Source organism: Citrobacter sp. Colony219, from assembly GCF_019382635.1.
GTDB lineage: Bacteria > Pseudomonadota > Gammaproteobacteria > Enterobacterales > Enterobacteriaceae > Citrobacter > Citrobacter youngae.
The window spans coordinates 75,197-131,295 of record NZ_CP080033.1 but is presented as its reverse complement, the minus strand read 5'-3'; the positions used below and the strand labels follow the sequence as shown (position 1 = coordinate 131,295).

General features: G+C 53.2%; 51 protein-coding genes and 1 pseudogene. 23 read left to right on the top strand and 29 right to left on the bottom strand.

All coding sequences use genetic code 11. The annotated features are described in order from the left end of the window. The 4 genes from lldD to JTI85_RS00560 form a co-directional block, all read right to left on the bottom strand. The coding region (gene lldD, locus JTI85_RS00575; RefSeq protein WP_219351987.1) for an FMN-dependent L-lactate dehydrogenase LldD at positions 1–1,179 on the bottom strand (1,179 nt) is incomplete at its 3' end. Next, entirely contained in the window at positions 1,176–1,952 is a 777-nt protein-coding gene (gene lldR / locus JTI85_RS00570; protein WP_048213701.1) for a transcriptional regulator LldR, read from the bottom strand. The genes lldR and lldD, both read right to left, overlap by 4 nt. Then, positions 1,949–3,604, bottom strand: coding sequence for an L-lactate permease (gene lldP, locus JTI85_RS00565; protein WP_003837651.1), 1,656 nt, complete (start codon positions 3,602–3,604; stop codon positions 1,949–1,951). Before lldP ends, lldR begins: the two co-directional genes overlap by 4 nt. Positions 3,605–3,866: 262 nt before the next feature. Continuing rightward, positions 3,867–4,229: a YibL family ribosome-associated protein gene (locus JTI85_RS00560; protein ID WP_048213700.1), complete on the bottom strand. Its 363-nt coding sequence runs from the start codon at positions 4,227–4,229 to the stop codon at positions 3,867–3,869. Positions 4,230–4,521: 292 nt separating this feature from the next. Between JTI85_RS00560 and JTI85_RS00555 the strand changes: the two genes are divergently transcribed. Continuing rightward, the gene (locus tag JTI85_RS00555; RefSeq protein WP_048213699.1) at positions 4,522–4,728 is read left to right on the top strand and encodes a hypothetical protein; all 207 of its coding nucleotides are present in this window, start codon (positions 4,522–4,524) and stop codon (positions 4,726–4,728) included. 12 nt (positions 4,729–4,740) lie between these two features. Here JTI85_RS00555 and mtlR read toward each other — a convergent pair whose 3' ends face one another. The 3 genes from mtlR to mtlA all read right to left on the bottom strand — a co-directional run bounded on the left by mtlR (position 4,741) and on the right by mtlA (position 8,613). Beyond that, positions 4,741–5,331, bottom strand: a complete 591-nt coding sequence (mtlR, locus tag JTI85_RS00550; RefSeq protein ID WP_219351986.1) for a mannitol operon repressor MtlR — start codon at positions 5,329–5,331, stop codon at positions 4,741–4,743. After that, positions 5,328–6,476, bottom strand: a complete 1,149-nt coding sequence (gene mtlD, locus JTI85_RS00545; RefSeq protein WP_219351985.1) for a mannitol-1-phosphate 5-dehydrogenase — start codon at positions 6,474–6,476, stop codon at positions 5,328–5,330. Before mtlD ends, mtlR begins: the two co-directional genes overlap by 4 nt. 220 nt (positions 6,477–6,696) lie before the next feature. Continuing rightward, complete coding sequence (gene mtlA / locus JTI85_RS00540; RefSeq protein WP_101742500.1) at positions 6,697–8,613, bottom strand: PTS mannitol transporter subunit IICBA; 1,917 nt, start codon at positions 8,611–8,613, stop codon at positions 6,697–6,699. A 533-nt stretch (positions 8,614–9,146) separates the two neighbouring features. Between mtlA and JTI85_RS00535 the strand changes: the two genes are divergently transcribed. The 9 genes from JTI85_RS00535 (at position 9,147) to JTI85_RS00495 (ending at position 19,307) form a co-directional block, all read left to right on the top strand. Then, positions 9,147–9,509: a DUF3302 domain-containing protein gene (locus tag JTI85_RS00535; protein ID WP_061066819.1), complete on the top strand. Its 363-nt coding sequence runs from the start codon at positions 9,147–9,149 to the stop codon at positions 9,507–9,509. A gap of 2 nt (positions 9,510–9,511) precedes the next feature. Next, positions 9,512–10,648: an HlyD family secretion protein gene (locus tag JTI85_RS00530; protein ID WP_048213694.1), complete on the top strand. Its 1,137-nt coding sequence runs from the start codon at positions 9,512–9,514 to the stop codon at positions 10,646–10,648. Between the two features lie 98 nt (positions 10,649–10,746). Beyond that, positions 10,747–11,355, top strand: coding sequence for a glutathione S-transferase (locus tag JTI85_RS00525; protein WP_048213693.1), 609 nt, complete (start codon positions 10,747–10,749; stop codon positions 11,353–11,355). Between the two features lie 98 nt (positions 11,356–11,453). Then, positions 11,454–12,845 carry an L-seryl-tRNA(Sec) selenium transferase gene (selA, locus tag JTI85_RS00520; RefSeq protein ID WP_101742498.1) on the top strand — a complete coding sequence of 464 codons (1,392 nt, stop codon included), beginning with the start codon at positions 11,454–11,456 and terminating at the stop codon, positions 12,843–12,845. After that, a complete protein-coding gene (selB, locus tag JTI85_RS00515; RefSeq protein ID WP_116360374.1) occupies positions 12,842–14,686 on the top strand; it encodes a selenocysteine-specific translation elongation factor in 1,845 nt (614 codons plus the stop codon). Before selA ends, selB begins: the two co-directional genes overlap by 4 nt. Before the next feature lie 188 nt (positions 14,687–14,874). Beyond that, positions 14,875–16,026, top strand: coding sequence for an L-threonine dehydrogenase (gene yiaY / locus JTI85_RS00510; protein WP_048213690.1), 1,152 nt, complete (start codon positions 14,875–14,877; stop codon positions 16,024–16,026). A 92-nt stretch (positions 16,027–16,118) separates the two neighbouring features. Next, positions 16,119–17,657 (top strand): aldehyde dehydrogenase AldB, encoded by a 1,539-nt coding sequence (gene aldB, locus JTI85_RS00505; protein ID WP_061066814.1) that lies wholly within the window; start codon positions 16,119–16,121, stop codon positions 17,655–17,657. 184 nt (positions 17,658–17,841) lie between these two features. Continuing rightward, positions 17,842–18,165 carry a DUF3302 domain-containing protein gene (locus tag JTI85_RS00500; protein ID WP_101742495.1) on the top strand — a complete coding sequence of 108 codons (324 nt, stop codon included), beginning with the start codon at positions 17,842–17,844 and terminating at the stop codon, positions 18,163–18,165. Between the two features lie 5 nt (positions 18,166–18,170). Beyond that, on the top strand, positions 18,171–19,307 hold the full coding sequence (locus tag JTI85_RS00495; RefSeq protein WP_061066812.1) for an HlyD family secretion protein: 1,137 nt from the start codon (positions 18,171–18,173) through the stop codon (positions 19,305–19,307). A 25-nt stretch (positions 19,308–19,332) separates the two neighbouring features. On the opposite strand, the gene JTI85_RS00490 is transcribed toward JTI85_RS00495, so the two are convergent. Then, positions 19,333–20,277 (bottom strand): LysR family transcriptional regulator, encoded by a 945-nt coding sequence (locus JTI85_RS00490; protein WP_048213686.1) that lies wholly within the window; start codon positions 20,275–20,277, stop codon positions 19,333–19,335. 121 nt (positions 20,278–20,398) lie between these two features. Between JTI85_RS00490 and JTI85_RS00485 the strand changes: the two genes are divergently transcribed. Then, the gene (locus JTI85_RS00485; RefSeq protein ID WP_101743231.1) at positions 20,399–21,139 is read left to right on the top strand and encodes a MipA/OmpV family protein; all 741 of its coding nucleotides are present in this window, start codon (positions 20,399–20,401) and stop codon (positions 21,137–21,139) included. Positions 21,140–21,231: 92 nt separating this feature from the next. On the opposite strand, the gene JTI85_RS00480 is transcribed toward JTI85_RS00485, so the two are convergent. Both JTI85_RS00480 and JTI85_RS00475 read right to left on the bottom strand, forming a co-directional pair. Next, positions 21,232–23,187, bottom strand: a complete 1,956-nt coding sequence (locus JTI85_RS00480) for a glycoside hydrolase family 127 protein (protein ID WP_219351984.1) — start codon at positions 23,185–23,187, stop codon at positions 21,232–21,234. A 10-nt stretch (positions 23,188–23,197) separates the two neighbouring features. After that, positions 23,198–24,598 carry an MFS transporter gene (locus JTI85_RS00475; protein WP_219351983.1) on the bottom strand — a complete coding sequence of 467 codons (1,401 nt, stop codon included), beginning with the start codon at positions 24,596–24,598 and terminating at the stop codon, positions 23,198–23,200. 251 nt (positions 24,599–24,849) lie between these two features. Between JTI85_RS00475 and JTI85_RS00470 the strand changes: the two genes are divergently transcribed. Continuing rightward, positions 24,850–25,665, top strand: a complete 816-nt coding sequence (locus JTI85_RS00470) for a helix-turn-helix domain-containing protein (protein ID WP_219351982.1) — start codon at positions 24,850–24,852, stop codon at positions 25,663–25,665. Between the two features lie 4 nt (positions 25,666–25,669). Here JTI85_RS00470 and araD read toward each other — a convergent pair whose 3' ends face one another. The 8 genes from araD to yiaK all read right to left on the bottom strand — a co-directional run bounded on the left by araD (position 25,670) and on the right by yiaK (position 33,245). Then, on the bottom strand, positions 25,670–26,365 hold the full coding sequence (gene araD, locus JTI85_RS00465; protein ID WP_199954700.1) for an L-ribulose-5-phosphate 4-epimerase: 696 nt from the start codon (positions 26,363–26,365) through the stop codon (positions 25,670–25,672). After that, positions 26,359–27,219 carry an L-ribulose-5-phosphate 3-epimerase gene (locus JTI85_RS00460; protein ID WP_003024218.1) on the bottom strand — a complete coding sequence of 287 codons (861 nt, stop codon included), beginning with the start codon at positions 27,217–27,219 and terminating at the stop codon, positions 26,359–26,361. Before JTI85_RS00460 ends, araD begins: the two co-directional genes overlap by 7 nt. Next, positions 27,212–27,874, bottom strand: coding sequence for a 3-keto-L-gulonate-6-phosphate decarboxylase UlaD (ulaD, locus tag JTI85_RS00455; RefSeq protein WP_199954711.1), 663 nt, complete (start codon positions 27,872–27,874; stop codon positions 27,212–27,214). The genes JTI85_RS00460 and ulaD overlap by 8 nt, the downstream gene beginning before the upstream one ends. Next, positions 27,874–29,376 (bottom strand): FGGY-family carbohydrate kinase, encoded by a 1,503-nt coding sequence (locus tag JTI85_RS00450; RefSeq protein ID WP_199982470.1) that lies wholly within the window; start codon positions 29,374–29,376, stop codon positions 27,874–27,876. Before JTI85_RS00450 ends, ulaD begins: the two co-directional genes overlap by 1 nt. 97 nt (positions 29,377–29,473) lie before the next feature. After that, positions 29,474–30,793, bottom strand: coding sequence for an MFS transporter (locus JTI85_RS00445; RefSeq protein WP_005120509.1), 1,320 nt, complete (start codon positions 30,791–30,793; stop codon positions 29,474–29,476). Positions 30,794–30,824: 31 nt separating this feature from the next. Next, complete coding sequence (locus JTI85_RS00440; RefSeq protein ID WP_219351981.1) at positions 30,825–31,757, bottom strand: DUF4862 family protein; 933 nt, start codon at positions 31,755–31,757, stop codon at positions 30,825–30,827. A gap of 13 nt (positions 31,758–31,770) precedes the next feature. After that, complete coding sequence (locus JTI85_RS00435) at positions 31,771–32,235, bottom strand: YhcH/YjgK/YiaL family protein (RefSeq protein WP_137364163.1); 465 nt, start codon at positions 32,233–32,235, stop codon at positions 31,771–31,773. A gap of 11 nt (positions 32,236–32,246) precedes the next feature. Then, positions 32,247–33,245, bottom strand: a complete 999-nt coding sequence (gene yiaK / locus JTI85_RS00430) for a 3-dehydro-L-gulonate 2-dehydrogenase (RefSeq protein ID WP_219351980.1) — start codon at positions 33,243–33,245, stop codon at positions 32,247–32,249. A gap of 217 nt (positions 33,246–33,462) precedes the next feature. Here yiaK and yiaJ point away from each other — a divergent pair, with 217 nt between their 5' ends. Together yiaJ and JTI85_RS00420 are read left to right on the top strand one after the other, a co-directional pair. Further along, entirely contained in the window at positions 33,463–34,278 is an 816-nt protein-coding gene (yiaJ, locus tag JTI85_RS00425; protein WP_048213806.1) for an IclR family transcriptional regulator YiaJ, read from the top strand. 117 nt (positions 34,279–34,395) lie between these two features. Continuing rightward, positions 34,396–34,869: a 4Fe-4S dicluster domain-containing protein gene (locus JTI85_RS00420; RefSeq protein ID WP_061066800.1), complete on the top strand. Its 474-nt coding sequence runs from the start codon at positions 34,396–34,398 to the stop codon at positions 34,867–34,869. 35 nt (positions 34,870–34,904) lie between these two features. On the opposite strand, the gene avtA is transcribed toward JTI85_RS00420, so the two are convergent. Both avtA and malS read right to left on the bottom strand, forming a co-directional pair. Then, on the bottom strand, positions 34,905–36,155 hold the full coding sequence (gene avtA / locus JTI85_RS00415; RefSeq protein ID WP_048213674.1) for a valine--pyruvate transaminase: 1,251 nt from the start codon (positions 36,153–36,155) through the stop codon (positions 34,905–34,907). A 176-nt stretch (positions 36,156–36,331) separates the two neighbouring features. Next, positions 36,332–38,362 (bottom strand): alpha-amylase, encoded by a 2,031-nt coding sequence (malS, locus tag JTI85_RS00410; protein WP_115601316.1) that lies wholly within the window; start codon positions 38,360–38,362, stop codon positions 36,332–36,334. A 316-nt stretch (positions 38,363–38,678) separates the two neighbouring features. On the opposite strand from malS, the gene JTI85_RS00405 reads away from it, so the two are divergent. After that, positions 38,679–39,503 carry a protein bax gene (locus tag JTI85_RS00405; RefSeq protein WP_061066797.1) on the top strand — a complete coding sequence of 275 codons (825 nt, stop codon included), beginning with the start codon at positions 38,679–38,681 and terminating at the stop codon, positions 39,501–39,503. A gap of 90 nt (positions 39,504–39,593) precedes the next feature. Here JTI85_RS00405 and xylR read toward each other — a convergent pair whose 3' ends face one another. Then, complete coding sequence (xylR, locus tag JTI85_RS00400) at positions 39,594–40,772, bottom strand: D-xylose utilization transcriptional activator XylR (RefSeq protein WP_048213671.1); 1,179 nt, start codon at positions 40,770–40,772, stop codon at positions 39,594–39,596. A 359-nt stretch (positions 40,773–41,131) separates the two neighbouring features. On the opposite strand from xylR, the gene xylA reads away from it, so the two are divergent. From xylA to yiaA, 4 genes are all read left to right on the top strand, one after another. Beyond that, a complete protein-coding gene (gene xylA / locus JTI85_RS00395; protein WP_048213670.1) occupies positions 41,132–42,454 on the top strand; it encodes a xylose isomerase in 1,323 nt (440 codons plus the stop codon). Positions 42,455–42,526: 72 nt separating this feature from the next. Next, positions 42,527–43,981, top strand: coding sequence for a xylulokinase (gene xylB / locus JTI85_RS00390; RefSeq protein WP_115642697.1), 1,455 nt, complete (start codon positions 42,527–42,529; stop codon positions 43,979–43,981). Between the two features lie 167 nt (positions 43,982–44,148). Beyond that, positions 44,149–44,517: an inner membrane protein YiaB gene (yiaB, locus tag JTI85_RS00385; protein ID WP_101742807.1), complete on the top strand. Its 369-nt coding sequence runs from the start codon at positions 44,149–44,151 to the stop codon at positions 44,515–44,517. Then, positions 44,518–44,955, top strand: a complete 438-nt coding sequence (gene yiaA / locus JTI85_RS00380; protein WP_219351979.1) for an inner membrane protein YiaA — start codon at positions 44,518–44,520, stop codon at positions 44,953–44,955. Positions 44,956–44,996: 41 nt separating this feature from the next. On the opposite strand, the gene JTI85_RS00375 is transcribed toward yiaA, so the two are convergent. Further along, positions 44,997–45,992 (bottom strand): acyltransferase, encoded by a 996-nt coding sequence (locus tag JTI85_RS00375; RefSeq protein WP_219351978.1) that lies wholly within the window; start codon positions 45,990–45,992, stop codon positions 44,997–44,999. A gap of 171 nt (positions 45,993–46,163) precedes the next feature. Here JTI85_RS00375 and JTI85_RS00370 point away from each other — a divergent pair, with 171 nt between their 5' ends. From JTI85_RS00370 to glyS, 3 genes are all read left to right on the top strand, one after another. Beyond that, complete coding sequence (locus JTI85_RS00370) at positions 46,164–46,472, top strand: YsaB family lipoprotein (protein ID WP_061066792.1); 309 nt, start codon at positions 46,164–46,166, stop codon at positions 46,470–46,472. A 95-nt stretch (positions 46,473–46,567) separates the two neighbouring features. Next, on the top strand, positions 46,568–47,479 hold the full coding sequence (gene glyQ / locus JTI85_RS00365; protein WP_001168551.1) for a glycine--tRNA ligase subunit alpha: 912 nt from the start codon (positions 46,568–46,570) through the stop codon (positions 47,477–47,479). A 9-nt stretch (positions 47,480–47,488) separates the two neighbouring features. Next, positions 47,489–49,558 carry a glycine--tRNA ligase subunit beta gene (gene glyS / locus JTI85_RS00360; RefSeq protein ID WP_048213666.1) on the top strand — a complete coding sequence of 690 codons (2,070 nt, stop codon included), beginning with the start codon at positions 47,489–47,491 and terminating at the stop codon, positions 49,556–49,558. 113 nt (positions 49,559–49,671) lie between these two features. On the opposite strand, the gene cueP is transcribed toward glyS, so the two are convergent. The 3 genes from cueP to JTI85_RS00345 form a co-directional block, all read right to left on the bottom strand. Beyond that, a complete protein-coding gene (gene cueP / locus JTI85_RS00355; RefSeq protein ID WP_142878733.1) occupies positions 49,672–50,211 on the bottom strand; it encodes a copper-binding periplasmic metallochaperone CueP in 540 nt (179 codons plus the stop codon). A 187-nt stretch (positions 50,212–50,398) separates the two neighbouring features. Further along, positions 50,399–50,611 carry an RNA chaperone/antiterminator CspA gene (gene cspA, locus JTI85_RS00350; protein WP_000014594.1) on the bottom strand — a complete coding sequence of 71 codons (213 nt, stop codon included), beginning with the start codon at positions 50,609–50,611 and terminating at the stop codon, positions 50,399–50,401. 278 nt (positions 50,612–50,889) lie between these two features. Next, positions 50,890–51,180 (bottom strand): HTH-type transcriptional regulator, encoded by a 291-nt coding sequence (locus JTI85_RS00345; RefSeq protein ID WP_048213664.1) that lies wholly within the window; start codon positions 51,178–51,180, stop codon positions 50,890–50,892. Between the two features lie 380 nt (positions 51,181–51,560). On the opposite strand from JTI85_RS00345, the gene JTI85_RS00340 reads away from it, so the two are divergent. After that, entirely contained in the window at positions 51,561–52,271 is a 711-nt protein-coding gene (locus tag JTI85_RS00340; protein ID WP_048213663.1) for a DUF3053 domain-containing protein, read from the top strand. Between the two features lie 61 nt (positions 52,272–52,332). Here the strand turns inward: JTI85_RS00340 and ghrB are convergent, their stop codons facing one another. The 4 genes and pseudogenes from ghrB to JTI85_RS21160 form a co-directional block, all read right to left on the bottom strand. Next, positions 52,333–53,307, bottom strand: a complete 975-nt coding sequence (gene ghrB, locus JTI85_RS00335; RefSeq protein WP_219351977.1) for a glyoxylate/hydroxypyruvate reductase GhrB — start codon at positions 53,305–53,307, stop codon at positions 52,333–52,335. 22 nt (positions 53,308–53,329) lie between these two features. Next, entirely contained in the window at positions 53,330–54,610 is a 1,281-nt protein-coding gene (locus tag JTI85_RS00330; RefSeq protein WP_040231622.1) for an MFS transporter, read from the bottom strand. 70 nt (positions 54,611–54,680) lie between these two features. Continuing rightward, complete coding sequence (locus JTI85_RS00325) at positions 54,681–55,619, bottom strand: sugar kinase (protein ID WP_199986313.1); 939 nt, start codon at positions 55,617–55,619, stop codon at positions 54,681–54,683. Between the two features lie 3 nt (positions 55,620–55,622). Then, positions 55,623–56,099 (bottom strand): annotated as a pseudogene (locus tag JTI85_RS21160) (sugar phosphate isomerase/epimerase); the annotation flags it as partial.

Here is a 56,099-nt window from a genome sequence, read left to right as displayed (position 1 = left end):
ACCCTGGGCCAGGGGAGCCAATGCGGCAGGCAGGCTCTTGCCCAGTTCCTGTACCAGCGAATCGCGGCTGATTTCGCTAATGGTTTTTGCACCGGTCAGGGTCATTGCCACCTTCATCTCTTTCTCGATCAGGTTCAGCAGATTCGCCACACCAGCCTGTCCGTGTGTTGCCAGCGCGTACAGATAAGCACGGCCCAGCAGCACGCTATCGGCACCCAGCGCAATCATGCGCACCACGTCCAGGCCGTTACGGATCCCGCTGTCGGCCAGAATCGTGATATCGCCCTTCACCGCATCGGCAATGGCGGGCAGTGCGCGGGCGGAAGACAGCACGCCATCTAACTGGCGCCCACCGTGGTTAGAAACAACAATGCCATCTGCGCCAAAGCGTACGGCGTCGCGGGCATCTTCTGGATCGAGGATCCCTTTGATCACCATCGGACCCTCCCAGAATTCGCGGATCCACTCGAGGTCTTTCCAGGAGATGGACGGATCGAAGTTATTCGCCAGCCAACCGATGTAATCCTCAAGGCCGGTGGGTTTGCCAAGATACGTCGAAATATTGCCTAAATCATGCGGCCGACCGTTCAGGCCAACGTCCCATGCCCATTGTGGATGGGTGACTGCCTGCCAGTAGCGACGCAGTGCCGCATTTGGACCGCTCATACCGGAATGCGCGTCACGGTAACGTGCGCCGGGCGTGGGCATATCGACGGTAAAGACCAGCGTGGAGCAGCCCGCCGCTTTGGCTCGCTCCAGGGCGTTACGCATAAAGCCGCGATCGCGCAGGACATACAGCTGGAACCACATTGGACGCCTGATGGTCGGGGCGACTTCTTCAATTGGGCAGACGGATACCGTCGAAAGCGTAAACGGAATGCCTTTGGCATCAGCGGCGGCGGCGGCCTGAACTTCGCCCCGGCGTGCATACATGCCGCATAAACCGACAGGCGCGAGGGCCACCGGCATCGACAGTTTTTCGTTAAACAGGGTGGTTTCCAGACTGAGATCTGACATGTTCTTCAGCACGCGCTGGCGGAGTGCCACCTCTGATAAATCTTCCACGTTACGGCGCAGGGTATGCTCCGCGTACGCGCCACCGTCAATGTAGTGGAACAGGAAAGGGGGCAGAATGCGCTGGGCTGCGGCGCGATAATCGCTGGCTGCTGAAATAATCATGTGTTGTTCTCCCTGCTAATTTCATTATGGTCACCGGGCAGACGGGTGATACGCGCCTGGCGGGCCTGGTCTTCATCAAAGCGTTTAATGGTGGTATGGACAAAACTGAGGTGCGCCATCATCGCCTTACGCGCGCCATCGGCATCCCCGGCGACAATCGCGTCCAGCACAGCAAGGTGTTGTTCTGTGAGCTGTGAAAATACCGGTGGCACCAGGTACATACGCTGGCGACTCTGTTTTACCGAAGACTGCAATACGTCGAAGAAACCGCGCATGGTCTGTAACAGCACCACGTTGTGCGAGGCTTCAGCGATGGCAAGGTGAAAGCGAACGTCTGCTTGTGAAGCGAGATCCGGATCTTCACTTTGTGTGGCCTCGAAACAGAGCCTGATTTTCTCTTTGTCGGCGGCTGTGGCGCGCATGGCGGCGTGCCAGGCGGTGCTGGCCTCAATGGCGTGGCGGGCTTCGAGAATATCGAAGCTGTAATCAGGGTCGTCCGCCATCAGGCTTTTCAGTGGCTGAACGATGTTTTGTTCGGACCACGCTTCATGCTGCCAGCGGATAAACGTCCCACCACCACGACGGCTAATCAGCACGCCTTCACTTACCAGCTTTGCCAGCGCCTCGCGCAGCGAATTGCGCGACACGCCGAGCTGTACGGCCAGCTGGCGCTCGGCGGGCAACTTCATGCCCGCTTCCAGCTGTTGTTCTTCAATCAGCGCCCGCACACGAGATGCGACCTCGTCTGACAGGCGTCTGGGCATCACAATCATGGAATCATCCAGGTTAAGACATAGGCCTGCAGCGTGGTAATCACACCCACCATGCAGGTGAAAATCAGGCTGTGTTTGACGGTGAAGCGGAACAGATCAGACTCTTTGCCAACCAGTCCCACTGCCGCACAGGCGATGGCGATAGACTGCGGAGAGATCATCTTGCCGGTTACGCCGCCGGTGGTATTTGCCGCTACCATCAATACGTCAGAAACACCGATTTGCTGCGCTGCCGTTGCCTGTAGCGCTGCGAACAAGGCGTTTGACGAGGTATCAGAGCCCGTCAGGAATACCCCCAGCCAGCCGAGGAACGGCGAGAAGAAAGTGAACGCGCTGCCCGTGTGAGCCAGTGCTAACGCCAGCGTTGAAGACAGCCCGGAGTAGTTAGAGATAAATGCGAATGCCAGCACCATTCCGATGGAGTAAATAGGCAGCGCCAGATCTTTCAGCGTACTGCCAAAGGTCTGCAGAGCGGCGGAGGGTTTCATCTTCAGCCAGACGATAGACAGCAGCGCGGCAAACAGGATGGCGGTGCCGGTTGCCGAGAACCAGTCGAACTTGTACACCGCCGCGTAGGCTGTGGCTTCGTGTACCACCGGCGGCATGCGGGCTACCAGCTTATCGAGGAACGGAACCGGAATGTTGACGACCCAGTGGTACATCGCCCCGCCAGGGGCAAACAGCGCTTTAAACGGCGGGATGCTCCACAGTGTGACGGTGGCGGTCAGGAACAGGAACGGCGACCAGGCGCGGATGATTTGCCCGGCGGTGTAGCGGGTGCGCGACAGGTCCATATCGACCTGTGAAGCCCCCATATCGCCAAAACGGAAGATGCGTACCGGCTGCCAGCGCTTCAGGAACAGCGTCAGACACACCAGAGAAACCAGAGAAGAGATGATGTCCGGCAGTTCCGGCCCGATAAAGTTAGAGCTGAGGTACTGCGCGATAGCAAACGAGCCGCCCGCGACCATCACCGCAGGCCAGGTCTCTTTCACGCCGCGCCAGCCGTCCATAATCGCCATGATCCAGAACAGTACGATAATCGTCAGGAACGGTAGTTGGCGGCCAACCATCTGACCAATCTCAAAGCTGTCCAGCCCGGTGACCTGACCGGCAACCAGAATAGGAATTCCCATCGCGCCAAACGCTACTGGCGCGGTGTTTACGATCAGGCACAAGCCTGCTGCATACAGTGGGTTAAAACCAAGACCAACCAGCAGCGCGGCGGTTATCGCCACCGGCGCACCGAAGCCCGCGGCCCCTTCGAGGAATGCCCCAAAGGAGAAACCGACAATCAGCATTTGCAGACGCTGGTCAGGGGTAATTGAGAGAATGGATGAGCGGATGATGTCGAACTGCCCGGTTTTAACCGAGATTTTATAGACAAACACCGCTGCAATGATGATCCAGGCTATCGGCCACAGACCATAGAAGAAACCGTATACCACGGAGGCCAGCGCGTGATCGACCGGCATTTTGTAAAACAGCAGGGCGACCGACAAAGCGATCACCACCGTCCATGACGCCGCAACGTAGCCTTTCAGCTTGAGCTTAATCAGGGCGAAGAAAAAGAACAGGATGGGGAGCGATGCGATCAGACTGGAAAGCCAGATGTTACCGGCCGGGTCGTAGTTTTGTTGCCAGAGATTCATTGCAGGTCTCCTGGGGGCCGCTGACATAATGCAATGAGTCTGTGCTCATCTCTTCGTCACACTATGTGTAAAAGTGGCCCTGCCAATATTGTTGTGTAGGGGTAATGACAATGAATGGTTAATCAAATGTTATTTATTGGCAACGGTATTGTACGCACATTTTAATGAAATGTGAGGTATTGGTAGGATCTTACTGAAATTGGTAGGGCCAATTACGAAGGGAAGCTAAGGACCGGGCAAGCGAGTGTTGCCCGGTGACAGATTAGAACTCGCTTTTCGCGAAGCCCGTCATCTCTTTCAGGCCCATTTCACGGCCAAGCTCGGTCATCGGGTGAACGACGATCAGGCCGCGCACGCTCTTCTTCAGCTTGCCCATGTCGGCCTGTTCTTTTTTGGTGATGGCACGACGGAACGGGAGTTTGCTGAGCTTTTGCGCTTCTTTGCTCAGCTTCTGGCCGTGTACTTCACGCAGTCGTGCGATCTCAGTTTCCAGAGTTTCTTTCTCTTGCTCCAGCTCGGCATATTTGTCGGCGGCTTCAACCAGGGACAGGTCAGCCTGCTGGTGGCGGATAGCGTCAAGACGATCGCTCAGGCGTTTAATTTCGTTTTTTTCGACTTCTTTCATAGGATAGCTTCTGATAAAAATAGGATGAATATCCTATAGTATGCGCGCAGAGCGGGATTATTCACAACTAATCGAAGATAAATAATCAAATGCCGCAAGTATTATTAAGCTAATGGTAGTGCTACTTTTTTGATTAATAAGGAACTTTAAGCGATAAGATTGGCCATGGCGCTTTTTATTGGCGGGTTTATAGCGAAGCACGTTTTCCTCAATATAATCGCCCAACCGATCCTAAACTTAAATGAGCAACCGCACAGGCTGAGCGCGGTTAATACATGGAGGAGGGAAGATTATGGCGAAAATAGGTGAGAACGTTTCGGTTCTGATTGATAAGACGGTCGATTTTATGGCTTCCAGCCAGGCTTTTCGCGAATATCTGAATAAAACACCGCCGCGCGACGTAGTCCCTTCTGAAATACCACAGGAGAACGCGCAGCTGTATCTGCAACGTCTGGCGTACTATCGGCAACTGTATCGACCGCAGCAGGAAGAGAAGTAAGCCTGCAGGGTCTTATTTTTGAAAGGCTTTTTTTAAGCTGATTTTAGAAATCAGCTCGGTCAGGGAAAGTACCATCGTGGAGCGTACCATTTGCTGGTAGCGCTGGATTTGCATGGCGTGCAGACCTGAGTCTGAGGTATCAAACTGCGGTGGCGGCGGGAGTGCTGCTACGCAGTGAAGTTCGCCAAACGGACCAAGAATCTCATCGTCGGTGAACGCGTATTCATTGCCGTCATGGTTTAACTCTTCCCGCAGCGCCATCAGTAGTTCCGCATCTTCATACTCCGGGCGGCTGAGTACGCCCAGACCGTAGATGAGCTTGAGACGAACGGAAAGCTCGCCCAGCGGACCGTCGCCGTCGAGCAACGGTTCTACGGCATATTTTACCGCATAGTCATCTTTGCGAAATACCTGAAGCACAAGGATATTCACCGCCTCGGTGAGCAGTTCTACGGCGGTGATGAGGAAGCTGCGTACGGTTTTGCCAGCATTCAGACGCTCAAGCACACGATTTTCAAAGGCCTGCGTTTGTTCCATTATTGCCTGCATATCTGACAATCTGTCATTTGGGCGCAGGCAGACCTGCGCCACATTCTCAATCATTTGGTCGCGTTATATGCGTTAACCGCCTCCGCCACCACATCACTATTGGCATCCAGACCGGAAACCTGCGCCAGCGCGGCCTGCGGACCTTTTTCGTCAATCAGCGCGGCCAGTTCCTGTGCCTGCGGATCTTCTTCGCTGCGATAGTGCATTGCTGCCGCAATACCGATAACCAGATTCGTGTGCGGCAGGCCGTACTCCAGCGTGCCCAGCAGCGGTTTAATCAGACGGTCGCCCGCGCTCAGTTTACGCAGTGGCTGACGGCCAACGCGCTCAACGTCATCTTTCAGATACGGGTTTTCAAAGCGACCGAGGATTTTCTGAATATATGCTGCATGTTTTGCCGCATCAAAGCCATAGCGTTTGATCAGTACCGCGCCGCTCTCTTCCATCGCACCTTTTACCACTGCGCGGATTTTCTCGTCGAGAATCGCGTCACGGATGGTCTGATGACCGGTCAATTTTCCGAGGTACGCGGTTATAGCATGCCCGGTGTTCAGCGTGAAGAGTTTACGTTCGACAAATGCCATCAGGTTATCAGTTAATTCCATTCCCGGGATGCTTGGCAGTTCGCCTTTAAATTGCGTTTTGTCGACAATCCACTCGCTGAAGGTTTCGACGGTGACTTCCAGCGGATCGTTGGTCGCAGAAGCGGAAGGGGGAACGATGCGGTCTACGGCGGAATCGACAAAACCAACGTGTTCTTCAACCCAGGCTTTGTCTTCATCTGCCAGCGCGTTCATGACGTGGCCTTTCAGCTGGGTCGTGCCGCGCACCATGTTCTCACAGGCGATGATATTCAGCGGAGTCGCGATGCCCTGCGCCTTGCGTTTAACCAGCCCTTTAGCGATGGCAGGTGCGATGCGCTCAAGCACGACCGGACCAACGGCGGTGGTGACTAAATCTACGTGGGCAATCAGTTCAACGACATCATCGCCGATGCTGCTCACCGCGTTGACGCCGGAAACGGTATCAACCTGCTCGTTTTCACCGACCACATGAACCTGATAGCTATGACGGGCATTCAGGGCATCGAGCACGACCTGGTTTACATCCGCGAACGTCAGCTGTATCCCCGCGTCCGCCAGCAGTTTGCCGATAAAGCCACGACCGATATTACCTGCGCCAAAATGTAATGCTTTCATAGTATTAACCTTCATTAATGTTTTTACCCAAGAGGGCTGGGGTGAGGCTTTTCCCTCAACCTAACCCTCTCCACAAGGGAGAGGATATCGCCTTCATATTTCGAACTGCAGATGCGTTGGCTCTCCTCGCTCACCCCAGTCACGTACTTATGTACGCTCCTGGGGATTCACTGCGTTGCCGCCTTCCTGCAGCTCGAACTATTTTGGAGATACTTAACCGTTAAGCTTTTTTACCCGCCAGCAGCGCCAGAACTTCATCCACGCTGGTGGTATGGGCCAGACGTTCGATCACGGATTCGTCATCCAGCGCGTTGGTCAGGCTGGTAATCACCTGGATATGCTCGTTGTTACGTGCAGCAATACCAATGACCAGACGGGCGATATCGTCTTCTTCTTCGCCGAAGCGTACGCCTTCCGGATACTGGCAGAACACCACGCCGGTTTTCAGCACGCGGTCTTTGGCTTCAACCGTACCGTGCGGTACAGCGATGGACTCGCCGAGGTAAGTCGGGGTCAGTTTTTCGCGGTCCAGCATCGCCTCGACGTACTCTGGCTCAACATAGCCGCCTTTCACCAGTTGCTCACCGGCAAAGCGAATCGCTTCTTCTTTGTTGGTGGCTTTACGGCCCAGGAAGATATTCTCCGCACCCAGTTTAAACAGGTGGGTATCACCCTCTTCAAAGCTGTCTTTCAGGTGGTCGCGGACTTTCTCTTCGTTCACGTTGTGGCGCTGTGCAGCGACCAGACGTTCGGTCAGATTGGAGTACAGACCGCTGTCGAGGAAGTTGGTCAGCGAAATGTGCTGTGCCTGCGGAACCTGGCGCATAGCGCGTTCGGTCAGGTCACGGTGGGTAATGACCAGATCCACATCCGGCGGCAGATTGTTAATCGCGCTGTTGGTGACGGAAATCTGAGACAGACCGGCATCCTGCACTTTCTTACGCAGTACGCCCGCACCCATGGCACTGGAACCCATGCCGGCATCGCAGGCGACGATGATTTTACGCACATGGCTCAGGTCGTTGGTTACGTCGCCCGCTGCCAGCGGAGATGCGCCTTTGGATTCCGCTTTCATGTCGTTCATACGACGGGTTGCGGCTTCAATGTCATCTTCTTCTTTCACTTTGCTGGTTTTCAGCAGAATCGCCGAGACCACAAAGGAGACCGCCATTGCCGCACAAATTGCCGCGATGTTGGCGAAGTAAGCGCCCTTCGGCGTCATTGCCAGTACGGCCAGGATAGAACCCGGAGAGGCCGGAGACACCAGACCACCGTTCAGGATAGTCAGCGTAAATACGCCAGTCATACCGCCGAGGATAACGGCCAGGATCAGACGCGGGTTCATCAGCACGTACGGGAAGTAAATTTCGTGGATACCACCCAGGAAGTGGATGATAGCCGCGCCGCCTGCAGACTGCTTAGCGCTGCCGCGACCGAAGAACATGTATGCCAGCAGAACGCCCATACCCGGACCCGGGTTAGCTTCAATCAGGAAGAAGATGGATTTACCCATCTCATGGGACTGCTGAATGCCCAGCGGTGAGAAAATACCGTGGTTGATGGCGTTGTTGAGGAACAGGATTTTCGCCGGTTCAACGAAGATAGACGCCAGCGGCAGCATGTCATGGACAACCATGAAGTTAACGCCTGCCGCCAGGATTTTGGACAGTGCTTCAACCAATGGGCCAATGCCAAGGAATGCCAGAATGGCGAGGATCATCCCGATGATGCCAGCGGAGAAGTTATTCACCAGCATCTCAAAACCGGACTTGATCTTACCGTCTACCCAGCCGTCGAAATGCTTGATAGCCCAGCCGCCCAGCGGACCTGCGATCATCGCACCGAGGAACATCGGCATATCAGCACCGACGATCACGCCCATGGTGGTAATCGCGCCCACTACGCCGCCGCGTTCGCCGCCAACCAGCTTACCACCGGTATAACCGATCAACAGCGGCAGCAGATAGGTGATCATCGGGCCGACCAGCTTCGCCAGCGTTTCGTTCGGCAACCACCCTGTCGGAATGAATAATGCGGTGATAATACCCCACGCGATAAACGCGCCGATATTTGGCATCACCATGTTGCTGAGGAATCGACCAAAGCTTTGCACCTTGATCTTAATATCGGATGACATAAAAACACCCCTTCTTATGTTTGCTATCGCGCAGGCTGAAAGCCCGAGGTTTGTTAATGTAGCGGCAGGAGGTAGCCGGACCCTGTAGATACTGCGAAATCTGGCACTGAATCGTTCAACTGTCCAGTCGATGACTTTTAATGTGATCAATGTCACGTAAATATAGGGTTTACGGCATTACTTAATGTGATTTCGATCACAAAACACCGGTATAAAAAAACATCATTACGCGGAAATAGGCTGGAAAAGGCACTTAAATGTGAAGTTGTTCACGTTTTTGCTTTGGCTGTTTGTTGGGTATTTGTGATCTACTTCGCAATAAATATTTGCCAGGATTTCTCCTGATGTGATCTGACGCGGATTCTGTTTCATCTCCCATTTCTTGCTGCTACCCCGCGAGTCGTTCACCTGCAAATTTATACCCTGGTGGTATGGCGGAAATGACTAACTGCAATTATGTTCAAATTACCAGCCATGAATCCTTTCGGCTGCCTGCAATTGAAAGCTCTGATTAGCGTGAATACGAGGCGGGTATGTTTCTAAACTATTTCGCGTTAGGTGTGCTGATCTTCGTTTTTCTGGTTCTGTTTTACGGAATCATCGCCATCCATGATATTCCCTATAACATGGCTAAGAAGCGCAACCATCCCCATGCCGATGCCATCCATACGGCAGGTTGGGTGAGCTTATTTACGCTGCACGTTATCTGGCCGTTTCTGTGGATCTGGGCCACGCTCTATCAGCCAGAACGAGGCTGGGGGATGCAGTCACACATTACGCCGACCGGAAAGGAACAAGACCCTGAAATTGCCGCGCTGGCAGCGCGCATTACCCAGTTAGAAAAAAGGCTGGCTGGGGAGAAAAAAGACGATAACTCCACCTTTCCGGAGATTTGATCATGGATTTGTTGATTGTCCTGACTTACGTGGCATTTGCCTGGGCCATCTTTAAAATATTCCGTATTCCGGTAAACCAATGGACGCTTGCCACAGCCGCATTAGGTGGGGTGTTTATTGTGGCGGGACTCATCTTATTAATGAACTATAACCACCCGTATACCTTTACGGCGCAAAAGGCGGTTATTTCAATACCTGTTACCCCGCAGGTCACTGGAATTGTGAGTGAAGTGACAGATAAAAATAATCAACTGATTAAAAAAGGCGAGGTGTTATTTAAACTCGATCCCGTGCGTTATCAGGCGCGAGTGGACCGACTGCAAGCCGATCTGGTGACCGCCACGCACAATATCGACAATCTGAAAGCCCAACTTTCTGAAGCTGTCGCCAATACTACCCGCGTTTCCGCTGAACGCGACCGCCTGTATAAAGATTATCAACGCTATTTGAAGGGCAGCCAGGCGAAGGTTAATCCCTTCTCTGAAAGCGATATCGACAACGCCCGGCAGAACTATCTGGCCCAGGACGCGCTGGTAAAAGGCTCCGTCGCCGAACAGACGCAGATTCAGACTCAGTTAGACAGTATGGTCAACGGGGAGCAATCTCAGGTTGCGTCCCTGCGCGCTCAGCTCGCTGAAGCCAAATACAATCTTGAGCAGACTATCGTCCGAGCCCCCAGCAACGGCTATGTTACGCAGGTGCTTATTCGGCCCGGAACCTACGCCGCCGCGCTGCCTCTGCGCCCGGTGATGGTGTTTATTCCGGAACAAAAACGGCAAATCGTGGCGCAATTCCGCCAGAACTCGTTGCTGCGTCTTAAACCGGGTGATGAAGCGGAAGTGGTCTTCAACGCGCTGCCAGGCCAGGTATTCCCCGGCAAGCTCACCAGCATTCTGCCGGTTGTACCGGGCGGTTCTTATCAGGCCCAGGGAGCATTGCAGTCTCTGACGGTGGTGCCGGGTACCGATGGCGTGCTGGCCACGATTGAACTGGCTCCCAATGCAGATGTTGATGCACTACCGGACGGTATCTATGCCCAGGTGGCGGTCTATTCCGACCATTTCGCCCACGTTTCGGTGATGCGTAAAGTGCTGCTGCGCATGACCAGCTGGATGCATTATCTTTATTTGGATCATTGAGACCAGCATCACCTGCCATTTGTCGTGGCCTGAGCCATACTAAGCGGTGTCCAGATATTCGTTGGACATCGCTTTTTTGTTGGCAAAAAGGACACGGCATGAAACTCATTGGCAGCTATACCAGCCCTTTTGTGCGTAAAATTTCTATTCTGTTGCTGGAAAAGGGCATCACCTTCGAATTCGTTAATGAACTCCCCTATAACGCGGATAGCGGCGTGGCGCGATACAATCCATTGGGAAAAGTGCCCGCGCTGGTCACCGATAAGGGAGAGTACTGGTTTGATTCTCCGATCATTGCTGAATATATAGAGTTGTTGGATATTGCACCCGCAATGCTGCCGCGTGAGCCGCTGGCGGCACTCAAAGTTCGTCAACTGGAAGCGCTGGCCGACGGTATTATGGATGCGGGTTTAGTCTCGGTGCGCGAGCAGGCTCGCCCCGCTGCGCAGCAGTCAGAAACTGAATTGCTACGCCAGCGCGAAAAAATTACCCGCAGCCTGGATGTGCTGGAAGGTTATCTGGCGGACGGTACGCTGAAAACGGATACGGTTAATCTGGCAACGATTGCGATTGCCTGTGCCGTGGGCTATCTCAATTTTCGTCGGGTTGCGCCTGGCTGGTGTGTGGACCGTCCACGTCTGGTCAAACTGGTGGAAACACTCTTTCAACGCGAAAGTTTTGCCCGTACGGAACCGCCAAAGGCTTGATGCAGATAATACCCGCCTGAGCAAAGTCACGGTACAATCCTTCCTATATCGATATCCCTCTCCACGGTGGAGAGGGCCACCAACAGCCAGGCCCTTTCATGACAACCGACATGCGTTCACTCTACAGCCAGCTTCCTGCTATCGATCGTTTACTGCGCGATAGCGCTTTCCAGGTCTTACGTGAGTCCCACGGTCATACCCGCGTGGTGGATCTGCTGCGTCATATGCTCGATGAAGCCAGAGAGGCGATTCGCGACACGCAGGCGCTTCCAGCATGGGGGGAAGACTGGGCGCAAGAGGCCAGCGCCCGGCTGGAACGAGAATCGCAAAGCGCGCTACGTCCGGTGATTAACCTGACCGGAACGGTGCTGCATACCAATCTTGGGCGTGCATCACAAGCTGAGGAGGCGATTGCTGCGGTGGTGCAGGCGATGCGTACGCCGGTGACGCTGGAATACAGCCTGGATGATGCCGGACGTGGACATCGGGATCGGGCGCTGGCGGATCTACTCTGCCGCCTGACCGGCGCGGAAGATGCCTGTATTGTCAATAATAATGCCGCTGCGGTTCTGCTGATGCTGGCCGCCACGGCCAACGGCAAAGAGGTGGTCGTTTCGCGCGGCGAGCTGGTAGAAATTGGCGGCGCGTTTCGTATTCCCGACGTGATGTGCCAGGCCGGATGTATCCTGCGCGAGGTTGGCACCACCAACCGGACCCATGCGAAAGATTACCGTCAGGCGGTGAATGAAAACACCGGTCTGCTGATGAAAGTCCATACCAGTAATTACAGCATTGAAGGCTTTACCAGCTCGGTTGATGAAGCTGAGCTGGCCGCCATTGGTCAGGAACTGGATGTGCCGGTAGTGGCGGATCTGGGTAGCGGCTCGCTGGTCGATCTCAGTCAGTATGGTTTGCCGCAGGAACCGATGCCGCAGCAGCTCATTGCCGCAGGTGTGAGCCTGGTGAGTTTCTCTGGTGACAAACTGTTGGGCGGGCCGCAGGCCGGGATTATCGTCGGTAAAAAAGAGATGATCGCCCGCTTACAGAGCCATCCGCTGAAACGCGCGTTACGGGCTGATAAAATGACGCTGGCAGCGCTGGAAGCAACGCTGCGGCTCTATCTGCACCCGGAAGCGCTGGCGGAGAAGTTGCCGACGTTACGCCAGCTCACCCGCACGAAAGAGGCTGTCCACGCGCAGGCGCTACGATTACAAGCACAATTGACAGAACATTATGGTGCCGAGTTTGCGTTGACTGTCATGCCTTGCCTGTCGCAGATTGGCAGCGGCTCGCTACCAGTTGATAGGCTGCCGAGCGCGGCATTAACCTTTACCCCCCATGACGGGCGTGGAAGCCGCCTCGAAGCGCTGGCCGCCCGCTGGCGTTTGCTGCCCGTGCCGGTCATTGGGCGAATTTATGATGGCCGCTTGTGGCTGGATCTGCGCTGCCTTGAAGACGAGACCCGGTTTATGGAGATGATGCTGAAATGATTATTGCAACCGCCGGACACGTTGACCACGGAAAAACAACGTTATTACAGGCGATTACCGGCGTGAATGCCGACCGGCTGCCGGAAGAAAAAAAGCGCGGCATGACTATCGACCTCGGCTATGCCTACTGGCCGCAGCCGGACGGGCGGGTACTGGGATTTATCGATGTCCCTGGTCACGAAAAGTTTCTGTCCAACATGCTGGCGGGTGTCGGTGGTATCGACCACGCGCTGCTGGTGGTGGCGTGTGATGACGGCGTGATGGCGCAAACGCGTGAACACTTGCAAATCCTGCAACTGACGGGCAACCCACAGCTTACCGTGGCGCTCACAAAAGCCGATCGCGTCGATGAAGCACGCATTGACGAAGTACGTGCCGAGGTGCAAACCACGCTGGGTAACTATGGTTTTGCCGATGCGATACTGTTCGTAACTGCCGCCGGTGAAGGCCGTGGTATCGAAGCGCTGCGTGACCACTTGCTGCAGTTGACGCCGCGTGAACTGGCTCGCGATCACACCTTCCGCCTGGCGATTGACCGCGCTTTCACGGTAAAAGGCGCAGGTCTGGTCGTAACGGGAACGGCGCTCAGCGGAGAAGTGAACGTCGGGGATGCGTTGTGGCTTACGGGCGTCAACAAACCGATGCGCGTACGTAGCCTGCATGCGCAAAATCAGCCGACCGAATACGCTCACGCCGGACAGCGAATTGCGCTGAACATTGCCGGTGATGCGCAAAAAGAAGAGATTAACCGTGGTGACTGGCTGCTTGCAGATGCGCCGCCAGAGGCCTTCTCACGCGTCATTGTCTCTTTAGAACACGCCGCACCGCTGATGCAGTGGCAGCCGCTGCATATCCACCACGCGGCCAGCCACGTGACCGGACGTATCTCACTGCTCGAAGGGACGCTGGCGGAACTGGTATTTGATACGCCTCTGTGGCTGGCTGATAACGACAGGCTGGTGCTGCGTGATATTTCTGCCCGTACGACGCTGGCAGGCGCACGTGTCGTGACGCTGAATCCACCGCGTCGTGGGAAGCGTAAGCCGGAGTATTTACAGTGGCTGTCGGCGCTGGAAAATGCGCAGAATGACGGCGAAGCGCTGGCATTGCATCTGACGCGCGGGGCGGTGAATATTCCCGATTTCGCATGGGCACGCCAGCTCAATGGCGACGGCATGCGTCCGTTGATTGAGCAACATGGATTTATTCGCGCCGGGTATAGTCTGTTGAATGCGCCCGTTGCTGCACGCTGGCAGCGTAAGATTCTGGATACGCTGGCGACCTACCATGAACAGCACCGTGATGAGCCGGGACCTGGACGTGAACGCCTGCGTCGTATGGCCCTGCCGATGGAAGATGAAGCGCTGGTCCTGCTGCTGATTGAAAAGATGCGCGATAGCGGCGCTATTGATAGCCATCATGGCTGGCTACATTTGCCGGATCATAAGGCCGGTTTTAGCGATGAGCAGCGTGCTATCTGGCAAAAAGTAGAACCTCTGTTTGGTGATGAGCCGTGGTGGGTGCGGGATCTGGCGAAAACCACGGCTACGGACGAGCAGGCGATGCGTCTGGCGCTACGGCAGGCGGCGCAGCAGGGCATTATTACGGCGATCGTCAAAGATCGTTATTACCGTAACGATCGGATTGTGGCCTTTGCCAATCTGATCCGCGAACTGGATCAGGAGAGAGGATCGACCTGCGCTGCCGATTTCCGCGACAGGCTTAACGTCGGGCGTAAATTGGCTATTCAGATTCTGGAATATTTTGACCGTATTGGTTTTACGCGTCGTCGGGGAAATGATCATTTATTACGCGATGCATTACTGTTTCCCGAAAAGTAATGAAACAATTAATTCAAAAATTAAATGAATTAATACAAAATAGATATTGATTGAAATAAGCACATTAGATTATGAACCTAATGTGCTTTTTAATTTTCAATGTTATTAAAATAACAACCACGATCATATTTTGTTGGGATTATCACTCGTATGCTTCCTGCCTCTTTTGAGTAATTAAGGATCGTACAATGGCTGCTTCAACATTTTTTATTCCTTCCGTGAATGTAATTGGCGCTGGTTCATTAAAAGATGCAATGAATACAATGGCGGAATATGGTTTTCGTCGTACGTTAATTGTCACGGATGCCATGCTGGCGAAATTAGGTATGGCGAGTGAAATTCAAAAAGCGCTGCAGGAACGTGATATTTTCAGCGTAATTTATGATGGTACGCATCCTAATCCGACAACCAGCAACGTTGCCGCAGGTCTGCAAATGCTGAAAGAAAATGCCTGTGATAGCGTAATTTCCCTCGGTGGCGGTTCCCCACACGATTGTGCGAAGGGGATTGCGCTGGTGGCGGCTAACGGCGGCGATATTAGTGATTACGAAGGCGTCGACCGTTCTGCAAAACCGCAGTTGCCGATGATTGCCATTAACACGACGGCGGGAACGGCATCTGAAATGACCCGTTTTTGCATCATTACCGACGAAGTACGCCACATCAAAATGGCGATTGTCGATAAGCACGTTACACCGCTGCTGTCCGTCAATGATTCTTCGCTGATGGTCGGTATGCCGAAGTCCCTGACAGCGGCAACCGGTATGGATGCGCTGACTCACGCGATTGAAGCGTATGTCTCCATTGCGGCAACGCCGATCACCGATGCATGTGCGCTTAAAGCCGTGACGATGATTGCCGAGAACCTGACGATCGCCGTGGAAGATGGCGCCAATGCTCAGGCACGTGAAGCGATGGCTTACGCACAGTTCCTCGCAGGTATGGCATTCAACAACGCCTCTCTGGGTTACGTTCACGCAATGGCGCATCAGTTGGGTGGTTTCTACGACCTGCCGCACGGTGTCTGCAATGCGGTACTGCTGCCGCACGTTCAGGTCTTCAATAGCAAGGTGGCCGCAGCTCGTCTGCGTGATTGTGCTGCGGCAATGGGCGTCGACGTGGCTGGATTGAACGATGCGCAAGGAGCCGAAGCCTGTATCGCGGCAATCCGCGAACTGGCGCAGAAAGTGAATATTCCGGCAGGTTTGCGTGAGCTGAACGTTAAGGAAGAAGATTTTGCTGTTCTGGCGACCAACGCTCTGAAAGATGCCTGTGGTTTTACTAACCCGATCCAGGCGACACATGAAGAAATCATGGCGATTTATCGTGCTGCCATGTAATTCGTGATACCTGTCGTAAAGCAGTAAAAGGCTGGCGAATAATTCGCCAGCCCCGTCTACCCTTGTAGTACCCCTACAGCAAGGAGACGGTCATGACCAACAACCCCCCTTCAACGCGTATTTATCCCGGCGAGTATGGTTACCCTCTGAAGTTAAAGGCCCGATACGATAACTTTATCGGCGGCGACTGGGTTGCACCAGTGGACGGTGAGTATTACCAGAACCTGACGCCAGTTACCGGGCAATTACTGTGCGAAGTGGCCTCTTCCGGCAAAAAAGATATCGATCTGGCACTGGATGCCGCGCACAAAGTAAAAGACAAGTGGGCGCAGACATCCGTGCAGGACAGGGCGGCGATTCTGTTCAAAATTGCCGATCGTATGGAGCAAAATCTGGAGCTGCTGGCGACGGCTGAAACCTGGGATAACGGTAAACCTATCCGTGAAACCAGTGCGGCAGATGTGCCGCTGGCAATTGACCATTTCCGCTATTTTGCCTCCTGTATTCGTGCGCAGGAAGGGGGAATCAGCGAGGTTGATAGCGAAACCGTGGCTTATCACTTCCATGAACCTCTTGGTGTGGTAGGGCAAATTATTCCGTGGAACTTCCCGCTGCTGATGGCCAGCTGGAAGATGGCACCCGCGCTGGCGGCGGGTAACTGCGTGGTGCTGAAACCCGCGCGCCTGACGCCGCTGTCCGTGCTGTTGCTGATGGAAGTCATCGGCGATCTGCTCCCGCCTGGCGTGGTGAACGTGGTAAACGGCGCGGGTGGGGAAATTGGTGAGTATCTGGCGACGTCAAAACGTATTGCGAAAGTGGCGTTTACCGGCTCAACGGAAGTTGGGCAGCAGATCATGCAGTACGCCACGCAGAACATTATTCCTGTCACGCTGGAACTGGGCGGCAAGTCACCCAATATCTTCTTCGCGGACGTGATGGATGAAGAAGATGCGTTCTTTGACAAAGCGCTGGAAGGTTTTGCATTGTTTGCCTTCAACCAGGGCGAAGTGTGTACCTGTCCGAGTCGTGCGCTGGTTCAGGAATCCATTTATGAACGTTTTATGGAAAGGGCCATTCGCCGCGTGGAGAGTATTCGTAGCGGTAATCCGTTAGACAGCGTGACGCAGATGGGCGCGCAGGTGTCGCATGGTCAACTGGAAACTATTCTGAATTACATCGACATTGGTAAGAAAGAAGGTGCAGATGTTCTTACCGGCGGGCGGCGCAAGCACCTGGATGGTGAGTTAAAAGAGGGTTATTACCTCGAACCAACCATTCTGTTTGGTAAGAACAACATGCGGGTTTTCCAGGAGGAGATCTTTGGCCCGGTACTGGCGGTCACTACCTTTAAAACCATGGATGAGGCGCTGGAAATCGCCAATGACACGCAATATGGACTCGGCGCCGGCGTCTGGAGTCGTAACGGTAATCTGGCATACAAGATGGGACGCGGTATTCAGGCTGGCCGTGTCTGGACCAACTGTTACCACGCTTACCCGGCTCACGCCGCGTTCGGCGGCTATAAGCAGTCGGGCATCGGGCGCGAGACACACAAAATGATGCTCGAGCATTATCAGCAAACCAAGTGCCTGCTGGTGAGTTACTCAGATAAACCACTGGGACTGTTTTAATTTCTCGTCACTTATTGCCCGGTTTTGCGCCGGGCATATCTTTATTCTGCAGTTATATAAAAACCCATATGTCGTTATATAAACAAGATAATTGCACTCCATGTACATATTCATCTACTATCCTCCAATCTATTTTTAAATCCAAATAGAATTCTTACTTGTTATTCCAATCTCTGAGGCAAATATGTTTCTTGATTATTTTGCATTAGGAGTGCTTATTTTTGTATTCCTGGTCATTTTTTATGGGGTTATTATTCTGCATGATATTCCCTATCTGATTGCAAAAAAACGTAATCATCCTCATGCCGACGCAATACATGTTGCGGGTTGGGTGAGTTTGTTTACCTTACATGTTATTTGGCCCTTTTTATGGATCTGGGCAACGCTTTATCGCCCGGAGCGCGGATGGGGCATGCAGAGCGCGGATTCTTCCCTGATCCAGCTGCAGGCAAGGGTTGCCGATCTGGAAAAAAAATTGGGTGAGGTGAAGACCTCTGCGGCGGAGTAATATCGATGGATTTACTGATTGTTCTGACCTATGTAGCGTGTGCATGGTCAATATTTAAGATTTTTAAAATTCCTGTCAATAAATGGACAGTACCTACCGCAGCATTGGGCGGTATATTTATTGTGTGCGGACTGATATTACTGATGAATTATAATCATCCGTATACCTTTAAGGCGCAAAAGGCGGTAATTTCTATTCCCGTAGTGCCGCAGGTAACGGGTGTCGTGACGGAAGTGACAGATAAGAAGAATACACTGATCAAAAAAGGCGAGGTGCTATTCAAACTTAATCCGGGGCGTTATCAGGCGCGGGTCGATCGTCTGAAAGCCGATATTGTCACCGCACAGCATAAAGAGCAGGCTCTTGCTGCGCAACTGGATGAAATGCAAGCCAACACGCAACGGGCAAAGGCTACCCGTGACAAGCTGGCGAAAGATTATCAGCGCTATGCGCAGGGAAGCCAGGCGAAGGTGAATCCTTTTTCTGAACGCGATATCGACGCGGCGCGGCAAAACTATCTGGCGCAGGAAGCATCGGTGAAGTCCTCCATTGCGGAACAACAGCAAATCCAGAGTCAGTTAGACAGCCTGGTGCTGGGGGAAAATTCACAAATTGCCAGCCTGAAAGCACAGTTAGCAGAAGCGGAGTTCAATCTGGACCAGACCGTGGTTCGCGCGCCCAGCGATGGCTATGTGACGCAGGTGCTGATGCGTCCGGGAACCTATGCCGCCGCACTGCCTATGCGCCCGGTGATGGTGTTTATCCCGGATCAAAAACGGCAAATTATCGCCCAGTTCCGTCAAAACTCGCTGCTGCGACTGGAGCCAGGCGATGAAGCGGAAGTGGTGTTTAACGCCCTGCCGGGTAAAGTATTTAGCGGTAAACTGGCTGCTATCAGTCCGGCCGTACCGGGTGGTACATACCAGTCGAACGGGGCGCTGCAATCCTTAAACTCTACGCCCGGTTCTGAAGGGGTGATCGCCACGATTGAGCTGAATGATAATGCGGAGGTTAGCGCGTTACCTGACGGGATTTACGCGCAGGTCGCCGTATATTCTGACCACTTCGAACATGTGTCAGTCATGCGCAAAGTCTTGTTGCGAATGACCAGTTGGGTGCATTACCTGTATCTCGATCATTAAACCCAGGCTGTTTTGCTTGCTCAGTCTACTGCTCCAGCGACTGAGTAAGCTGCCGGCGAATCTCAGCCAACATCTCATCAAGAATATACTGCACCCGCCAGGGCTGATACTCACGCTTGCGGAAAATCGCTACCAGATCCAGCCACCATTCATGTTGTTCAGAAAAACACGGGACCAGCAACCCGACCTGAACATCCTTTTGCACGCTCGTATTCGGCGCAAAAACAATGCCCAGATGGTTTCGAGCCAGCGCCAGTGCAGACTGTGTGTTGTCGCAGACGTAATTTCCCGTCACGCGGTAGTCGTGCATCTCTTTGCCACCGGTGGAGGTAAATCGCCAAATATTGGCATCGTCGATCATCATGGAATCAATCAGAATACAAGAGTGCTGTTCAAGATCTTCAGGGCCGCTTATAGGATGAGTGCTAATATATTCCGGGCTGGCAAAGGCCGTTACTGCATATTTAGTAATAAAACTGGCGACCAATGATTCGTCTTTGGGATGCGCATAGGTGATTAAAACATCACAATCATCAGGAAAGTCGACGCCTTCATAAAATGCTTTCCGTTCAAGATTACATGTTTTCAGTGAGAGGCTAATGTCGCCGATATTCTGAATCTTTGCGATAACATGTTGCGACAGGTAAGCAATAATCCCGGTTGGCGCATATACCGTTACCCGGCCGCGTTTTTCGTGCTTATAATCAGCAATGAAATTATTCAACTGATCGTTTCGGTCTAACATGTCATTGATGTAAGGGAGCAGCGCAGTACCAAACGGCGTGAGGGTCAACTGTCGGGTGGTGCGGTCAAACACCTTTAATCCAACCTTTGATTCAAAATCAGCAAGATACTTACTGACGTTGGCTTGCGCAATGCCGAGGATGGTCGCTGCGTGGCTGATGTTTTCACTGGCAGCGATTACCGAAATAATCTTCAGTTCCCGGTGTTTAAGTTGTAATTTATTCATCGCCAAGCCCGATATATATAATTTTTTATATATTACTATATAAATATGGATGTTGCACCGATGAAATTGTAAGCATTATTATGCACGCGCTTTGTAGCTTATTTTAAAATGGAATGTTGGCATGTTAATTAAAAGCAATATTGTGGCACTATTTGCCTTTTCTTTTATGGCGAGTGCGACAGCCGCAGAATTTTCTATTGGCGGTGGCGCTGTATATAATGAATCTCCTTATCGTGGATATAATGATAATGTTCACGCAGTACCGCTTGTCAGTTATGAAAGTGAATCATTTTATTTTAGGCAAACAACGTTAGGTTATATTCTTTCAAAAAACGAAAGCAATGAATTTAGCATTACTGCCTCATATATGCCGCTTGAGTTTGATCCAGGTGATAACGACGACCAGGCGATGAAAAAGCTGGACAAGCGTGACGCTACCGCGATGGCGGGTGCAGCATGGTATCACCATGAAAAATGGGGCAGCGTGAAAGTCTCCGCGGCGGCAGATGTGCTGGATAACAGCAACGGTTGGGTAGGAGAAGCGTCTCTGTTCCGCCAAATGCCGATGGGCAAGCTGACGCTGACCCCGGCTGTTGGCGTGCTCTACTATGACGAAAACTTTAACCAATATTATTACGGCATCTCTGGCAATGAATCCCGTCGTAGCGGGTTATCAAGTTATTCCCCAGGCGATAGCTGGACACCGTATGTTGGCTTGTCCGCTAAATATGCATTGACCAGCAACCTGACGCTGTTGGCCAGCGCTAACTATAGCGTGTTGCCGGATGATATTAAAAATAGCCCGATGGTCGATCGCGACGACAGCTTCACTTTCCTGTCAGGGGTGAGCTGGCGCTTCTGATTCTCACCCGTTTGTCCTCATGGAGGAGGGCAATTTTTTCAGTGTTGCAGGCCGGATAAGACGTGAAGCGTCGCCATCCGGCACGTTTTCACTTACCGCTCATTTACCCAGATACGCATTTCGCCTTCACCACGGTTCGCCCAGCTAAACCACGGAATAAACGTCAGGGTATGCGCCTGACGCGAAGCCGGTGAAACATCATAGTGCCACAAGGATTGCTGCGTCGCGTCGGCGCGACTTTGCTTCACACCTTCAGCCTGAATTAACATCTTATGGCTGAACAGCCCCTTACCCTCGAATACTCTGAACTCACTCTCTTTTGGTAGCCACAAGTTATGCAACTCCTCGCCGTTGTCGGCCTGCTCCAGGCAATACACCAGCGGCCCACGTTGAATAGCGACCTTCCCTGCCACATGGCGCACCAGTGGATTTCCGTACACCCGGCGCACCGGCATCGGCAGGGTCAGACTGAGCGTATCGCCTTCCTGCCAGGTCCGGCTGATGTGCAAGTAGCCTTTGCGAATATCCTGCTCAACCGGCTGACCATTCAGCAAAACCTGTGGCGCGGAGCACCAGTCTGGCAGGCGCAGAGCGAGGGTGTGATACACCGACTGCGGTGATTCGATGGCGATTTTTACCTGTTCATGCCATGGGTAATCCCCGCTAATACGTAGCTTAAGCGAGCCATTTGCAACAGGGACCTCCATGCTATTGCCCACGTACATATTGATATACAGCGCGTCCTGACGTGGCGTGTAGAGGTAATGACCAATTGAGGTTAACACACGGGCGATATTCGGTGGACAGCAGGCGCAGCCGAACCAACGCTGACGAACGGGCTTCACGTGGTCATAAATATGATTAAATTTTAATGATTTAGGGTGCACTTCCAGCGGATTAACGTAGAAGAAATGCTTGCCGTCGAGTGCCATGCCGCCAAGTACCGTATTGTACAGCGCGCGCTCCATCACGTCGGCATACTGACTGTCGGCCTCCATTTCCAGCATTCTGCGGGCGAACATCATCAGGCCGATTGAGGCGCAGCTTTCCGCGTACACGGAGTCGTTGGGCAGATCGTAATCGCTGCTAAATGCCTCCCCACTGCTTTGCGAGCCGATCCCGCCGGTAATATACAACTGGCGCTGGGCCATGTTTTTCCACAGACGCAGACAATCCTGACGCTTGCCTTCGTCCTGGCTTAAGCGTGCCAGATGCGCCACGCCGGTCATCAGGTAGACAAAGCGTACCGCATGACCGATAGCAGTTTGCTGTTCTGAAATAGGCTGATGTGCCTGGCTGTAGGGCTTGTCCTTCACCATCCACGCCGGGCCGTAGGTGTGCCAGTAAGAGGTTTTTCCGCGTTTTTCGTACTCTTTGTCGTAGAAATGAGGCTGTACGCCGCGCTGCTCAACAAAGTAATTTACCAGCGCCATATAGCGAGGTTGCTGGGTCACTTCGTATAAGCGCATTAACGCCAGCTCGATTTCCGGGTGTCCTGGGTAGCCGCGCAGTTGATTCTCCCCGAGTCCAAACACGCTGTCGATGTGATCCGCCAGGCGACACACCACCTCTAACAAACGGCGTTTTCCCGTCGCCTGGAAGAACGCGACGCCCGCTTCAATTAAATGACCGGCGCAGTACAGCTCATGACACTCGGCGAGGTTGGTCCAGCGTTCATTCGGGGCTTTCACCGTGAAGTAAGTATTGAGATAGCCATCTTCACACTGGGCGGCCGCCACCAGTTCAATGACTTCATCGGCCGTTTTCTCAAGTTCCGCATCGGGTTTCTGGCACAGCGACCAGGCAACGGCCTCCAGCCATTTCGCCACGTCGCTATCCTGAAAAACCATGCCGTAAAACTCGCCATCCTGCAGACCTGCGGCGATACGGAAATTCTCTATCGCATGGCTGGGTTCCGCCTCTGCAATGCGGTCATTGAGCGCATCCCACTGATAGGGGATCACTACATCGCGCACCAACTGCTGATATTGTCCGAGGAACGGATCGCTGACGGTGAGCTTATGCAGGTCGACTTCCAGTACGTTCATTTCGTGCTCCTTAAGGCTGTACATGACGCTGACGCAGATCGGTGGAAATACGCGACATCATCGGGTTATTGAGTTTGCAGATGCGGACAGATAGCGCCAGCAGCAGGTGGAACAGCGCGGGCAGCAGCGTTTCCATCGCAGTAATCCCTTGCAGCGAACTGGCGGTTTGATTACCGGCGCCCGGCTGATAGGCGACAAAAATAAACAGCAGGCTGATGATCCCCGCACTTGAGGCCCAGGCCAGCTTGATGAAGAACAGATTGAAGGCGAAATTCATGCCGGAGGAACGCACGCCGGTTTTCCACTCGCCGTAATCGTCGGCGAAGGCCATCAGCGAGAAGTGCAACGGCAGCGTGAAGCCTAAAATAATGCCATTACCGAGGATCACCGCCAGCCACAGCGTCTGATAAGCCGGGCCGGTTGGCAGGAACCACATCATTACCGCCAGCGCGGCCAGTACCAGGTTGGTGTAGTAATAGAGTTTGACGGTATCGATGCGACGGGTCAGGGGGCTGACGATCACTGAACCGATGATGGACGCAAAGGTCACCATGGTGAAAAACAGCGACGTATAAGCGGTGCTACCTTCCAGCACGTAGGTAATAAAATACATGTACCCGCCGCCACGAATATTGAAGACGTTAATCAGCAGGAAAGACATCACCAGCATCAGCAGCAACTGGTCATTTTTGCGCAGCCCGCCAATGTGCTCACGCAGGGTAAATTTTCCCATCATTGCCAGTGGCACACGCTCGCGTACCCAGAAGAAGCAGCACAGGAACATCACCACCGCGATGGCACACAGGATGCCCACGCCAAACTGATAACCCTGCGCGGCATTACCCTGACCGAGAGCATCCACCATCCACGGCAGGCCAACAGAGACCAGGAATCCCGCCACGCCGCACAGCACAAAGCGCCAGGACTGACAGGCGATCACCTCGTTATGGCGGGTCGTCATGGTGTTGATCAGCGCACAATACGGTACGTTGATGGCGGTATAGCCGACGGAGAGCAGCAGATAGGTACCGAACGCCCAGGCGATTTTTATGCCCATGCTGGCGTCCGGGACGGTAAAAGTGAGTACGCCAATGATGCCAATGGGAACCGCGACCCACAGTTGCCACGGGCGAAAGCGCCCCCAACGGCTTTGTGTGCGGTCGGCCAGCACGCCCATAATGGGGTCGGAAATGGCGTCAAATACACGCAGGGCAATAAATAATGTGCCGACCAGCGCAGGCGTTAACCCGAAGACATCGGTGTAGAAAAATGTCAGGAAGTTCATGATCAGGCAGGTAATGACCGTCCCACCCGCATCGCCTAATCCATAACCAATCTTTTCACGCAGAGATAATTTATCGTCTTGCGCACGATGCGCTAAATCGCTTGTCGTAATCGGAGCCGAAGTCATAAATAACTCCCGGAGAGGATGTTCAGAAAGTGTCCCGCTACATTGCGGGTTTTTTAGTGGTAATTTGCAAAGTACGTTATTTATTCTGCACGAAATGTTTAGCGCAACAAGGGAAGGGAAAAGTATAAAAAGATGACAATTCCGACTTTATAATGAAAATGTGATTTCGATCCGGTGAAAAGTAATTTTATGATTAATAATCAATGATAAAGGTATTTTGAATAATACGAAAAGTGGGAATTTGAATATATATGCTCGAATTGTCCATGTCTCTTCCGATTAAAGTGCAAAATGGTGGGTTATTTATTTCCCGAGGCGTGGGTAGCCATCCGGCGCGGCAATTGCACTCCTGGGAGATTATCTTTGTTGAAAAAGGGACATTAACGATTCGCGAAGACCATACGGTTTTTTGCGTGAATGCTGGGGAAAGTTTGCTGCTGTGGCCGCAGCGCTTGCATATTGGCGTTGGGCAATTTCCGGCTGATTTGAAATTTTACTGGCTGCATTTTGAGGTGACGGCAGAAAGCGACGCATCAATAACGGAACCGTTACTTGCTATCCCTCAACATACCCGGGTGAGCGAGCCACAATATATTATTTCGCTGTTTCGCCAGTTCTTGCGCGAGCAGGAAAATATACATCGCAGCATGGCGCTGGAACTGATCCTGCTGCTGATTTTGCAGCAAATCTCTGCGGCTGCCAGCGAGCAACCCGCCGACAGCCCCGGGAATGCGCTGGCATGGAAGGCCCAACAAATTATACATACTCAGTTTCACCTGCCGATTTCCGCCTCAACGTTAGCGAAAGAACTGCATTGCAATGCGGACTATCTGGGGCGCGTTTTTCGTGGCGTTTTTCGTCTGACGTTAACCGAAGCGTTGCATCGCCAGCGGGTGAGAGCGGCAGAAAAACTGTTGATCAGTGACTCGCTGTCGCTTACCGAAGTGGCGATGAAATGTGGGTTTAATGAAGTGGGCTATTTTCGCAAAATCTTTCGCAAACACACCAGCCTGACACCCGCGGCGTGGAAACGGCGCTATTGCAAAGAACATATCAATAGCGCCTGACCCGTTATTGTCCGTAATACGCATTCGCCCCGTGTTTGCGCAGATAATGTTTATCCAGCAGCTCAGACTGCATATCCGGCAACTGCGGGGCTAACTGGCGAGAGAACAACCCCATGTAGGCGCACTCTTCGAGCACCACGGCGTTATGCACCGCGTCTGCCGCGTCTTTACCCCAGGCGAATGGTCCGTGGGAGTGCACCAATACCGCCGGAACCTGCAGCGGATTGAGATCGCGCTGCTCGAAGGTCTGAACGATCACCTCTCCGGTTTGATATTCATATTCGCCGTTGATCTCTTCAGCGGTCATCAGACGCGTACACGGAATAGAACCATAGAAATAATCGGCATGGGTGGTGCCCCATGCCGGGAGATCCAAACCCGCCTGCGACCAGATCGTCGCGTGGCGAGAATGGGTATGGACGATCCCGCCGATCTGGGGATAACGACGATACAGCGCCAGATGGGTTGGCGTATCGGACGACGGTTTTTTACTGCTTTCCACCACGTTGCCGCTGGCAATATCCACCACCACCATATCGTCGGCGGTCATCACCTCATATTCCACGCCGGATGGCTTAATCACCATCAGTTTACGCGTTTCATCCACTGCGCTGACGTTGCCCCAGGTAAAGGTGACTAAGCCATGAGCCGGAAGCGCCAGATTGGCCGCCAGCACCTCGGCTTTCAGTTGTTCTAACATGGAAATCCTCCTTCCTGCATGCGTGCTTCTATCCAGCGCCGTGCCTGGATAATTTCCAGTACCGGCTCTTTCGCTTTTTCAGTCCACATTTCAATCAGAAACGACCCGCGATAGTTCAGCTGATGCAGCGTTTTGAAGATGCCAACAAAGTCCACGCACCCTTCGCCAAACGGCACATCGCGAAACTGGCCCGGATGGGTTTCGGTTACCGGCAGCGTGTCTTTCAGGTGGATAGCAGCGATGCGGTCAATGCCCAGCGTCAATTCGGCAGTGACATCATTCCCCCAGGCGCTTAGATTGCCCACGTCCGGATAGACGGTGAACCACGGCGAGGAGAGCATCTCATCCCACTTTTTCCACTTGCTGATCGAGTTCATAAACGCGGTATCCATGATTTCTACCGCCAGCATCACCTGCGCGGCAGCCGCCTGTTCTACTGCCCAGGCTAGCCCCTCGGCAAAGCGCTGCTGCGTGCCTGCGTCGTGTTCTTCGTAATAGACGTCGTAACCTGCCAGTTGAATGGTGCGAATGCCTAAATCGCGCGCCAGGCGAATGGCTTTGCTCATTATTTCTCGCGCCCGCTCACGCACGGCTTCATCGCGGCTGCCAAAAGGAAACCGACGGTGGGCTGACAGGCACATTGAAGGGATCGCCACGCCGGTTTCCAGCATCGCACTCACCAGCGATGCACGCTGAGCAGGGCTCCAGTCGAGGCGCGACAAACGTTCATCGGTTTCATCCACCGACATCTCGACGAAATCAAAACCGCAGCTTTTTGCCAGCACCAGCCGTTCTGGCCAACTGAGGTCTTTCGCCAGCGCTTTTTCATAGATACCTAATGGATGATTACGCATGCTGTGTTCCCCAGATGGCGTCGATTTGCGCATGGAATTCAGCGGCAACCTGCGCTGGGTTTTGCGCTCCTGCCAGCGCGCGCCCGGCAATAAAAGCTTTGACGTTAATTTCGCGGAACAACGGCATATCGGCGGGCGTGATCCCACCGGTAATCGACAGTTCCAGACCAATATCAGAAAGCGCCTTCATGCGCGCCAGATCCGCTTCTCCCCACTGTTGTCCGCTGGCCTGCGCATCGCGGCCACGATGGTAAATCGCCTGGCGAACGCCAACGCGATACCAGTCGCGGGCATCATCCAGCGTCCAGTTACCAAACAGCTCCATCTGAATTTCGCCGCCGCAGGACTGCGCGACGCCATGGCCTTTCTCTACCGTCGCCAGCGGGGCGGCGCAGATGATGGTCATCCAGTTAGCGCCAGCGCCGAACGCTTGTTGAGCGAGGGTTTCGCCCGCATCGGCCACTTTCCAGTCGGCGACGATGATTTTATTCGGGCACTGGGCGCGCAGGGCTTTCACGGCGCTCAGCCCTTCGGTTAAGCAGAGAATCGTCCCCGCCTCAACGATATCAACGCTCTCTTGTAGCAGCGCGACGTCGCGTTGTGCGGCTTCAAGGCTGGTGTGGTCGAGCGCCAGTTGCAGTAATGGTCGACTCATCATTCGTGCTCCTTAATGCGGGCGTGGTAGCCCTGTAGTGCGGTAATTAAATCCAGGTATTGGCGGTATTTACGCTGGTAGCTCGCCTGCGCGGCGGCGTCCGGCAATAACGTGCGCACCGGGTGCTCCAGGCTGCGCTGGGCGTCGCTGAAGTTGGAATAAACGCCGGTGCCGACGCGGGCGGCGAGCGCAGCGCCAAAGCAACCGGTCTCTTCAATCTGCGGCAATTCGATACGTAAACCGCTGACGTCTGCCAGCATCTGCATCCAGATGTCGGAGTGCGCCGGGCCGCCGGTGACGCGCAGGGTATGCGCCTGCGTAAAACGTTCGCGCATGCGGTTGAGGTGGGTCATGTGGCTAAAAACCACGCCTTCGTAGATGGCCTGTAATAAGTGGGCGCGAGTGTGTATTGCCTGCATGCCATAAAAGCCGCTGGTCATCTCCAGCCCGGCGTTGCTGCCGTACAAAAAGGGCAGGAAGAAAAGATCGCAGCCGGCTTTCGGTAAGCTGGCAACAGCCTGATTGATCTCAGCAAAAGAGAGTTCGCCCCACTGGGCGGTAAACCATTCCAGATTGCCGGAAGAGGTCGGGCTGGCTTCGTGAACGATGTACTGCCCGTCGTTGACATAGCGGCCATAGACATAGGGATGGGCCTCGTGGTCGCGCAGGCCGTGAGCGATCCCGCTGGTGACGGCCCAGGTTCCCATCACCGCGTTGAGGGTGTATTCATCTTCGATACCGGCGCAGAGTGCGGTGGAAACCACATCAAACAGTCCGCCGACGACGGGCGTGCCCGCCGCCAGACCGGTTATGGCGGCTGTCTGAGCGGTGATTTCCCCGCATATTTCTGCTGAGCCGACAATCGGCGGTAGCGCATTGTCGATTTCACTGATGCCCAGCCACTGGGTCAGGCGTGAGTCGTACTGACCCGAAGTCATGTTGTAGAGGTTCGACTCGGAGATATTGCTTTCTTCGCAGCCTTTGACGCCGGTTAAGCACCAGCGCAGATAGTCATGGCCCATCATGACGCAGCCAATTTGCGCGTAACGGTGGGGTTGATTCTCTTTCACCCAGCGCAGCAATGATGCCGGGTGCCCGGTCCACAACGTCTGGCGGGTGACCGGGTAGAGCTGCTCAGGGATCCCATCCTGCTGCCAGCGCTGAACGATGTCCATCGCCCGGCGGTCGGAAGAGAGGATGGCATTGCCCAGCGGTTTATCCTGCTTATCGAGAAGGAACAGGCCTTTGCCCTGAGCGGAAATACCGACGCCTTTGATTTGATCGCCGCAGACGCCGGTGCGCGCTAACAGCCCGGCGATCGTGGCGACACACTGTTGCCACAACTGGTGCATATCGCGTTCGGCGTAACCGGGCAATGGCGATGCGGTCTGCAACGATTGCCGGTTAATGCCATGCTCATGACCTTTGGCGTCATACAACCCGGCTTTCAGATACGTACCGCCACAATCAATACCCAGCCAGAAGGTCTCTTTCTCACTCATCTTGTTATCTCATTTTTGCCGGATGGCGCTGCGCTTATCCGGCCTACGACGGTTGCTACCTGTAGGCCCGGTAAGCGAAGCGCCACCGGGCATTGTTTTACGCTGTGCGTTTATGTGGATTCAGTGTCTTTAGCGGCGCGGCACCGGCGTCGCATTTGGCTGGCAGCAGCAGCGCCATCAGCGCGGCCAGAGCCAGTGAGATAGCCAGGCAGTAAACTCCAGCATCTTTGCTATACAGAGTGATGAGTACGCCGACCGCATAAGGACCGCAGAAGCCGCCGAGGTTGCCCAGCGCGTTGATGACCCCACGTGCGCCCCCGGCCATTTCCGCACTGAACAAACGTGCCGGAATGGTCCAGAACACGCCCGCTGCCGATTGCAGGAAGAAGCCGCAGCCGACCAGCGCGGCATAAGCCAGCCAGACGTTATTTTTCAGCGCCACGGAAAGGAACATACACAGGGCAAAGCCGATCAGCGGCAGGCAGACGAACAGCTTGCGTTTGCCGGTGCGGTCAGAGAGAGACGAGAACAGGAACATCCCGGCAATGGCCCCGACGTACGGCAGAATGGCGAGCATACCGACCTGTCCCATGCTGCTGTGCGTCAACTCTTTGAGGATGGTCGGCAGCCACAGGGTGTAACCGTAAATCCCGGTCTGATAGAAGAAGTTCAGCGCGATGAGCTGCCACATGGTTTTATCGGAAAGCACCGCGCCCAGAGAGGCATTTTTGACTTCCGTTCCGGCAATGGCTTTTTGCTCGGCGGCCAGCGTTTCGACCAGGTAATTTTTCTCGGCCTCAGAGATCCAGCGCGCCTCCTGCGGACGGTCGTAAACGGTATAGGCCCACAACACCAGTACAACGACGGAAAGCAAACCTTCAATGATGAACAGCCAGCGCCAGTCGAGAACGGTGATAATCCAACCCGAGAGCGGAGCGGTAATGATCCCGGCAATCGGCACAAACATAATCACAATCGCATTGGCGCGACCACGCTCGGCGTCTGGGAACCAGTTACTGATCATCGTCAGCACCACCGGCAGCATGCCGCCTTCGGCAACGCCGAGTAAAAAGCGCAGAACCAGCAGTTGGTACTGATTAGTGATTAACCCCGTGAGGACGGAAATAACCGCCCAGGCAACCAGCGACCAGCCGATAAATTTCTTGCCGCTGCCGTGAACGGCAATTTTTCCGCCGGGAACTTGTAAAAACAGATAACCGATAAAGAAAATACCGCCAGCCAGTCCCGCCATGGTGGCGGAAATACCTAATTCGGCATCCATTCCGCCCGGCATCGCGAAGGCGATATTGACGCGGTCCATATAAGAAATAATACAGGCGATTAAAATAGGTGGAATAATCCGCAGCCAGCGCTGACGGGGTATATCTTTGAGTGTAGGGCGAGAGGTCATGTTCATATTAATATTCTCGTAGAGTAGTATTTTATTTTTATATTTCTGCTTTATTTAACGTCGCGATACCGTCGCGCAATATTGCTACGCGATGGTTCACATCTGCATTGGCGTTTATTTCCAGCAATTTAATACCGGCAAATTGCAATGGTTCGGCTTCTGCGCAGGCGAATAATTCGCGGGCATGGTCGGTGGTCATCAGGCTTTGTGGGCAGAATGGGGCAAACGGGGCGTGTAAGTCCTGCCACTCACCGTAGTCTCCGGTGATAGTGGTACCGGAGAACATCAGCGCGCCCAGTTTTCCAGCCCGTTTGGTCTGCTGCGTGTGGGTCAACGCCAGGGCGGGGTTCTGTCCTTCAATGGCCGATCGCGCCCAGTTAATGCACACGCTGATGTCATACCCGGCAATGACCTCCAGCACATTGTCTAACGGCAGAAAGCCTTTGCGCGGCGCAATGCCGGTCATGGCATCGCAATGTTCCAGCACCAGATCGCAGGACCAGTCCCAGGAGGTAATCTCTTTCAGCGAACGGGCAAACGCATCGGTGGCCTGCGCAACATTTGGATTGCTGGCATTGGGTGCGGCATGCAGCTCCAGCGCAATCACTTTTCCGGCGTGGGTCGCATTGATATGGTTGATTTTCTGCTGCAGATGACGGTAATACGCCACGCAGGCTTTACGCTGATCTTCGTCGCTGGAAGCCAGCCCAAAAGCGCTGTTTGCGCCGCGACGGCGCATGGTTTCCATAATGGCGGTGACCACGATTTGCCAGTCGCCCGGCGTATGACGTAATAACCATTCGTCGCCTAACGGGTGAAGATGTTCAAGGCAGGGCTGCTCCAGACCGCGAATATCCGGGGTATCGGCGAGCTGTCGCCAGAATTCCTTCTCTTCCTCTTCACTCTTTTGGTGAAATGAGGGTGTACAGGGGTACGCACCGATAATATAACCGGCATTATTAACGCTCATGTTGTGCTCCTTTTTATAAAACTGAAATAGCGACCTTCACGACTATTTTGCGGATCGCCGTGGCGACAGTCTTATGACATGCAGGGCGGTGAACATCCTGCGGGAAAAATATGGCGTAGCTTCCTGGAATCATTTCAATAAACGATTCATGTTCGCTGGCGTGATAAAAAATAATATCGCGCTGTTCTAATAACGATTCACTGATTGGGTTATTCCCGGTATCAATGGCGATACCGATTTTTTCTTCACCCCAGGCCAGAAATTGAATATCCAGATAGCGGCGATGCACTTCCGGGCGATTTTCGGCAGCATCACGCGTGGTTAAATCGATAACCTGCGCGAAGATATTTTTACCGTCGATTTCCACCACGCCCGGCTCCAGTTTGCGGAAGTCTGTGCTACGCAGAAAGTCGAGCGCCCTTTCAATCGCCGCGGGTAAACGACATGGGTTAGGCTGAGCGATATGTCCAAAAATCATACTCTGACTCCTTACAACGCCTGAATTTTGGCCCAGACGCTGTCATCAACGATGATACCGTTGCGGCGGTTTTCTTCCAGCAGCTTTGTAAACTCGTGGCCCGGCAGGCGGACAGGCGTGTTTTCATCAGCGCGTTCGGCGGTGGTGATGAAATCCATAATCCGCTGTAGCTTGGCATCACGGGTGGCGCCATCGATCAGCTTGTCTACTTCAATGGCGATGAAAATCTGCGAAACGCCATATTCATCGCTGTTGTCCTGGGTGACCTCGGCCACGGAAGAACCGTCAGAAAGCAGGGTGGCGATCATATCCAGCACAATCGACAGGCCAGAACCTTTCCAGTAACCCATTGGCAAAATACGGCGATTTTTCTCGATAACGCCAGGTTCTCTGGTGAGGTTACCTTCATCGTCGAACCCGCCATCTACCGGCAGTTCGCGACCGGCCAGGCGATTCACTTCCAGCATGCCGTAGGAGAACATCGACATCGACATATCAACCATGGTGATTGGCGATGAGGGGATCGCGACGATCAACGGGTTAGTACCAATGCAGCACTCTTTAGAACCCCATGCAGGCATCACGGCAATGGAGTTAGTCCAGCAGATACCGATGTAACCTTTCTCCGCCGCCTGCCAGCCATAGCTGCCGCCGCGCATCCAGTGGTTGGCGTTACGCAGTGCGACCAGGCCAATACCGTGATCGGAGGCCAGCTCAATGGCACGGTCCATCATCTTTTTCGCCGTCAGATTGCCGATCGAACGCTGGGCATCCCATTGTTCAATCGCCCCCAGGCTAGTAATGCGTTGCGGTTTGGCCTCAGGAATGATGTCGCCGTTATCCAGTTGCTGAATGAAACGGGGAAAACGGTTAACACCGTGCGAATACACTCCGGATTCGGTGGTACGGGCAAACATTTCGGCACAGGCATCGGCGGTTTCAACGGCGATACCGCGTGCCAGCAGTACCCGATTGAACGCATCTTTCAACTGCTCAAAAGTGACTTTCATTCCTGTTTCCTTGTTTAAATTTGATCGCTTTTTTATCTCTAAATTTCACTATGCGAAATCTGATTTCAAATATATCGATCAAATTTTGACAGATCAACGGGGCACCCTGTTTTTTAAAATCATGAAAATCAAATGGTTGTGTTTTTTCGGTTCAGATCGTGAACTGAAACACACTTTGCGCTACCATCAGAGCGCGACGAAAAGGGGAGCGGAAACGATGGGCACAAAAGAGAGTGAGATGACGCAAGACAAAGAGCGGCCAGCCGGAAGTCAGAGCCTGTTCCGTGGTTTGATGTTGATTGAGATTTTGAGCAACTATCCGAATGGTTGCCCGTTGGCGCATTTGTCTGAACTGGCAGGGCTGAACAAAAGTACCGTGCATCGACTGCTGCAAGGGCTGCAATCCTGCGGATATGTCACCCCCGCGCCCGCGGCAGGGAGTTATCGCCTGACCACCAAATTTATTGCCGTGGGTCAGAAGGCGTTGTCGTCACTGAACATCATCCATGTTGCTGCGCCGCACCTTGAAGCGCTGAATATCGCCACCGGTGAAACCATCAACTTCTCCAGTCGTGAAGACGACCATGCGATTTTGATTTATAAGCTGGAGCCGACGACGGGCATGCTGCGTACCCGCGCTTATATCGGTCAGCATATGCCGCTGTATTGCTCGGCGATGGGCAAAATTTATATGGCGTTTGGTCATCCGGACTATGTGGAATCTTACTGGCAGAGCCATCAGGATCTGATTCAGCCGCTGACCCGCAATACGATTACCGGTTTACCGGCCATGTACGATGAGTTGGCGCAGATCCGCGAAAGCAGTATGGCGATGGATCGGGAAGAGAACGAGCTGGGTGTTTCCTGCATCGCCGTGCCGGTGTTTGATATTCATGGGCGGGTGCCGTACTCGGTATCGATTTCACTCTCTACCTCGCGGCTGAAGCAGGTCGGAGAAAAGAATTTACTCAAGCCGCTGCGCGAAACCGCGCAGGCCATTTCCAATGAGCTGGGCTTTACCGTTCGCGATTAGGCGCATGCCTGACGTCGTTCAGGCACCTGACACTATTTAACCGTTTCCCCTGTCCGATCAAAGCGACGGGGGGAATCTCTCTGGCACTCTGTGGTTTTCACGCAGAGGGAGGGGGCAATGAACGCGTTTATTATGGCGGATGCGGCAAAATGTATTGGGTGTCGTACCTGCGAAGTGGCCTGTGTCGTCGCGCACCAGCAAAACCAGGACTGCGCGTCGGTCTCTTCTGCTGCGTTTACTCCGCGGATCCGCGTAATCAAAGATGACGCCTTTACGACGGCGGTCGCCTGTCATCAATGCGAAGATGCTCCCTGCGCGAATGTTTGCCCAACGCACGCCATTCGTCGTGAACATGGGCATATCTTCGTTGAACAGGCGCGTTGTATTGGCTGTAAAAGCTGTATGCTGGCTTGCCCGTTTGGGGCGATGAATGTCGTCGCCCGCTCGTCTAGAGTGCAGGCGATAAAATGCGATCTGTGCTGGCACCGTGAGGCGGGACCCGCGTGTGTCGAAGCCTGCCCGACCAGCGCGTTGCAGTGTATAGATGCGGTCAGCGTCCAGAAACAACGTCTACGCTCCCAGCCGCTGTGAAAATAGCCCGACCCGTGTCTGGGTCGGGTTTATCATCAGCCTTCCAGCCAGGCGCGTTCGATCTCTTCAGCCAGAATCTTCACGCCAGCCTCGATTTTTTCCGGTTCCGGTACGTAATTCATCCGCATGCACTGATGCGTATGCGGCCAGGGTTTATCCAGCCCTGGGAAGAAGTAATCACCGGGAACCATCAGCACGCCACGTGCTTTCAGGCGCTGATACAGCAGTTCAGTCGTGATGGGCAAATCTTTGAACCACAGCCACAGGAAAATCGCGCCCTCTGGTTTATGGATCAGGCAGCGATCTTCAGATAAATAGCGGCGAATGATCGCAATAGTTTGCTGAACACGCTGATAATAAAACGGTTTGATAACCGTCTCAGACAGACGCAGCAGGTCGTTGCGCTTAATCATTTCGCACATGATTGCCGGACCCATTCCGCCAGGTGCAAGGCTGATAATGCCGTTCATATTGGTGATGGCGGTGATGATTTTTTCATTCGCAATAATGATGCCGCAGCGGGAGCCCGGCAGCCCCAGCTTGGAAAGGCTCATGCACAGCACAATGTTAGGGTTCCACAACGGGCGTGCTTCGCTAAAGATGATGCCGGGGAACGGTACGCCATAGGCATTATCAATCACCAACGGGATCCCATGCTGGTTGGCCAGCCGATCCAGCTTCATCAGCTCTTCATCGGTGATCACGTTGCCTGTTGGGTTGGTCGGACGTGATACGCAGATCATGCCCGTCTCTTCACCGATGTGCAGGTGTTCAAAATCAACGTGATACTTAAACTGACCTTCCGGTAACAGTTCGATGTTTGGGCGTGCTGAGACAAAGAGATCTTCTTCCAGGCCGGAATCGGCATAGCCAATATATTCCGGGGCCAACGGGAACAACACTTTTCGGGTGGTTCCATCGGCGCGACGTCCGGCGAAGAGGTTGAATAAGTAGAAAAACGCGCTCTGACTGCCATTTGTCAGTGCAATATTTTGTGGTTCGATATCCCAGCCCAGCTTCTCACGTAGTAATTTCGCCAGCTCAGACAGTAGCTCGGTTTTACCTTGTGGACCGTCATAATTACAAAGCGCATCAGTGGCTTTGCCGTTTTCCAGCATTTCTGCCAGCAGAGACTGAAAGTAATTTTGCATCTCTGGTATTTGCGCCGGATTACCGCCACCGAGCATGATAGCGCCTGGGGTGCGTAAGCCGTCGTTGAGGTCCTCCATCAGGCGTGTGATGCCTGAATGGCGGGTAAATTTGTTGCCAAAAAGTGAGAATGTCATAGCAGGTGATCTGTCGAACTCAGTATTAAAGTGGCTAACCATAGCGCTACCTATGGCGGGGTGCAAATCAGGCCCACGGAGCAGAATTGATGTTTTGTGCTGCAGATTTTTTTCTGGATAGTTTTTTATATTGAATCTGGCTTCCCGTGCCGTTGAGCATGAGAAGCCTGTTGGGATCAGGGTTGACCGGCCCACACCACCATGGCTTTATCGTCGCCATGTTCGCGGATAAATCCGTATCCCTGTTTCAGAGTTAGCGTGGTTTGTTTACCGGCACCAATGGCGGGATGTCTGGCCCTGAACTGGCTGATGCGCTGCCAGTGAGCGACGCTGGCGGCAGATTTTCCGCTAACGTCCTGCCAGTTCATCTGCGAGCGTGTACCCTGTAACGGGTCTGAGCCGGTTGGGCCGAAAGGTCGTGCCGACTCGTCGCCATAAAAGAGTTGTACCGCGCCCGGCGCCAGCAGCAATAGCTCGGCGGCTTTATCTCCACCTTCGCGGAACAAACGCGTATCGTGCGAGGAGAGATAGCTCAGGACGTTGAAGTCCTGCAGTTTATCCGCCATCTGCTGCCAGGTGAGATCCATATTTGCCAGACAATCGACGGCCTTTGCCGCCTGCTCCTGATAGTCGAAATTGATCATCGCGTCGAAGCCGTGATGGTAATAATCGCTTTGCATGACGCCGTGACCCCAGGCTTCGCCGGTCATCCAGAAGGGTTTATCATCCAGCGCTTTATCCGGGTTGGCTTTCTTCCATTCGACTAACGCCGCGCTGGCCTGTGTTTTTAGCTGCTGCCAGGCGGGAAGCTCGACGTGTTTGGCGGTATCGACCCGAAAACCGTCAATCCCGTAATCACGTACCCACTGACTGAGCCAGTGCGTCAGATAATCCCGGGGCGTGTAACCAGCAATGGCTTTGGCGTGCGTATCCGGCTTGTGCTGATAAAAGTTTGGCAGTCCGGAAGGTGTGGTGGATTCGGTTTTCAGATCGGGCAGGAACGCCAGCGACATGGTTAGGTCATCAAAGCCAGGATTGTCGTAATCGCCAATATCGGTGCGGATCCAGTTTTTCCCCCACCATTTTTCCCAGCCGGCTTTATCACTGAAATTGATGTAATCATTAAAACTGTGCCAGCTCTGCCCGGCAGCGGGTTTCCAGTCCGTCCAGCGTTCACCGAGCGTTTTTTTCAGCTCATCGCCCGATAAGTACAGCGCCCCAAACTGATACTCCTGCATATCCGCCAACGTGGCGTAGCCGGTATGGTTCATCACCACATCAAACAGGACACGGATACCGCGCTGGTGTGCGCCATCTACCAGCGCACGCAGATCCACTTCGTTACCCATGTTGGCATCAATCGTTGTCCAGTCCTGGGTGTAGTAGCCGTGGTAAGCGTAGTGGGGAAAATCGCCTTTGGCGCCACCCCCAACCCAGCCGTGGATTTGCTCAAACGGTGCGCTGATCCACAAGGCGTTGACGCCCAGTTGTTGCAGGTAGTCGAGTTTACTGGTGAGCCCGCTCAAATCGCCACCGTGGAAAGTGCCAATTTCCTGCATGCCATCGTTGCGACGTCCGTAGCTGTGGTCGTTGCTCGGATCACCATTCACAAAGCGGTCCGTCAGGACGAAATATACCGTGGCGTTATGCCAGTCGAAGGCGGCGGGGGCATCGGTTTCTGCCCGTTCCAGCAGCAATAGCCCGTTACTGGTTGCGGCGGGCTGTAAGGTAATCGACCCGTTTTTCACCGTTGCCGTTTGCTGACTGTAGAAATCGCGCACCACGGCGCCTTCCGGGAAAGTCTGGCTCACGTCCAGTGTTAACGGCGAACCATCCCATTTCGGGCACTGGCGAATCTGGACGGTGGCGGGCTCTGCGGCGTTTTTGACTGAGAGCATCAGGGTCGGCGTGCCGGAGCGGGTGTCGACTTCCAGCGTGTAATCGCCGTCTTTGAATAAGCGCCACTGCGGTGGCGCGCCTTCACACGGTTTTAGCGACAGCATCTGGTTGAGTTTTATCGCATTAGCAGGCTGCCAGCACTGTTGGTCAAAATTCAGGATTAAAGGGCGAGTACCCTTCGTCAACGCTGCATGGCTGACGAATTTACCCGTACCTTCCGCTTCGAAGGTGGGAAGTTCTGGAGAAGTCCATGATGAGGCGATGGCAATGCCGGGTATCAGCGCCAGCGCAACGGCGGCAAGTTTCATAATGCTGTCCTTGATGCTGCGATTTACGCCAGTTTGCCAGTGAAATCAGAGCGGAAACTCATCCTTAGCGTCGATTCCGCCCGGATGAGAGATGAGGGTGAGCGATCACGCGCAAAAAACGACCTAATTTTGCGATAACCTCCACATTTTCTTCGAATTAACCGCACCCGGAACGGTTTGTACGTGACATAGTTTCAGAATTGGACTATTCCTTTGGGTGCTCTTGACGGCTATTTTTGATATGATTTGAGATTCATCTCTCATTTTTGTGAAAAATATAAGGTGTTGGAATGTTTAAATCCGACCAGGAGACCTAATGATATTGACTCCCATTCGACGATATGGGGCAATGATTCTTATGTTACTCACCATTGCATTTTCGGGTGAGGTGCTGGCAAAGACACACACGGCGACAACGAGTCATAAGCCCCAGGTAATCAAGGCAAGTAATACACAGGTAAGCAGTAAACAAGAGTATTCTCGCAATAGTGCAAAGAGTAGTTCACTTCCTGATTTGCGAAAATACCCTTCCGGAACACCAAGGAAAAAAGCGTTTCTCCGGACGGTTATGCCTTATATTACCAGTCAAAATGCTGCCATTACGGCGGACCGTAACTGGCTGATCTCAAAGCAGTACCAGAATCGCTGGTCACCGACTGAGCGTACGCGTATGAAAGACATCGCGAAACGCTACAAGGTGAGCTGGTCTGGCAACACGCGTAAAATTCCATGGAATACGCTGCTTGAACGCGTAGACATCATTCCTACCAGTATGGTGGCGACTATGGCTGCGGCTGAAAGCGGTTGGGGCACATCGAAACTGGCGCGTAGCAATAACAACCTGTTTGGCATGAAATGTGTCAAAGGCCGCTGCAACAATGCACCCGGTAAGGTGAAAGGCTACTCACAGTTTGAATCGGTAAAAGAGTCGGTGAATGCCTATGTCATTAACCTGAACACGCATCCGGCATACTCTTCCTTCCGTAAATCGCGCGCGCAGTTGCGTAAAGCCGATCAGGAAGTGACAGCGACCGCGATGATCCATAAGCTGAAGGGGTACTCCACCAAAGGACAGAGTTACAATAACTATCTGTTCGCGATGTACCAGGATAACCAGCGTTTAATCGCCGCGCATATGTAATTCCACAGGCCTGATTGCACGACGCTTATCAGGCCTGTGAGACGCTCTGCAGGCCGGATAAGGCGAAACCGTCATCCGACACAATTCCCCCTACAGCAACACCTCACTGTTCATGTCACGGTACTCTTTTGGCGTCGTGTCGTATTCTTTCTTGAAAACGGAATAGAAATACTGCAACGACGGGTAGCCGCACATTTGTGAAATTTCGTTTATCGCGAGCGTCGTGGAGATCAACAGGCTACGCGCTTTTTCCAGTTTTTCGGCATGAATCACGGCGTGGATGGTTTCCCCGACCTCGTCTTTAAAGCGCTTCTCGAGATTCGAACGTGAAATCCCTACTGCATCCAGCACTTGCTCGACTTTGATGCCTTTACAGGCATGGTTGCGGATAAAGTGCATTGCCTGAATGACAGCGGGATCGGTCAGTGAGCGATAGTCGGTTGAACGACGATTCACGACGCGTACCGGAGGCACCAGAATACGTTGCAGCGGCAGTTCTTCATTCGCCAGTAAGCGGTGCAGAAGTTTTGCTGCCTGATAGCCCATTTGTCGCGCGCCCTGAGCAACGGATGACAGTGCGACGCGGGACAGGTAACGGGTGAGTTCTTCGTTATCGATCCCAATAACACACAGTTTTTCCGGCACCGGGATATGCAAATGCTCGCAGGCCTGCAGAACATGCCGCGCACGCGCGTCGGTCACGGCGATAATACCGGTTTGCGGGGGTAAAGTTTGCAGCCAGTCCGCCAGTCGATTTTGGGCGTGTTGCCAGTTTTCTGGTGCGGTTTCCAGCCCCTGATAGACAACACCACGGTACTTCTCTTTGGCGACCAACTGGCAAAAGGCATATTCACGCTCGGCAGCCCAGCGCTTGCCGCTGGAAGAGGGCAGACCATAAAATGCGAATCGGTTGACCCCTTTTTCTTTCAGATGCAAAAAAGCGCTTTCCACCAGTGCATGGTTATCGGTCGCAATGTAATGGACGGGTGGATAATCGCTTTCAAGATGGTAGGAACCCCCAACGCCGATGATTGGAACATCGACATCGGCAAGTAATTGCGCAATGTCATCATCGTCATAATCAGCAATAACACCGTCGCCTAACCAGTCTTTGATATTATCAATACGGGCACGGAAATCTTCCTCAATGAATATATCCCACTCGGATTGCGATGCCTGTAAATATTCACCTACGCCCTCTACCACCTGGCGGTCATAGGCTTTATTAGCATTAAATAATAGGGTGATGCGGTGTCGTTTATCAAACATAAGAGCCTGTCCTGAAAGGTTAACGTGGCCTGTCAATACTACCAAAACCGCAGGTGCGACTACTTGATGAAGCGTGACAAATTTCTTATTTGCGTAACGCTACGCAAAATTCACACACCCCGACCAGGAAGACAATTGTCATTTCTTATCTGTGTATTACGGTTTTTTGTTTATTGATGAAGAGCCGATCGCGATCGCTTTTTTAATTGCTTATTCAGTGTGCATTTTTGGGAGCCAGCGCACATTTGGGTATTCTCTTAATGGCGGTGTGAAATAACGTAATTGAGCAATAAATCAGGAAATTCCAGTATGACTGTATCGCAGTTTACTTGCCGTATTACCTGATTATGGAGCTTATTATGCAGGCTTATTTTGACCAACTCGATCGCGTTCGTTTTGAAGGTACAAAATCCACTAACCCACTCGCATTTCGCCATTACAACCCTGATGAAATCGTGCTGGGCAAGCGCATGGAAGAGCATCTGCGCTTTGCCGCCTGCTACTGGCACACTTTCTGCTGGAACGGCGCGGATATGTTCGGTATGGGGGCATTCGACCGTCCGTGGCAACAGCCGGGTGAAGCATTGGCGCTGGCAAAACGTAAAGCGGATGTGGCATTTGAGTTTTTCCATAAGCTGAATGTGCCTTACTACTGCTTCCATGATGTTGACGTCTCGCCTGAAGGCGCGTCACTGAAAGAGTATAAAAATAACTTTGCCCAGATGGTGGATGTGCTGGCGGCAAAACAGGAACAGAGCGGCGTGAAACTGCTGTGGGGTACGGCAAACTGCTTTACTAACCCACGTTATGGCGCAGGTGCGGCGACTAACCCGGATCCGGAAGTCTTCAGCTGGGCGGCTACGCAGGTCGTGACTGCCATGGATGCTACACATAAGTTAGGCGGTGAAAACTACGTCCTGTGGGGCGGCCGTGAAGGTTATGAAACGCTGCTTAATACCGACCTGCGTCAGGAACGTGAGCAGATTGGCCGCTTTATGCAACTGGTGGTCGAGCATAAACACAAAACAGGTTTCCAGGGCACCTTACTGATCGAACCGAAGCCGCAAGAACCCACTAAACATCAGTATGACTACGATGCCGCGACTGTTTACGGATTCCTGAAGCAGTTCGGTCTGGAAAAAGAGATCAAACTGAATATTGAAGCAAACCATGCCACGCTGGCAGGCCATTCGTTCCACCACGAAATCGCTACGGCGATTGCTCTGGGGCTATTTGGTTCCGTCGATGCGAACCGTGGCGACGCGCAACTTGGCTGGGACACTGACCAGTTCCCGAACAGCGTAGAAGAGAATGCGCTGGTCATGTACGAAATCCTGAAAGCGGGCGGTTTTACCACTGGTGGCCTGAACTTTGATGCCAAAGTCCGTCGTCAGAGTACTGATAAATACGATCTGTTCTATGGTCATATTGGTGCGATGGATACCATGGCGCTGTCGCTGAAAATTGCGGCCCGTATGATTGAAGACGGTGGCCTGGATCAGCGCGTGGCAAAACGTTATGCCGGTTGGAATGGTGAGCTGGGCCAGCAAATTCTGAAAGGTCAGATGACGCTGACGGAAATTGCGCAGTACGCTGAACAACATAACCTGGCACCGGTGCACCAGAGCGGTCATCAGGAATTGCTGGAAAATCTGGTAAACCATTATTTGTTCGACAAATAACGGACTGCTGAGTACGTCCGTAAGCCCGGATAGCGATTCGCTACCGGGCCTTTCTTTAAGGAACGATACCCTATGTATATCGGGATAGATCTTGGTACATCAGGCGTAAAGGCCATTCTGCTCAACGAGCAGGGCGATGTGGTGGCCTCGCACACGGAGAAACTGACCGTCTCGCGCCCGCATCCGTTATGGTCGGAGCAGGATCCTGAACAGTGGTGGCTGGCGACGGATCGGGCTGTGAAAACGTTGGGTCAGCAACATTCGCTTCGCGAGGTGAAAGCGCTGGGGATTGCCGGACAGATGCACGGTGCGACGCTACTGGATGAGCAACAGAAGGTTCTGCGTCCGGCAATCCTGTGGAACGATGGTCGCTGTGCTGAAGAGTGCGTCATGCTTGAGGAGCGGGTTCCGCAATCGCGTGCCATCACCGGCAACCTGATGATGCCTGGCTTTACCGCCCCTAAATTGCTGTGGGTGCAGCGCCACGAACCGGACATTTTCAGCCGGGTTGATAAAGTTCTGCTGCCGAAAGATTACCTGCGTCTGCGTATGACCGGAGAGTTTGCCAGCGATATGTCGGATGCCGCAGGTACGATGTGGCTGGATGTCGCGAAACGTGACTGGAGTGACGTCATGTTGTCTGCGTGTCAACTGACTCGCGCACATATGCCGACCTTGTACGAGGGCAGTGCGATTACTGGAACGCTGTTGCCTGGTGTCGCGCAATCCTGGGGCATGTCAGAGATTCCCGTAGTGGCGGGTGGCGGTGATAACGCGGCGGGGGCGGTTGGCGTCGGCATGATGAATGCCGGTCAGGCTATGCTCTCGCTGGGGACTTCCGGGGTCTATTTTGCGGTCAGCGACGGTTTTCTCAGCAAACCGGAAAGCGCAGTCCATAGCTTTTGCCATGCTCTACCTGAACGGTGGCACCTGATGTCCGTGATGCTAAGTGCGGCATCCTGCCTGGACTGGGCGGCAAAACTAACCGGGATGGCAAGCGTACCTGCGCTGATTGATGCCGCACAGCAGGCAAATGAGCAGGCTGAACCGGTCTGGTTTTTACCCTATCTCTCAGGTGAACGTACGCCGCACAACAACCCGCAAGCGAAGGGTGTCTTTTTTGGTCTGACGCATCAGCATGGTCCGGCAGAACTGGCGCGAGCGGTACTGGAAGGTGTGGGATTTGCCTTAGCCGATGGTATGGATGTGGTACATGCCTGTGGCGTGCAGCCCGCCAGCATTACACTGATTGGCGGCGGGGCGCGCAGTGAATACTGGCGTCAAATGCTGTCTGACATCAGCGGATTGCAGCTGGATTACCGTACCGGCGGTGATGTTGGCCCTGCACTCGGTGCGGCGCGCCTGGCGCAAATTGCCATCAATCCGCAACGGCCATTATCTGACCTGTTGCCTCAGCTTACGCTGGAGCAGGCGCATTATCCTGACGCCGGGCGTCATGCTCTTTACCAACAGCGTCGAGAAACCTTCCGCCGAATCTATCAGCAATTACAACCACTGATGTCCTGACCCTAAATCCCCTCTGGTAAACAGAGGGGATTTATCAAATATATATTTCAATCTAATAAATAATTGGCGTGCATGAATTTATTCTGAAAGTCCGGCGTAGTGGCATTTTTCTGTGTTGTCTTTAGCGGGTTATTCATATTGTATCCATGATGGATAAGGAGATCCCAATGAAGACGACAAGGCTGTTGCCCTGGATATTATTCCTCTCTGGCGCGCTGATTTACGTTATTGGCTTTTGGCAGGCATGCCCGTTATTGAGTGGCAAAGGCTATTTTTTCGGCGTGCTGATGGCGGGAATGTTTGTGACATATGTTTATCAGCGTGGTGAAAATCTCAATCAGAGCGACGAACGCTTCGCCTCTGTGTGTCAGATGGTGGCACTCATCACGATAGGATTGCTACTGGTGGGGGTGTGGAACGCTCCATTAGCGCCCATTGAAAAGGCGCTGTACCCGGCGGCATTCTTTATTTGTTTATGGGGGCAAATTTTATTGTTGCGCTCATCAGAAAATACACCTAAAGGACAGGAACTCTGAATGGATAACAGAACTTCAACGTATTCTCCCGCATTTAGCATTGTGTCATGGATAGCGCTTTTCGGCGGCATTGGGACGTATCTGCTGGGGCTGTGGAATGCGGATATGCAGTTGAATGAAAAGGGGTATTACTTTGCTGTGTTGGTGCTTGGTTTGTTTTCTGCTGCGTCGTATCAAAAGACGGTACGGGATAAATATGAAGGTATCCCTACGACGCCGATTTACTATGTAACCTGCCTGGCCGCGTTTGTTATCTCGGTAGCATTACTGGTTGTTGGTTTGTGGAACGCCACCCTGTTACTCAGTGAGAAAGGGTTTTACGGTCTGGCTTTCTTTTTGAGTCTGTTTGGCGCAGTTGCCGTGCAGAAAAACATTCGCGATGGTGGTTTTGAACGTTCAAAAGAAACTGTGGCGATTGCAGAAGAGTTTACGGAATAATCGGTAGCCCCCCGTTCGGTAACGAGCGGGGGTTTTTCATTTTAACTTACCAGCCTGCGCGTATCGATGCGCTGCAACAATATGGACAACAGTAAACTTCCTGCCAGCGTGGCGCTAAAAATCCACAATATATCCAGCGGCGGCCAGTTCTTGAGTTCTATGCCGTTGGTGCGCAGCGCGTGAATGATCAGCGCATGAAAGCCATAGATGCCCAATGAGTGGCGGGAAATAAGGCCCAGTACCGGCAAAGTGCGCGTGCTGAGCGTATTTTTGACCAGCGTCAGAAGTGAGGCGGCACAGATAAATACCGCTGGTCCGCAGTAGAGATACCAGGTATCGGCAAAATTGCCTCGCCACTGGAGCTCATGCAGTGTCCCGCGGGAAATAACAAACACGGCGACAATACACAACGCTGCGCAGAGCCAGGTGAGTGAGCGCTTTTGTGTCTCCATCATACCAATTGCCCGGCCCAGCATGCCGTATAGAATGTAGTAGAACGTATCGCCGCTGATGTACAGGTTGATGGGAAGCCACTCAAAGCCGCCAATTTTTTGCGAGACGGTATTGGGATTGGCAATCACGCCTATCACCACCATCAATGCCAGCAGCATTTTTCCGCTGACATTTTTCACCTGAATAAGCGGGGATACCAGGTAGATAACGGCAATAGCGAAGAAAAACCATAGGTGGTAGAACACCGGCTTTTGCAGCAGGTTCTTCAGCGACAGCTCAGCGTTGATCGAGGTAAACAGCAGGATGTAGGCCAGCGCCACGCTACTGTAAAACAGAATGCAGAGCGCGATGTGCGTGAAATGGCGCGGTTTGGCGCTGCGTTCGCCGAAAAAGAGATAACCCGAGATCATAAAAAACAGCGGGACGCTGACGCGAGAGGCGGAATTGAGCACGTTGGCCAGATCCCAATTTACCGGGCTGACGCTTTGCGCATTGGTGATGTACCAGGTCGTGGTGTGAATCATCACAACCATTAAACAGGCGATCCCGCGCAGATTATCAATCCAGTAAATTTTGGGCTGCATCAGTTCCTCTGTTTTCATTAAAAAAAGTCTGACCAGTATTTGCGAACATCGCTCACTGGATTAATCCGAGTTATTACGCTAAAGCTTGTGATGGCCTGGGGAGATTCTCACAATAGGATCCGTTCCCAGACACTAATAATAAGACTGACCAGCAAACCAGGCGGTAATAAAATGATGATGAAGTATTTCTTTCCCGCAATCCTCACGCTGCTGCTGGTGGGATGCGCCGATCCACAATCGTCAACACCCGTGCAGAAAGCGCAAAAGGGCAAAATTACTGCCACGCGTTCGCTGGATATGGAGTCATTGTGCAAAAGTGAAGCATCGGAGCTTTATAATACGGGTGCCCAGAAAATTGCTATCACCGGCCTTGAGCAATTTCAGGGTAGCTATGAGATGCGCGGTTCTACCTTCCGCAAAGAGAGTTTTGTCTGCTCATTTGACGCAGACGGGCAGTTTTTGCACCTTTCCATGCGCTAAGTTCCCCCTTTTTCCCGTTTCGTACTGTATATCTTGCAGCCAGCGGGTATACTGATCGCTTCCTTTAAATCCACACGTATCCAGCACGAAATAATATGCAAAAGTTTGATACCAGGACCTTCCAGGGCTTGATCCTGACCTTACAGGATTACTGGGCTCGCCAGGGCTGCACCATCGTTCAACCATTGGACATGGAAGTCGGCGCGGGGACATCTCACCCAATGACCTGCCTGCGTGCACTGGGGCCGGAACCGATGGCGACTGCTTATGTGCAGCCTTCTCGTCGTCCGACCGACGGGCGCTATGGCGAAAACCCGAACCGCTTACAGCACTACTATCAGTTCCAGGTGGTGATTAAGCCGTCACCGGACAATATTCAGGAATTGTACCTGGGTTCTCTGAAAGAGCTGGGTATGGACCCGACCATTCACGATATCCGTTTCGTGGAAGATAACTGGGAAAACCCAACACTGGGCGCCTGGGGTCTGGGTTGGGAAGTGTGGCTGAACGGCATGGAAGTCACGCAGTTCACCTACTTCCAGCAGGTTGGTGGTCTGGAATGTAAGCCAGTTACCGGGGAAATCACCTACGGTCTGGAACGTCTGGCCATGTACATTCAGGGCGTAGACAGCGTTTACGACCTGGTCTGGAGCGACGGTCCGCTGGGCAAAACAACCTACGGCGACGTGTTCCATCAGAACGAAGTGGAGCAATCCACCTACAACTTCGAATACGCCGATGTGGACTTCCTGTTCACCTGCTTCGAGCAGTACGAGAAAGAAGCGCAGCAGCTGCTGGCGCTGGAAAACCCGCTGCCGCTGCCTGCGTATGAACGTATTCTGAAAGCCGCCCATAGCTTCAACCTGCTGGATGCGCGTAAAGCCATCTCCGTCACCGAGCGTCAGCGCTACATCCTGCGCATTCGCACCCTGACCAAAGCAGTGGCAGAAGCTTACTACGCTTCCCGTGAAGCCCTTGGCTTCCCGATGTGCAACAAAGACAAATAAGAGGCGGCCATGTCTGAGAAAACTTTTCTGGTGGAAATCGGCACTGAAGAGCTGCCACCAAAAGCACTGCGCAGCCTGGCTGAGTCCTTTGCTGCGAACGTTACCGCGGAGCTGGACAACGCTGGCCTCGCGCACGGCAATGTTGAGTGGTTTGCCGCTCCACGTCGTCTGGCGCTGAAAGTCGCTGCCCTGGCAGAATCTCAACCCGATCGTGAAGTTGAGAAACGCGGGCCGGCCATTGCCCAGGCGTTTGATGCTGAAGGTAAACCGAGTAAAGCGGCAGAAGGTTGGGCGCGCGGTTGCGGTATCACGGTTGATCAGGCTGAGCGTCTGACCACCGACAAAGGCGAGTGGCTGCTGTATCGCGCGCATGTGAAAGGCGAAAGCGCTGAAACGCTGCTGCCGAACATGATCGCCACTTCGCTGGCGAAGCTGCCGATCCCGAAACTGATGCGCTGGGGCGCGTCTGACGTTCACTTCGTGCGTCCGGTTCACACCGTGACCCTGCTGCTGGGCGACAAAGTCATTCCGGCAACGATTCTGGGAATTCAGTCCGATCGCGTGATCCGCGGTCATCGTTTTATGGGCGAGCCTGAATTTACTATTGATACTGCCGATCAGTACCCGGAAATCCTGCGTGAGCGCGGCAAGGTGATTGCCGATTACGCCGAGCGTAAAGCGAAAATCAAAGCCGATGCTGAAGAAGCGGCGCGTAAGATCGGCGGTAACGCTGACCTGAGCGAAAGCCTGCTGGAAGAGGTCACCTCGCTGGTAGAATGGCCGGTCGTGCTGACCGCGAAGTTCGAAGAGAAATTCCTCGCGGTTCCGTCTGAAGCGCTGGTACACACCATGAAAGGTGACCAGAAGTACTTCCCGGTTTATGCGAACGACGGCAAATTGCTGCCGAACTTTATCTTCGTGGCCAACATCGAATCGAAAGATCCGACCCAGATTATCTCCGGTAACGAGAAGGTGGTTCGTCCGCGTCTGGCGGATGCCGAATTCTTCTTCAATACCGACCGTAAAAAACGACTGGAAGATCATCTGCCGCGTCTGCAAACCGTGCTGTTCCAACAGCAACTGGGTACGCTGCGCGACAAGACTGACCGTATCCAGGCGCTGGCGGGCTGGATTGCTGGTCAAATTGGCGCTGACGTTAACCACGCAACGCGTGCTGGCCTGCTGTCCAAGTGCGACCTGATGACCAACATGGTCTTCGAGTTCACCGACACCCAGGGCGTGATGGGTATGCACTACGCGCGTCACGATGGCGAAGCGGAAGATGTTGCTGTGGCGCTGAACGAGCAGTATCAGCCGCGCTTTGCCGGTGATGACCTGCCGTCTAACCCGGTGGCTTGTGCCGTGGCGATTGCTGACAAGATGGACACCCTGGCGGGTATCTTCGGTATTGGTCAGCATCCGAAAGGCGACAAAGACCCGTTTGCGCTGCGTCGTGCTGCGCTGGGCGTGCTGCGTATCATCGTTGAGAAGAACCTGAATCTGGATCTGCAAACGCTGACGGAAGAGGCTGTTCGTCTGTATGGCGATAAGCTGACCAACGCGAAAGTGGTTGATGACGTTATCGACTTTATGCTTGGTCGCTTCCGCGCCTGGTATCAGGACGAAGGTTACACCGTCGATACCATTCAGGCCGTGCTGGCGCGTCGTCCGACTCGTCCGGCTGATTTCGACGCACGTATGAAGGCGGTTTCACACTTCCGTACGCTGGAAGCTGCTTCTGCACTGGCTGCCGCGAACAAGCGCGTATCAAATATTCTGGCGAAGTCTGAAGAAACGCTGAACGACCGTGTGAATGCGGCAACGCTGAAAGAGCCGGAAGAAATTGCGCTGGCGATGCAGGTTGTGGTGCTGCGCGATAAGCTGGAGCCTGTCTTCGCTGCCGGTCATTACCAGGAAGCGCTGGTTGAGCTATCTGCGCTACGTGAACCGGTCGATGCGTTCTTCGAGAAAGTGATGGTTAACGTGGAAGATAAAGATCTGCGTATTAACCGTCTGTCTATGCTCGAAAAACTGCGTGAACTGTTCCTGCGCGTGGCGGATATTTCGCTGCTGCAGTAACGGTCCTGAGCTGACTTAGAAAATGCCGGATGGCGACTTCGTCTTATCCGGCCTACGAGGTAAACACCAGTAGGCCGGATAAGCATTGTGCCATCCGGTATTTTTTTATGTTGTTAGCGCAGCTGTAATTTAGTCAGACAGGTCTGGCTGTCTTCCATGGTTTTAATGGGATATTCCGCCGTTTTGCCGTTGTAGCTTACTGCGATGGTGCCTGCCATATTGCGCGGTAGCCAAACCCCGACGAAGCCATTTCGACCGCTCTTCATCTCTTTTTGTAGCACTACATCACCCTTGTTATCCGTCACTTTGACATTGAATGTCTTCTCCGGCATTTCGCCCTGGCAGCCAGAAAGGCTGTGGTTGAAGCAAGGATGTGTTTGCCATTCATAAGGGGCAAATGACAGATAGAACTTGTCACCGAGCGGCAGGGTATAGATCTGATCGCCCGAAGAGAGCTTCAGTTCGGTACTGGTGACGGATGCCGAGTAGGGCAGTGGGCGGCTCTGGGGAGACTGGTCAATGGCCTCGACGATTTGCTCGACGGATTTTCCGCTGAGCCCGTGTTCCGCCAAAAAAGTGGCTTCAGGGGGGGCGGCGAACGCGCTACCGGTGGTGAGTAAACCTAAAACCAGCAGCAATGAGGATTTCGACATAGCTTCAATTCCTTGTGAACGTTGTGGGATACTGACTGGCTCACTATAAAGCTTGCCCTTAGGGAAAGGTCAAAGGGGCGACGGGTAAAGTAATGCAAAGACGCGTGTGGGCGAGGCGTTTTTCGAAGTACAGATAAAAAAAATCCCCGCCGTTGGGCAGGGATTCAGAATTTTGAGCTTTTTAAGCTTACAGGCTGGTTACGTTGCCAGCTGCCGGGCCTTTAGCGCCGCTTTCGATGGTGAAGGAAACTTTCTGACCTTCGTCCAGAGATTTGTAGCCATCGTTCTGGATAGCAGAGAAGTGTACGAACACGTCTTTAGAGCCATCGTCAGGAGTGATGAAGCCGAAGCCTTTGTCAGCGTTGAACCATTTTACGATACCAGTCATTTTACCGGACATAGTGTATTACCTTTTAAAAAATAAGTGTGCCTTTCGGCGATATGGCGTGCTTTACAGATTTTTTAACAGTAAAGGAAATGCTCACTACGAGGGTATCAACGATAACTCTTGAAGGGACTTGCCTTACTAACTGCTGTAATGGTCTGTACGTCAAACCGTTGAGGGCATTAACTCATTTTACGCAGGTGGATGCAACTACTATTTTCTTTTTTGCGGATATTGGCAGTGGAGGAACGGCCCTTCTGCAGGACCGCTCTTATGTCAAACTTGAAAATAACTTAATCCATCAACTGCTTACTTAATCGTGGGTCTGCCTGAATCAGGCGCATCAACTTCAATTCGGTACTGGATGGCTTCACTCGTTTAGACTCCCATTCATGAACCATCGCGACCGTTACGCCCATCACCCGGGCGAAATCATCTGTTTTTAAACCTGTCCCTCGTCGTAGTTGTTCAAATTCAGCGAAAGGGTTGGTTTTTTGCGTCTGGGTAACCGTCTGCGATACATCTTTAAAAACAATCTGCTCCAGACTGCTTAGCAGTTCAAACATAGGATCTTTGTATTCCATTGAGAACTCCTATAAATCACACAGCGGGATCGTGAATTTCATCGAAGCTCATTAAGCGTAGTCGGAAAAAATGAAGGCGAATTTAAGGTATGCGTTGTGGATTCGTTTCAGCGAATCGCGGGTGACAACCTTTAGTTGGCTAACGAACTGATAAAGGTCGGGATCTCCGATCGAACCATTCCAATTGTAAAGATGACTAAAATAGAGTGCCGCTATGTGAAGGGAGCATTGTTGAGCAAAACACAGGGCGGCGGAAACCGTTATTTTCCCCCACAAGATTACGCGGAAAGGGTATCTTGCGGGGCTGACCTGGACTATCCTTGTCAACGTCAGGCACGCGGGTGTCGTTGTGCGCATTTTTGGGTGAAAGGAGTATTAAAATGGCGACAGGTAAGTCCTGCTCTCGCTGGTTTGCGCCTGTTTTGGCGCTCTTAATGGTAGTTGGCCTGAGTGGGTGTTTTGATAAAGAAGGCGATCAACGCAAAGCGTTTATCGATTTTCTGCAGAATACTGCAATGCGTAGCGGAGAGCGTTTACCGACGCTGACTGCCGATCAGAAAAAACAGTTTGGCCCGTTTGTGTCCGATTACGCGATTCTTTATGGCTATTCACAGCAGGTTAATCAGGCAATGGACTCCGGTCTGCGCCCGGTTGTTGATAGCGTAAATGCAATCCGTGTTCCTCAGGATTATATGACTCAGCGTGAACCGCTGCGTCAGGCAAATGGCGCGCTGGGTGTGTTAGGACAACAGTTGCAGAATGCGAAGCTACAGGCAGATGCTGCCCATGGCGCGCTGAAGCAGGGTGATGACCTGAAACCTGTCTTTGATCAGGTTTACAGCAAAGTTGTGACCGCACCGGCAGAGGCGTTACAGCCGCTGATCCCAGCCGCGCAAGTTTTCACGCAGCAGTTGGTGCAGGTAGGCGATTTTATCGCGCAGCAGGATACGCAGGTGAGCTTTGTCGCCAACGGCATCCAGTTCCCAACCTCACAACAGGCCAGTCAGTACAATACGCTGATTGGTCCGCTGGCGGCGCAGCATCAGGCATTTAATCAGGCATGGACTGCTGCGGTGAATGCCGCGCAGTAATCGTCGTACGGTAAGACACATTAAAGGCCGGGTGAGCATCAATGCTACCCGGCCTTTTGTGTTATTTGGCCACTTGCGGATTCACGCAGTTCTTCTCAACTTTCCCCTGCAGTGCGTCAATTAAGTTATCCACAGCACAAGCCGCCATGTTATAGCGCGTTTCATGCGTGGCTGAACCAATATGCGGTACCGCCACCACATTCGGCAACGACAGCAGCGGTGAGTCTGACGGCAACGGCTCTTGTTCAAACACATCCAGGCCCGCGGCATGAATCTCCCCGCTTTGCAGTGCGGCGATCAGTGCGTTTTCATCCACCACCGGGCCACGCCCAGCGTTAATGAAAATGGCAGAAGACTTCATTTTGGCAAACTGTTCGGTACTGAACAGATGGTGGGTTTCGTCCGTTAACGGCAGAATCAGGCAAACAAAATCCGCTTCCTGCAGCAGCGTATCCAGGTCGCAGTAGCGCGCGTTGAAACGTTCTTCCGCTTCCTGATGGTGACGACGCGCGTTGTAGAGAATCGGCATGCTAAAGCCGAAATGCGCGCGTTGCGCCAGCGCCAGCCCAATGCGTCCCATGCCGACAATGCCCAGCGTCTTGTGGTGAACATCGGTACCAAACCAGTCGGCTCCGATGCTTTTTGTCCATTCGCCTGCCTTCACGCGCTCGGCGACTTCCACCACGCGGCGAGCGGTGCTTAACACCAGCGCCATTACCGTGTCTGCCACGGTTTCTGTCAGCACCGTTGGCGTGTGCATCAGCAGCACCTTACGTGCGTTAAGGGCATCGGCATCGAAGTTGTCATAGCCTACGGAAATGGTGGAGGTCGCGCGCAGTTTCGGCATTTTCTCCAGCAGGGCGGTATTGACGGCTTCACTGGAGCCCAGCAGGCCTTCCGCGCTGGCAAAGGCTTCGGCGTGCTGTGCTACGGTTTCTGAACGCAGGTTAGGCACCTGAGTGACAGTAAAATGCTCTTCCAGGCGATGCAGTAAATCGTCAGGTAACGCTTTATAGAGAATAATGGACGGCTTCATGCGAATCTCCGTAAGTTAAAATTTAAGCGTGGCGTGCGCCAATAGGTAGCTGTTGATTATTAGCAGGCTTAACGATCAGAGTTAGCCATACTGAGACAAAAAGCGCTACCCCCATAAAAATGTATGAGGCGGACGGGCTGCCGGTGGTGCCATTGAGGTAGCCGACAAACCAGGAACCAAAGAATGAGCCTAATGCGCCCATGCTGTTGATTAATGCCATTGCTCCCCCAGCGACGTTGCGCGGCAACATTTCAGGAATGATGGCGAAGAAGGGGCCATAAGGGGCGTACATGGCCGCACCGGCGATAACCAGCAGTGTGTAAGAAATCCAGAAATGGTCTGCGCCAACGGCCCAGGAGCCAATAAAGGCGAAAGCGGCAATCAGCAGCAGTGGCCAGACAAACAGCTTACGGTTTTGCAGTTTATCGGAAGCCCATGAAACCAGGATCATCGCCGCCGTTGCGGCCAGATACGGAACGGACGAAAGCCAGCCGACCTCTACCATACCCAGGTTGGCACCGCCGCTGCGGATAATTGACGGCAACCACAGAACAAAACCGTAGACGCCAATACTCCAGGCAAAGTACTGCATGCACAGCAGAATAACGTTACGTGAACGGAACGCTTCGCCGTAGTTACGCACGGCTTTGATACCCTGCTGTTCTTTTTCTAACTGGGCCTGCAGCGCGGCTTTTTCGGATTCTGACAACCAGCCTACCTGCGACGGTTTATCTTTTACCAGTACCCACCAACAGAACGCCCAGATGATGGCCGGAAAACCTTCAATGATGAACATTTCACGCCAGCCCAGCGCCTGAATCAGGTATCCGGACACGACGGACATCCATAGGACGGTGACGGGGTTACCGAGGATCAGGAAGGTATTAGCACGCGAACGCTCGGACTTCGTAAACCAGTTACTGATATAAATCAGCATTGCGGGCATGACCGCGGCTTCAACAACGCCAAGAATGAAGCGAATGGCGGCCAGCATTGGAATGTTGCTGACCATCCCGGTCAGTGACGCGCAGGCGCCCCACAGAATCAGGCAGATAAAAATCAGTTTACGTACGCTGCGGCGTTCGGCGTAAATTGCGCCTGGGATCTGGAAGAAGAAATAGCCAAGAAAAAACAGAGCCCCCAGCAGGGAAGAGATCCCTTTGGTAATACCGAGATCCTCGTTGATGCCGGCTGCGGAAGCGAAACTGAAGTTCGCGCGATCAAGGTACGCCAGGCTGTACGTGATAAACACGATTGGCATGATGTACCACCAGCGTTTTGCTGCATTGGTTGAGCTATTCATAGACTGCCCTCTGGTTATGCTGATACGCCGCCTCTGAATGTAGGGTACAGAGACAGAGTTGGCCGGGAATTTATTCCCCTAATTGTTCACGTGTGGGTAATCCTTCGCTGTCGCCCTGGACCTGAATGGCCAGAGCGCCAATTTTATTGCCCCGGGTCACCGCCTGATGCAGCGAGCGCCCTTCCAGCAGGGCGCTGATAACGCCGACGGCAAAGCCATCACCCGCACCGACGGTATCGACCACATTGTCGACTTTCACCGGTGCGACGCAGCCTTGCTCGCCGCTCGCTGCTTTGTACCAGGCCCCATCAGCCCCGGTTTTGATAATCACGGCCTTCACGCCATGGCGCAGATAAAAGTCGGCAATGGCTTCTGGTGTCTGCTGACCGGTTAAAATCATGCCCTCTTTTAACCCCGGCAGTACCCAGTCAGCCTGGAATGCCAGTCGGTTGAGTTTTTCCACCATCTCGCCTTCGCTTTTCCACAGCACTGGGCGTAAATTCGGATCGAACGAGATGGTCTTCCCTTGTGTTTTTAGCGTGCGGGCGGTGTGCGCCAGTAGTTCATAAGAGCTGGCAGAAAGCGCTGCCGCTACGCCGCTCAGGTGCAGGTGGCGCGCGTTGGCGAAGTAGGCTTCGTGATAATCCTCAACGCTGAGGTGGCTGGCAGCGGAACCTTTGCGGAAGTATTCCACAATGGGATCGGTTCCATTTTCGACCTTAGATTTAAGCTGAAAGCCGGTAGCGTAGCGCCCGTCCAGAGTAACTCCCTGCGCATTAATCCCTTCTTTCTCCAGCGACTTAATAATAAAACGGCCAAAACTGTCGTTACCCACGCGGCTTACCCAGCCTACGTTCAGACCCAGGCGAGCAAGTCCGGTTGCGACATTAAGTTCAGCGCCTGCAACGCGTTTAATAAACTGCTCCACGTCCGCCAAATCACCGGTTTGCGTGGCGACAAACATCGCCATCGCTTCACCAATAGTGACCACATCCAGTGAATTTTTCATGTGTTACTCCTTGCGTAACAGAGCGACGTAGTGACGGGTAACCGCCGCCAAATCCTGCCCTTCCAGGGGAAACTCAATGCCGCGTGGAACATCTGCGGGCAACGTGTCCAACAGCGCCAGCCAGCGTGGTTCCGCGTGATCAGGCGGCACGGCACGGTAACTGTCGTGATGTGATGTGGCGGCTTTCACATGGATGTATCCAACGCTTGAGCCCAACTGCTGTGCAGCCTCTTCCGGAACGTCGCCCACCCACAGCCAGTTGCCCATATCGAAGGTCAGAGATATCGGCAGATTGAATGCCTGGCAGGCTTCGTTAAAGCGCTGCATCGGCTTCAGGCGTCCGCAGGACGTTTGATCGTTTTCGACAACCAGCTCCATCCCGCTGTTGTCCAGCCATTCACGTAACACGTTGAACTGTTCGGTATGGGAGAAATGGCCGAGGGAGACTTTTAGCCACAGCGCCTGCAGGGCCTGTGCTTC

Coding starts and splice junctions, on each gene's coding strand:
- lldR (WP_048213701.1), bottom strand. CDS start 1,952: ATGATTGTGATGCCCAGACGCCTGTCAGACGAGGTCGCATCTCGTGTG.
- lldP (WP_003837651.1), bottom strand. CDS start 3,604: ATGAATCTCTGGCAACAAAACTACGACCCGGCCGGTAACATCTGGCTT.
- JTI85_RS00560 (WP_048213700.1), bottom strand. CDS start 4,229: ATGAAAGAAGTCGAAAAAAACGAAATTAAACGCCTGAGCGATCGTCTT.
- JTI85_RS00555 (WP_048213699.1), top strand. CDS start 4,522: ATGGCGAAAATAGGTGAGAACGTTTCGGTTCTGATTGATAAGACGGTC.
- mtlR (WP_219351986.1), bottom strand. CDS start 5,331: ATGATTGAGAATGTGGCGCAGGTCTGCCTGCGCCCAAATGACAGATTG.
- mtlD (WP_219351985.1), bottom strand. CDS start 6,476: ATGAAAGCATTACATTTTGGCGCAGGTAATATCGGTCGTGGCTTTATC.
- mtlA (WP_101742500.1), bottom strand. CDS start 8,613: ATGTCATCCGATATTAAGATCAAGGTGCAAAGCTTTGGTCGATTCCTC.
- JTI85_RS00535 (WP_061066819.1), top strand. CDS start 9,147: ATGTTTCTAAACTATTTCGCGTTAGGTGTGCTGATCTTCGTTTTTCTG.
- JTI85_RS00530 (WP_048213694.1), top strand. CDS start 9,512: ATGGATTTGTTGATTGTCCTGACTTACGTGGCATTTGCCTGGGCCATC.
- JTI85_RS00525 (WP_048213693.1), top strand. CDS start 10,747: ATGAAACTCATTGGCAGCTATACCAGCCCTTTTGTGCGTAAAATTTCT.
- selA (WP_101742498.1), top strand. CDS start 11,454: ATGACAACCGACATGCGTTCACTCTACAGCCAGCTTCCTGCTATCGAT.
- selB (WP_116360374.1), top strand. CDS start 12,842: ATGATTATTGCAACCGCCGGACACGTTGACCACGGAAAAACAACGTTA.
- yiaY (WP_048213690.1), top strand. CDS start 14,875: ATGGCTGCTTCAACATTTTTTATTCCTTCCGTGAATGTAATTGGCGCT.
- aldB (WP_061066814.1), top strand. CDS start 16,119: ATGACCAACAACCCCCCTTCAACGCGTATTTATCCCGGCGAGTATGGT.
- JTI85_RS00500 (WP_101742495.1), top strand. CDS start 17,842: ATGTTTCTTGATTATTTTGCATTAGGAGTGCTTATTTTTGTATTCCTG.
- JTI85_RS00495 (WP_061066812.1), top strand. CDS start 18,171: ATGGATTTACTGATTGTTCTGACCTATGTAGCGTGTGCATGGTCAATA.
- JTI85_RS00490 (WP_048213686.1), bottom strand. CDS start 20,277: ATGAATAAATTACAACTTAAACACCGGGAACTGAAGATTATTTCGGTA.
- JTI85_RS00485 (WP_101743231.1), top strand. CDS start 20,399: ATGTTAATTAAAAGCAATATTGTGGCACTATTTGCCTTTTCTTTTATG.
- JTI85_RS00480 (WP_219351984.1), bottom strand. CDS start 23,187: ATGAACGTACTGGAAGTCGACCTGCATAAGCTCACCGTCAGCGATCCG.
- JTI85_RS00475 (WP_219351983.1), bottom strand. CDS start 24,598: ATGACTTCGGCTCCGATTACGACAAGCGATTTAGCGCATCGTGCGCAA.
- JTI85_RS00470 (WP_219351982.1), top strand. CDS start 24,850: ATGCTCGAATTGTCCATGTCTCTTCCGATTAAAGTGCAAAATGGTGGG.
- araD (WP_199954700.1), bottom strand. CDS start 26,365: ATGTTAGAACAACTGAAAGCCGAGGTGCTGGCGGCCAATCTGGCGCTT.
- JTI85_RS00460 (WP_003024218.1), bottom strand. CDS start 27,219: ATGCGTAATCATCCATTAGGTATCTATGAAAAAGCGCTGGCGAAAGAC.
- ulaD (WP_199954711.1), bottom strand. CDS start 27,874: ATGAGTCGACCATTACTGCAACTGGCGCTCGACCACACCAGCCTTGAA.
- JTI85_RS00450 (WP_199982470.1), bottom strand. CDS start 29,376: ATGAGTGAGAAAGAGACCTTCTGGCTGGGTATTGATTGTGGCGGTACG.
- JTI85_RS00445 (WP_005120509.1), bottom strand. CDS start 30,793: ATGAACATGACCTCTCGCCCTACACTCAAAGATATACCCCGTCAGCGC.
- JTI85_RS00440 (WP_219351981.1), bottom strand. CDS start 31,757: ATGAGCGTTAATAATGCCGGTTATATTATCGGTGCGTACCCCTGTACA.
- JTI85_RS00435 (WP_137364163.1), bottom strand. CDS start 32,235: ATGATTTTTGGACATATCGCTCAGCCTAACCCATGTCGTTTACCCGCG.
- yiaK (WP_219351980.1), bottom strand. CDS start 33,245: ATGAAAGTCACTTTTGAGCAGTTGAAAGATGCGTTCAATCGGGTACTG.
- yiaJ (WP_048213806.1), top strand. CDS start 33,463: ATGGGCACAAAAGAGAGTGAGATGACGCAAGACAAAGAGCGGCCAGCC.
- JTI85_RS00420 (WP_061066800.1), top strand. CDS start 34,396: ATGAACGCGTTTATTATGGCGGATGCGGCAAAATGTATTGGGTGTCGT.
- avtA (WP_048213674.1), bottom strand. CDS start 36,155: ATGACATTCTCACTTTTTGGCAACAAATTTACCCGCCATTCAGGCATC.
- malS (WP_115601316.1), bottom strand. CDS start 38,362: ATGAAACTTGCCGCCGTTGCGCTGGCGCTGATACCCGGCATTGCCATC.
- JTI85_RS00405 (WP_061066797.1), top strand. CDS start 38,679: ATGATATTGACTCCCATTCGACGATATGGGGCAATGATTCTTATGTTA.
- xylR (WP_048213671.1), bottom strand. CDS start 40,772: ATGTTTGATAAACGACACCGCATCACCCTATTATTTAATGCTAATAAA.
- xylA (WP_048213670.1), top strand. CDS start 41,132: ATGCAGGCTTATTTTGACCAACTCGATCGCGTTCGTTTTGAAGGTACA.
- xylB (WP_115642697.1), top strand. CDS start 42,527: ATGTATATCGGGATAGATCTTGGTACATCAGGCGTAAAGGCCATTCTG.
- yiaB (WP_101742807.1), top strand. CDS start 44,149: ATGAAGACGACAAGGCTGTTGCCCTGGATATTATTCCTCTCTGGCGCG.
- yiaA (WP_219351979.1), top strand. CDS start 44,518: ATGGATAACAGAACTTCAACGTATTCTCCCGCATTTAGCATTGTGTCA.
- JTI85_RS00375 (WP_219351978.1), bottom strand. CDS start 45,992: ATGCAGCCCAAAATTTACTGGATTGATAATCTGCGCGGGATCGCCTGT.
- JTI85_RS00370 (WP_061066792.1), top strand. CDS start 46,164: ATGATGATGAAGTATTTCTTTCCCGCAATCCTCACGCTGCTGCTGGTG.
- glyQ (WP_001168551.1), top strand. CDS start 46,568: ATGCAAAAGTTTGATACCAGGACCTTCCAGGGCTTGATCCTGACCTTA.
- glyS (WP_048213666.1), top strand. CDS start 47,489: ATGTCTGAGAAAACTTTTCTGGTGGAAATCGGCACTGAAGAGCTGCCA.
- cueP (WP_142878733.1), bottom strand. CDS start 50,211: ATGTCGAAATCCTCATTGCTGCTGGTTTTAGGTTTACTCACCACCGGT.
- cspA (WP_000014594.1), bottom strand. CDS start 50,611: ATGTCCGGTAAAATGACTGGTATCGTAAAATGGTTCAACGCTGACAAA.
- JTI85_RS00345 (WP_048213664.1), bottom strand. CDS start 51,180: ATGGAATACAAAGATCCTATGTTTGAACTGCTAAGCAGTCTGGAGCAG.
- JTI85_RS00340 (WP_048213663.1), top strand. CDS start 51,561: ATGGCGACAGGTAAGTCCTGCTCTCGCTGGTTTGCGCCTGTTTTGGCG.
- ghrB (WP_219351977.1), bottom strand. CDS start 53,307: ATGAAGCCGTCCATTATTCTCTATAAAGCGTTACCTGACGATTTACTG.
- JTI85_RS00330 (WP_040231622.1), bottom strand. CDS start 54,610: ATGAATAGCTCAACCAATGCAGCAAAACGCTGGTGGTACATCATGCCA.
- JTI85_RS00325 (WP_199986313.1), bottom strand. CDS start 55,619: ATGAAAAATTCACTGGATGTGGTCACTATTGGTGAAGCGATGGCGATG.